At 34.5% G+C, this 57,671-nt stretch carries 52 protein-coding genes (1 of these 52 only partly in view); 34 read left to right on the forward strand and 18 right to left on the reverse strand.

The window, feature by feature from the left end:
- Positions 1–32: 32 nt before the first annotated feature.
- A complete protein-coding gene (locus J5Y03_RS07250) occupies positions 33–791 on the reverse strand; it encodes an SDR family NAD(P)-dependent oxidoreductase (protein WP_209404089.1) in 759 nt (252 codons plus the stop codon).
- Positions 792–1,053: 262 nt separating this feature from the next.
- On the opposite strand from J5Y03_RS07250, the gene J5Y03_RS07255 reads away from it, so the two are divergent.
- Positions 1,054–1,455 (forward strand): MerR family transcriptional regulator, encoded by a 402-nt coding sequence (locus tag J5Y03_RS07255; protein WP_209404091.1) that lies wholly within the window; start codon positions 1,054–1,056, stop codon positions 1,453–1,455.
- Between the two features lie 427 nt (positions 1,456–1,882).
- Here J5Y03_RS07255 and J5Y03_RS07260 read toward each other — a convergent pair whose 3' ends face one another.
- Genes J5Y03_RS07260 through J5Y03_RS07270 form a run of 3 tightly spaced genes read right to left on the reverse strand, consistent with a single transcriptional unit; the run spans position 1,883 to position 3,555 of the window.
- Positions 1,883–2,686: a DUF4097 family beta strand repeat-containing protein gene (locus tag J5Y03_RS07260; protein ID WP_209404093.1), complete on the reverse strand. Its 804-nt coding sequence runs from the start codon at positions 2,684–2,686 to the stop codon at positions 1,883–1,885.
- Complete coding sequence (locus J5Y03_RS07265) at positions 2,679–3,239, reverse strand: DUF1700 domain-containing protein (protein WP_209404095.1); 561 nt, start codon at positions 3,237–3,239, stop codon at positions 2,679–2,681. The genes J5Y03_RS07260 and J5Y03_RS07265 overlap by 8 nt, the downstream gene beginning before the upstream one ends.
- A complete protein-coding gene (locus J5Y03_RS07270; RefSeq protein ID WP_209404097.1) occupies positions 3,232–3,555 on the reverse strand; it encodes a PadR family transcriptional regulator in 324 nt (107 codons plus the stop codon). Before J5Y03_RS07270 ends, J5Y03_RS07265 begins: the two co-directional genes overlap by 8 nt.
- Before the next feature lie 560 nt (positions 3,556–4,115).
- Between J5Y03_RS07270 and J5Y03_RS07275 the strand changes: the two genes are divergently transcribed.
- The 5 genes from J5Y03_RS07275 to J5Y03_RS07295 all read left to right on the forward strand — a co-directional run bounded on the left by J5Y03_RS07275 (position 4,116) and on the right by J5Y03_RS07295 (position 9,271).
- A complete protein-coding gene (locus J5Y03_RS07275; protein ID WP_209404099.1) occupies positions 4,116–5,045 on the forward strand; it encodes an ABC transporter ATP-binding protein in 930 nt (309 codons plus the stop codon).
- A complete protein-coding gene (locus tag J5Y03_RS07280; RefSeq protein WP_209404101.1) occupies positions 5,042–6,148 on the forward strand; it encodes an ABC transporter permease in 1,107 nt (368 codons plus the stop codon). Before J5Y03_RS07275 ends, J5Y03_RS07280 begins: the two co-directional genes overlap by 4 nt.
- 392 nt (positions 6,149–6,540) lie before the next feature.
- Positions 6,541–7,452: a glycosyltransferase family 2 protein gene (locus J5Y03_RS07285; protein WP_209404103.1), complete on the forward strand. Its 912-nt coding sequence runs from the start codon at positions 6,541–6,543 to the stop codon at positions 7,450–7,452.
- Between the two features lie 105 nt (positions 7,453–7,557).
- A complete protein-coding gene (locus J5Y03_RS07290) occupies positions 7,558–8,541 on the forward strand; it encodes a YeiH family protein (RefSeq protein WP_209404105.1) in 984 nt (327 codons plus the stop codon).
- A 58-nt stretch (positions 8,542–8,599) separates the two neighbouring features.
- Positions 8,600–9,271, forward strand: coding sequence for a uracil-DNA glycosylase (locus J5Y03_RS07295; protein ID WP_209404107.1), 672 nt, complete (start codon positions 8,600–8,602; stop codon positions 9,269–9,271).
- Between the two features lie 60 nt (positions 9,272–9,331).
- On the opposite strand, the gene J5Y03_RS07300 is transcribed toward J5Y03_RS07295, so the two are convergent.
- A complete protein-coding gene (locus J5Y03_RS07300) occupies positions 9,332–10,144 on the reverse strand; it encodes a Cof-type HAD-IIB family hydrolase (protein WP_209404109.1) in 813 nt (270 codons plus the stop codon).
- Between the two features lie 492 nt (positions 10,145–10,636).
- On the opposite strand from J5Y03_RS07300, the gene J5Y03_RS07305 reads away from it, so the two are divergent.
- The gene (locus tag J5Y03_RS07305; protein ID WP_209404111.1) at positions 10,637–10,912 is read left to right on the forward strand and encodes a DUF5327 family protein; all 276 of its coding nucleotides are present in this window, start codon (positions 10,637–10,639) and stop codon (positions 10,910–10,912) included.
- Between the two features lie 19 nt (positions 10,913–10,931).
- Positions 10,932–11,300, forward strand: a complete 369-nt coding sequence (locus J5Y03_RS07310) for a DUF423 domain-containing protein (protein ID WP_209404113.1) — start codon at positions 10,932–10,934, stop codon at positions 11,298–11,300.
- 50 nt (positions 11,301–11,350) lie between these two features.
- Here J5Y03_RS07310 and gerQ read toward each other — a convergent pair whose 3' ends face one another.
- Positions 11,351–11,800, reverse strand: coding sequence for a spore coat protein GerQ (gene gerQ / locus J5Y03_RS07315; protein WP_322099557.1), 450 nt, complete (start codon positions 11,798–11,800; stop codon positions 11,351–11,353).
- 32 nt (positions 11,801–11,832) lie between these two features.
- Positions 11,833–12,255: a cell wall hydrolase gene (locus J5Y03_RS07320; protein ID WP_209404115.1), complete on the reverse strand. Its 423-nt coding sequence runs from the start codon at positions 12,253–12,255 to the stop codon at positions 11,833–11,835.
- A gap of 492 nt (positions 12,256–12,747) precedes the next feature.
- On the opposite strand from J5Y03_RS07320, the gene J5Y03_RS07325 reads away from it, so the two are divergent.
- Together J5Y03_RS07325 and J5Y03_RS07330 are read left to right on the forward strand one after the other, a co-directional pair.
- A complete protein-coding gene (locus J5Y03_RS07325) occupies positions 12,748–14,118 on the forward strand; it encodes an aldehyde dehydrogenase (protein ID WP_209404117.1) in 1,371 nt (456 codons plus the stop codon).
- Between the two features lie 342 nt (positions 14,119–14,460).
- Positions 14,461–14,778 carry an ArsR/SmtB family transcription factor gene (locus J5Y03_RS07330; protein ID WP_209404119.1) on the forward strand — a complete coding sequence of 106 codons (318 nt, stop codon included), beginning with the start codon at positions 14,461–14,463 and terminating at the stop codon, positions 14,776–14,778.
- 52 nt (positions 14,779–14,830) lie between these two features.
- Here J5Y03_RS07330 and hemQ read toward each other — a convergent pair whose 3' ends face one another.
- Positions 14,831–15,577, reverse strand: a complete 747-nt coding sequence (hemQ, locus tag J5Y03_RS07335) for a hydrogen peroxide-dependent heme synthase (RefSeq protein WP_209404121.1) — start codon at positions 15,575–15,577, stop codon at positions 14,831–14,833.
- Positions 15,578–15,822: 245 nt separating this feature from the next.
- On the opposite strand from hemQ, the gene pta reads away from it, so the two are divergent.
- Positions 15,823–16,794, forward strand: coding sequence for a phosphate acetyltransferase (pta, locus tag J5Y03_RS07340; protein ID WP_209404124.1), 972 nt, complete (start codon positions 15,823–15,825; stop codon positions 16,792–16,794).
- 50 nt (positions 16,795–16,844) lie between these two features.
- Here the strand turns inward: pta and J5Y03_RS07345 are convergent, their stop codons facing one another.
- Both J5Y03_RS07345 and J5Y03_RS07350 read right to left on the reverse strand, forming a co-directional pair.
- Complete coding sequence (locus tag J5Y03_RS07345) at positions 16,845–17,696, reverse strand: lipoate--protein ligase family protein (RefSeq protein ID WP_209404126.1); 852 nt, start codon at positions 17,694–17,696, stop codon at positions 16,845–16,847.
- A gap of 154 nt (positions 17,697–17,850) precedes the next feature.
- Entirely contained in the window at positions 17,851–18,672 is an 822-nt protein-coding gene (locus tag J5Y03_RS07350; RefSeq protein ID WP_209404128.1) for an RsfA family transcriptional regulator, read from the reverse strand.
- Positions 18,673–18,959: 287 nt separating this feature from the next.
- Between J5Y03_RS07350 and J5Y03_RS07355 the strand changes: the two genes are divergently transcribed.
- Both J5Y03_RS07355 and J5Y03_RS07360 read left to right on the forward strand, forming a co-directional pair.
- Positions 18,960–19,187 carry a DUF1450 domain-containing protein gene (locus J5Y03_RS07355; RefSeq protein WP_209404130.1) on the forward strand — a complete coding sequence of 76 codons (228 nt, stop codon included), beginning with the start codon at positions 18,960–18,962 and terminating at the stop codon, positions 19,185–19,187.
- 91 nt (positions 19,188–19,278) lie between these two features.
- Entirely contained in the window at positions 19,279–20,592 is a 1,314-nt protein-coding gene (locus J5Y03_RS07360; protein WP_209404132.1) for an HD domain-containing protein, read from the forward strand.
- 67 nt (positions 20,593–20,659) lie between these two features.
- Here J5Y03_RS07360 and J5Y03_RS07365 read toward each other — a convergent pair whose 3' ends face one another.
- Positions 20,660–20,845 carry a 2-hydroxymuconate tautomerase gene (locus J5Y03_RS07365; protein ID WP_209404134.1) on the reverse strand — a complete coding sequence of 62 codons (186 nt, stop codon included), beginning with the start codon at positions 20,843–20,845 and terminating at the stop codon, positions 20,660–20,662.
- A gap of 124 nt (positions 20,846–20,969) precedes the next feature.
- Here J5Y03_RS07365 and J5Y03_RS07370 point away from each other — a divergent pair, with 124 nt between their 5' ends.
- Together J5Y03_RS07370 and J5Y03_RS07375 are read left to right on the forward strand one after the other, a co-directional pair.
- The gene (locus J5Y03_RS07370) at positions 20,970–21,638 is read left to right on the forward strand and encodes a site-2 protease family protein (RefSeq protein WP_209404136.1); all 669 of its coding nucleotides are present in this window, start codon (positions 20,970–20,972) and stop codon (positions 21,636–21,638) included.
- A gap of 23 nt (positions 21,639–21,661) precedes the next feature.
- Positions 21,662–22,180 (forward strand): YwhD family protein, encoded by a 519-nt coding sequence (locus tag J5Y03_RS07375; RefSeq protein WP_209404138.1) that lies wholly within the window; start codon positions 21,662–21,664, stop codon positions 22,178–22,180.
- A gap of 202 nt (positions 22,181–22,382) precedes the next feature.
- On the opposite strand, the gene J5Y03_RS07380 is transcribed toward J5Y03_RS07375, so the two are convergent.
- Positions 22,383–24,383 carry a transglycosylase domain-containing protein gene (locus J5Y03_RS07380; RefSeq protein ID WP_209404140.1) on the reverse strand — a complete coding sequence of 667 codons (2,001 nt, stop codon included), beginning with the start codon at positions 24,381–24,383 and terminating at the stop codon, positions 22,383–22,385.
- A 396-nt stretch (positions 24,384–24,779) separates the two neighbouring features.
- On the opposite strand from J5Y03_RS07380, the gene speE reads away from it, so the two are divergent.
- The 3 genes from speE to J5Y03_RS07395 all read left to right on the forward strand — a co-directional run bounded on the left by speE (position 24,780) and on the right by J5Y03_RS07395 (position 27,839).
- On the forward strand, positions 24,780–25,607 hold the full coding sequence (gene speE, locus J5Y03_RS07385; protein ID WP_209404520.1) for a spermidine synthase: 828 nt from the start codon (positions 24,780–24,782) through the stop codon (positions 25,605–25,607).
- 12 nt (positions 25,608–25,619) lie between these two features.
- Positions 25,620–26,492, forward strand: coding sequence for an agmatinase (speB, locus tag J5Y03_RS07390; RefSeq protein ID WP_209404142.1), 873 nt, complete (start codon positions 25,620–25,622; stop codon positions 26,490–26,492).
- Between the two features lie 366 nt (positions 26,493–26,858).
- Positions 26,859–27,839: a quinone oxidoreductase family protein gene (locus tag J5Y03_RS07395; protein WP_209404144.1), complete on the forward strand. Its 981-nt coding sequence runs from the start codon at positions 26,859–26,861 to the stop codon at positions 27,837–27,839.
- Positions 27,840–27,932: 93 nt separating this feature from the next.
- Here J5Y03_RS07395 and J5Y03_RS07400 read toward each other — a convergent pair whose 3' ends face one another.
- The 3 genes from J5Y03_RS07400 to J5Y03_RS07410 form a co-directional block, all read right to left on the reverse strand.
- On the reverse strand, positions 27,933–30,521 hold the full coding sequence (locus J5Y03_RS07400) for a YfhO family protein (protein WP_209404146.1): 2,589 nt from the start codon (positions 30,519–30,521) through the stop codon (positions 27,933–27,935).
- A 134-nt stretch (positions 30,522–30,655) separates the two neighbouring features.
- Positions 30,656–31,027 (reverse strand): GtrA family protein, encoded by a 372-nt coding sequence (locus J5Y03_RS07405; RefSeq protein ID WP_209404148.1) that lies wholly within the window; start codon positions 31,025–31,027, stop codon positions 30,656–30,658.
- The gene (locus J5Y03_RS07410) at positions 31,024–31,974 is read right to left on the reverse strand and encodes a glycosyltransferase family 2 protein (RefSeq protein ID WP_209404150.1); all 951 of its coding nucleotides are present in this window, start codon (positions 31,972–31,974) and stop codon (positions 31,024–31,026) included. The genes J5Y03_RS07405 and J5Y03_RS07410 overlap by 4 nt, the downstream gene beginning before the upstream one ends.
- Positions 31,975–32,219: 245 nt before the next feature.
- Here J5Y03_RS07410 and J5Y03_RS07415 point away from each other — a divergent pair, with 245 nt between their 5' ends.
- Both J5Y03_RS07415 and argS read left to right on the forward strand, forming a co-directional pair.
- Complete coding sequence (locus J5Y03_RS07415) at positions 32,220–32,657, forward strand: DUF1934 domain-containing protein (protein ID WP_209404152.1); 438 nt, start codon at positions 32,220–32,222, stop codon at positions 32,655–32,657.
- Positions 32,654–34,324: an arginine--tRNA ligase gene (gene argS, locus J5Y03_RS07420; protein ID WP_209404154.1), complete on the forward strand. Its 1,671-nt coding sequence runs from the start codon at positions 32,654–32,656 to the stop codon at positions 34,322–34,324. The genes J5Y03_RS07415 and argS overlap by 4 nt, the downstream gene beginning before the upstream one ends.
- A 41-nt stretch (positions 34,325–34,365) precedes the next feature.
- Here the strand turns inward: argS and J5Y03_RS07425 are convergent, their stop codons facing one another.
- Positions 34,366–34,821, reverse strand: coding sequence for a GNAT family N-acetyltransferase (locus tag J5Y03_RS07425; protein WP_209404156.1), 456 nt, complete (start codon positions 34,819–34,821; stop codon positions 34,366–34,368).
- 542 nt (positions 34,822–35,363) lie between these two features.
- Here J5Y03_RS07425 and J5Y03_RS07430 point away from each other — a divergent pair.
- From J5Y03_RS07430 to J5Y03_RS07440, 3 genes are all read left to right on the forward strand, one after another.
- Positions 35,364–36,740, forward strand: coding sequence for a DUF5667 domain-containing protein (locus tag J5Y03_RS07430; protein WP_209404158.1), 1,377 nt, complete (start codon positions 35,364–35,366; stop codon positions 36,738–36,740).
- Positions 36,741–36,937: 197 nt separating this feature from the next.
- Positions 36,938–37,669 carry an RNA polymerase sigma-I factor gene (gene sigI / locus J5Y03_RS07435; RefSeq protein WP_322099558.1) on the forward strand — a complete coding sequence of 244 codons (732 nt, stop codon included), beginning with the start codon at positions 36,938–36,940 and terminating at the stop codon, positions 37,667–37,669.
- Positions 37,669–38,673, forward strand: a complete 1,005-nt coding sequence (locus J5Y03_RS07440; protein ID WP_209404160.1) for an anti-sigma factor domain-containing protein — start codon at positions 37,669–37,671, stop codon at positions 38,671–38,673. The genes sigI and J5Y03_RS07440 overlap by 1 nt, the downstream gene beginning before the upstream one ends.
- Before the next feature lie 98 nt (positions 38,674–38,771).
- Here J5Y03_RS07440 and cls read toward each other — a convergent pair whose 3' ends face one another.
- On the reverse strand, positions 38,772–39,965 hold the full coding sequence (gene cls / locus J5Y03_RS07445; RefSeq protein WP_209404162.1) for a cardiolipin synthase: 1,194 nt from the start codon (positions 39,963–39,965) through the stop codon (positions 38,772–38,774).
- 205 nt (positions 39,966–40,170) lie between these two features.
- On the opposite strand from cls, the gene J5Y03_RS07450 reads away from it, so the two are divergent.
- From J5Y03_RS07450 to J5Y03_RS07475, 6 genes are all read left to right on the forward strand, one after another.
- Positions 40,171–42,288, forward strand: coding sequence for a (Fe-S)-binding protein (locus J5Y03_RS07450; RefSeq protein WP_209404164.1), 2,118 nt, complete (start codon positions 40,171–40,173; stop codon positions 42,286–42,288).
- 191 nt (positions 42,289–42,479) lie between these two features.
- Entirely contained in the window at positions 42,480–43,658 is a 1,179-nt protein-coding gene (locus tag J5Y03_RS07455) for an acetyl-CoA C-acetyltransferase (protein WP_209404166.1), read from the forward strand.
- 650 nt (positions 43,659–44,308) lie between these two features.
- Positions 44,309–45,442 carry an acyl-CoA dehydrogenase gene (locus J5Y03_RS07460; RefSeq protein ID WP_209404168.1) on the forward strand — a complete coding sequence of 378 codons (1,134 nt, stop codon included), beginning with the start codon at positions 44,309–44,311 and terminating at the stop codon, positions 45,440–45,442.
- A gap of 169 nt (positions 45,443–45,611) precedes the next feature.
- Positions 45,612–48,848, forward strand: coding sequence for a fused isobutyryl-CoA mutase/GTPase IcmF (icmF, locus tag J5Y03_RS07465; protein WP_209404170.1), 3,237 nt, complete (start codon positions 45,612–45,614; stop codon positions 48,846–48,848).
- 442 nt (positions 48,849–49,290) lie between these two features.
- A complete protein-coding gene (gene rpoE, locus J5Y03_RS07470) occupies positions 49,291–49,869 on the forward strand; it encodes a DNA-directed RNA polymerase subunit delta (RefSeq protein WP_209404172.1) in 579 nt (192 codons plus the stop codon).
- A gap of 292 nt (positions 49,870–50,161) precedes the next feature.
- The gene (locus J5Y03_RS07475; RefSeq protein ID WP_209404174.1) at positions 50,162–51,769 is read left to right on the forward strand and encodes a CTP synthase; all 1,608 of its coding nucleotides are present in this window, start codon (positions 50,162–50,164) and stop codon (positions 51,767–51,769) included.
- Between the two features lie 265 nt (positions 51,770–52,034).
- On the opposite strand, the gene J5Y03_RS07480 is transcribed toward J5Y03_RS07475, so the two are convergent.
- A complete protein-coding gene (locus J5Y03_RS07480; protein ID WP_209404176.1) occupies positions 52,035–52,553 on the reverse strand; it encodes a DUF2529 family protein in 519 nt (172 codons plus the stop codon).
- 477 nt (positions 52,554–53,030) lie between these two features.
- On the opposite strand from J5Y03_RS07480, the gene J5Y03_RS07485 reads away from it, so the two are divergent.
- From J5Y03_RS07485 to rho, 5 genes are all read left to right on the forward strand, one after another.
- Positions 53,031–53,402, forward strand: a complete 372-nt coding sequence (locus J5Y03_RS07485) for a response regulator (RefSeq protein WP_209404178.1) — start codon at positions 53,031–53,033, stop codon at positions 53,400–53,402.
- 262 nt (positions 53,403–53,664) lie between these two features.
- Positions 53,665–54,519: a class II fructose-bisphosphate aldolase gene (locus J5Y03_RS07490; RefSeq protein ID WP_209404180.1), complete on the forward strand. Its 855-nt coding sequence runs from the start codon at positions 53,665–53,667 to the stop codon at positions 54,517–54,519.
- Between the two features lie 478 nt (positions 54,520–54,997).
- The gene (locus J5Y03_RS07495) at positions 54,998–56,296 is read left to right on the forward strand and encodes a UDP-N-acetylglucosamine 1-carboxyvinyltransferase (RefSeq protein ID WP_209404182.1); all 1,299 of its coding nucleotides are present in this window, start codon (positions 54,998–55,000) and stop codon (positions 56,294–56,296) included.
- Positions 56,297–56,397: 101 nt separating this feature from the next.
- Complete coding sequence (gene glpX, locus J5Y03_RS07500) at positions 56,398–57,363, forward strand: class II fructose-bisphosphatase (RefSeq protein ID WP_209404184.1); 966 nt, start codon at positions 56,398–56,400, stop codon at positions 57,361–57,363.
- A gap of 298 nt (positions 57,364–57,661) precedes the next feature.
- Positions 57,662–57,671: the 5' end (the start) of a transcription termination factor Rho gene (gene rho / locus J5Y03_RS07505; protein WP_209404186.1), read on the forward strand. The gene runs 1,262 nt beyond the window's last position; only the first 10 of its 1,272 coding nucleotides appear in the window; it begins with the start codon at positions 57,662–57,664; the stop codon falls past the right edge of the window.

Here is a 57,671-nt window from a genome sequence, read left to right on the forward strand (position 1 = left end):
TAAATATCGGCTTTTGGGATTTTCAAAAATTACTATCTTATTCTCGTCACATAAGGATAAATCGGATCTCTTAATGAGAAGTCATACGTTTCTCCATTCACAATTCCTACCACTTTCTCGCTGTCATATAAATCGAGCAAGAACCCAGCCATTTGTTTAGCTGTATGATATTTAGGGACAATACCTTTATATTCAAAATGATCAACATCAATGGAACGTTTAGCAAATTCAGTCTCTGTTGCAGCAGGAGCCAAGACCTTTGCTTGCATGGCTGCTCCTTTTTCTTTCAATTCTTGTGCAAGACCTTCTGTAAAGGCACTTACATAGAACTTAGTCGCGCAGTAGGTCACAGCATCAGCAACAATTGTGTAACCTCCTCCTGAAGAAATATTGATAATTTGCGTTCCTTCAACATCTGTATAGTCACGTACATAAAGAGAAGATAGAACGGTTAATGCTTCAATATTCAAATGGAGCATTGTCTCAATTTTATTTAAATTTTGTTCACCAACGGAAGCAAAGTTTCCAAACCCAGCATTGTTGATCCAGGTCTCGATCTGATAATCCTGAAGACTTTCGTAAAATTCATGAACATTAGCAGTAACAGATAGGTCAACAGTTCGAATAACAACATCCAGGTCTGCGTTAATGTCAGCCACTTTTGACTTTAACTGTTCCAATTCCTCCGTTCTGCGAGCTGCTATGATTAAATTTTTTCCACGAGCTGCAAAAGCTAGAGCAGCTTCATACCCAATTCCTGAACTGGCACCTGTAATAACTGTGTATTTCATAAAAATTCCTCCTAAATTGTATTCAATTAATTTTATCCCGCATTAGCGGGCAGTAGGACCCCCGCCTCAAGATTCCAAGAGAAACGAGTAAGGTAGGTGGGGGATAACTGCCCGTAAAAGCCCGATTGGGTGGGCTAACCATCAGTGGGGGATGAAGATAACCCTACTGATGGAAGTTTTACTTTATTGTGAACGAACTATGAGTTGATTATAATAAGTAGAGTAAACTCTAGGTCAAGAAAAAATAATGTGGGGGTTTCTTATGCATTCCATTGGTGAAGTGGCAAAAATTTTAGGGGTAAGTATACATACATTGAGGTATTACGAAAAAGAAAAAATTATAACTCCTTTTCGTGATGACAGTGGAGACAGACGATATAATGAATCACATATTAAATGGTTACAATTTGTTATCAAGTTAAAAGAAACACAAATGCCCATCGCTAAAATAAAGAAATATGCTTCATTATTTTTAGAAGGAGACCATACCACGTTAGAACGATTAAATCTTTTAGAAGAACATAATCAATTTATTAAAAAACAAATCAAAACATTACAAGCAGTGGATGAGATGCTTGAACATAAGATTGCAGCATACAAAGATTTTATTAATGGCGATGGTAACTTATCTATAGGGGAGAAGGAGCATCCGTCAATTAGATAGCAACTTTTTCAACCGATTAAGAGAAATTCGAGAATGTTTACGGAGTTCTATTTCATCGAGTAAGTAATTGCCGATAATTATGTAGGATTTAATAATCAAATAAGAAGAAATACAAAAATAACCAGTTTCTTAACCTACAAGAAATCGGTTATTTTTATTTGGCCCTTTTTTAAAGAATTGTTGCTTTTAAGTATTGTAACTTTTAAGACAGAAGTTGGTTGGAAAGGAAGGATGCTCGACTCCTGTGGGAAATGGGGGAAGGCTGAGACCCCGCAGGAGCGTATGCGACGAGGAGGCTCAGCTCACGCCCCAAGGAAAGCGAGCATTCTGGAGTGGAAATCAACTTACACATACTGAAATAGCAACAATATAATCGAAAACAGTCTTTTATTTAAAAAATGATAATCTTAATACTGTTTTATACTGCTTATTTCGTTACAGTAATTGATCCATTATCAGTTGATAGTTCGATTAGATTATCGCCGTTACCAATTACCGCATTACCGTTGTATTTACCTAGGATATTAATACTTCCGTTATCCGTATGAGTATTGAACGTTACATTTGTTGGTTCTTTTTCAGTTTGAATTAAAATACTACCATTATTAGATTCAAAATTTAGTTTATGATTTAACTCCTTTGTAATCAAAGAAATTTTCCCGTTATCAGTTATACCTTTAATTTTCCCATCAACATGATCAAGGCTGATTTGGCCATTATTTGACTCTACGTAAGTAGAAATAGAAGTAATATTTTTAATCTTAACACGCCCATTATCAGTAGAAGCTGTCAGACGGTTGATCTTCATGTTATTTAATTCAACTAGACCGTTGTCGTTGTAAATTTTTATAGAATTATATTGTTTTTCAGGTAAAAAGACTTTAAGAGTTAACTTTGTTGAAACAAAATCAAAAGTATAAAATTTAAATTGTTGATATCCTTGTTTAATGGAAAGTGTATTGCCATTTACTTTAGCTGATAAACTTTGCTTTGTATCGGACTTTCCTCTTCCAGACAATGTAACTTTTGCTACTGTATCGTTTGTAGGAATAATTTTTACCTCGGCATTGTCACTTTCTAGTTGTACAGATGTAATATTTTGATTATCAATTACCTTTTCTATAGAAACAGATTCTGTTTTGTTAGCCGTTCTAAATGTTAGTAGACTTCCTACTGTACCAACTATTAATAAAAATAAAGCAATAATAGAAACTTTTTTTATATTAACCACGCTTTAAGCCACCCTTCACAATTGATGCGTTATATTTTAAATAACGTACAAAGCCATTAACGACTGATTTTGTTACTGGTAACATGCCAATTAGGATAAATAGTCCAATTCCACAAAGTGCTAGAGAAATGAATAAGCTAAAAAATTCAAATGTTCCGAAATTAACAACCGCATCTATAAGGACTAGTAGGGGGGCAAGCACAAATCCAATTCCCATTACCCAACCAGATAAAAGGAGCGCTAGTAAAGCAAGAAATGGGCCAAGTACAATAACTAAATTGAAAAATCCTAATCCAATAACTGCCCAGACTGCACGTATGATATTTCCTGTAGTTACGGTTGCTTCTACTTTTTCAAGATGGTACGAAGCAAGTAATTCTTTTGCAATTTGAGTTGGAGAACCAAGAGAAGATGCAATCTCCTCTTCAGTTTTTCCTTCCTCGAGTCCTATAGCGAAATGCTCCTCATAATCTTGCAAAATATCATGACGTTCGTTTGATGAAAGTTTCTTTAAAGATAAATTTAATTGTTTTAAAAACTTTTCTTTATTCATTTTTAACACCTTCCATTATTAGTTGATTTACACCGTTCGAAAATTCCTTCCATTCATCAATAAGCTCATATAAATAAGTTCTGCCTTTGTCAGTTAGTTGGTAATACTTACGAGATGGACCTTCAGATGATTCTTGTAAATAAGTCGTAAAATATTCTTCTTTTGTTAATCGTCTTAATAATGGATAGACGGATCCTTCAGAAATTTCAATCTGGTCTGAGATTCTCTGAACCAACTCATAGCCATAACGATCTTTTTTATCTAGTAGCACAAGTACACAAAGTTCCAACACGCCTTTTTTAAATTGTACGTTCAATGTTTAATCACCCACTTGATATTAATTAGTACTGTATATTGTATGGTACTTATTTGTAAAAAGTACCAATTAATTACAATTTATCATTTAGTATTGTTTATTGCAAGGTACTGAATATAGGGAAGTTCTGACTATTTTCGACATTCATTCATTTTTATAAGGAAAAGAAAAGGAAATGAAATAAAATTAATAGCCTGTTTTCGTATACATTGTTCCTATTTCAGTATATGTAGGTTGCTTTCCACTCCAGGATGCTCGCTTTCCTAGGGGCGTGAGCTGAGCCTCCTCGTCGCATACGCTCCTGTGGGGTCTCAGCCTTCCCGCATCTCCCACTGAAGCCTGGGCACCCTTCCGTTCCAATCAACTTCTGCCTTTTAATTTACATAACCTAAAAGCAACAATCATTAAAAAAGAGCTAATTAATATAAAGGAGAATGAAAGGCTAAAATCGAAGTTAGAAGTTAGAAAATTCTAATATTTATTTTATAATTAAAAAAATACATGAATAATAACATGATAAAATAGTATAGAAATAGATTTTTATTGAAGGGAATGAATTTATGAGTGAATCTTCAGCAATTATTGAGGTAAGTAATTTAAAAAAGCGTTATGGGAATTTTTATGCTGTAAATGGTATCAGCTTTGAAGTAAACCGCGGAGAAGTCTTTGGTCTTCTTGGACCAAATGGGGCGGGAAAATCAACAACGATGGAGATGCTTGTAGGCCTTAGAAAGCCTGATGAAGGAACGGCAACAATTGCAGGTTATTCACTTCAGAAGCAAAATAATCAAATTAAAGAACAAATTGGTATTCAATTGCAGTCAACGTCCTTATTTGAATTATTAACTGTGAAGGAAATTATTGAACTTTATGCAAGCTTTTATAAAAAACATATTCCGATCGAACCATTAATTGATGATATGATCTTAACTGAAAAAAAGAATAGCTTAGTAAAAAGTTTATCAGGTGGTCAAAAACAGCGGCTAGCAATTGCACTTGCAATCGTACATGATCCACAAATAATCTTCTTAGATGAACCAACTACTGGTCTTGACCCTCAAGCTAGAAGAACGCTTTGGGATATTGTTTTAAAGTTAAAAGAACAAGGCAAAACGATTGTATTATCTACGCATTACATGGATGAAGCACATGTACTTGCTGATCGTATTGGGATAATGGATCAAGGCAAATTAATTGCGCTAGATACTCCTAATAACTTAGTTAATAATATTCAAGTTGAAAGTGCAATTGAATTTAAAACACGTATTCCTCAAAAATCAGAGCTATTTGTTCCACTTCAATCTGTTACGAATGTAGTCATCAATCACGATTTTGTTACATTATATACGAATAATTTACAAGATTCATTGATTGCATTGTTAGAGTTATCGAAAGATCAGCATATTGAATTTTCTGATCTAAATACCCGAACATCTACACTTGAGGATGTATTTTTACATATGACAGGAAGGGGGCTAAGAGAAGAATGAGAGCTTATTTTCAATTAACTCTTGCTCAGCTTAGAATTTACTTTCGAAATCGACAAGCAATGATATGGACATTAGTATTTCCATTCTTTTTTATGATTATATTTGGCTTATTATTTAATGATGGGAATAATGCGACGTATTCTGTTAAACTGGTTGATTTAGATCAATCTCAAACAAGTAAACAAGTAGTTTCGATTCTGGAAAAACAAAAACCTTTGAAAATAAACGAAGTTACACAAGAAGAGAAAGCTAAAAATTTATTAAAAAATGGAAAAACAGATTTTGTTATCGTTATTCCGAATGGTTTTCAACAACAAATTCCTAAAAATGCAACGACTCAACCAGCCAAAATAGAAGTTTTATATAATGAAAAAAATATTTCTCAAGTTCAAACAGGTTTAGCAGTTATACAAGCGACGGTTGATGGAGCAAGTAAAGCGATTTCGAACTATGTTCCAAAATTTGCAATTCAACAAAAAGGAATTTCTGGGGTTACACTAAAGTATTTAGACTTTTTAGTGCCAGGTATTGTTGCAATGCAAATTATGAATAGTAATTTAAACGGTGTGGCAGGCCAAATTGCATCTTGGCGTGAAAGAGGTGTACTTCGTCGTATGCAAGGTACAACCTTAAGAGCTTCTACATTCATTGCAGCTCAAATAACTGCTCGTCTTATTTTAAATAGCCTTCAAGCAATGCTAACGATATTAGTTGGTTATTTTGCTTTTGATGTGAGCATACGAGGCTCATTTTTACTTTTAATATTATTTGTAGTACTAGGAACATTAACATTTATGAGCATTGGTTTCATTATTGCTAGTTTAGCAAAATCGCCAGAAAGTGCTGGCCCGATTGCAGGATTTATCTCATTTCCTCTAATGTTTTTAGGAGGAGTTTTCTTCCCTGTATCTGGAATGCCTTCCTACTTACAAGGCTTTGTCAAAACAATCCCAATTACACATCTTTCTAGTGCGATGAGGGAAATTATGAATACTGGAGCATCTTTTTCAGATTTATCATCTGATTTTTGGTGGTTATTAGTATGGATGGTTGTAAGTTTTATTATTGCTACAAAGGCGTTTCGTTGGGATGTAAGTAAATAGTATATAGGTTTTCTGAGTAAAAAAGGGTCTTATCATTTAGCGATAAGGCTTTTTTTCATTCTTCAGTATTGTAGATCCATTAAAGATAAATTGTTTTTAAAAGGCTCTTTTCTAAAGATTGTTGCTTTTAGGATTTGTAATTTAAAAGAAAGAAATTGATTGTAACGGAAGGGTGCTCGACTCCTGTGGGAGATGCGGGAAAGCTGAGACCCCACAGGAGCGATAGCGACGAGGAGGCTCAGCTCACGCCCCAAGGAAAGCGAGCATCCTGGAGTGGAAATTACACATACTGAAATAGCAACGATGTATACAAAAACAGTCTTTTAAAATGAATGATAAAGTACATGTTGTCTGATAATAAGTAAAAGTCTATTCATAATAGGTGAGACATGATGAAAATTTCAATAATTGTATACTGCTACAATGAAAGTGACAATCTAGAAAAATTTCATTACAATTTATCGGAAGTTGCAAGGAATTTAGAAACTGATTATGAGATCATCTATATAGATGATGGAAGTGAAGATACGACTTTTGTAATCATGCAAGTACTTGCCCAGCACAGTAGTAATGTGAAATATATTTCCTTAAGTCGACATTTTGGAAGAAATGGTGCTGTTTGTGCAGGATTAGAGCACGCAAAAGGTGACGCGATGGTAGTAATGGATGGCAACTTTAGTCATCCACCGTATGTCATTCATGACTTAGTGGGTGAATATAAAAAAGGATTTCATCAAGTGATTGCCAAAAATCAAAATCAAAAAAGTTCTCCAAAATCGATTGAACAGAGAATTTTAAGTAAATTCATTAACTACTCTATTTTGGATGGAGAATCTGATTATCGTTTGTTAAGTAGAAGAGCAACGAATGCCATTTTAAGTATGCCCGAATCGAACCGTTTTTCAAATGGGTTATATGAATGGATAGGCTTCAAATCAAGAGAAATTTCATTTGTATTAACTTCTCGTATTGTAAAAAAAGAAATAAAGATAAGTCGGCTAAAAATCGTAAGTAATATGTTAGAAAATATTTTATGCTACAACACTCGCCCATTAAGAATGCTAACAAAGCTAGGGATTATCTTAACTTCTCTCGGTTTACTTTATTATATTTGTAGCATGTTTATGGTGATTATGTTTGGCGAAAGAATTCCAGGCCATTTTACAATTATGAGTGGGATTATTTTGTTTTGTGGGCTACAATTAGTCATGGTAGCATTGATCGGAGAATATATAGGGAAAATATATTACGAGACAAAAAGAAGACCACATTACATAGTCCAAGAAACAAATTATGATGAATGACAATGATTAAATTGATAATGGATGCCTAATAAGTAGGGTAAAGGGACAAGGGGAATCTTGTCCTTTTATGTGTTAGAAACAAAGAATCTGAGGGAGAGAGGCATAATGAGAACGATATTACCTGGTCTGATTTGGTGCTTAGGAATTGCAATAATAAGTAAATTCGTAGCTGTTACATTACTGCCTGAAATAGGAGCTGCTACAATTGCAATTTTTTTAGGAATGATTGTAGGGAATACATTCGGAAAAGGGGATTACTTAAAAAAAGGAACTAAGTTTTCGGAAAGTAAGCTGCTTGAAATCTCTGTTTTTTTATTAGGAGCAACAGTTAGTTTTAATACTCTTCGGTCTCTAGGATTACATGGAGTAGGTTTCATAATTTGCCAGATGAGTATCGTCATTTTCATTTCAATCATGTTAGGGAAGAAATTAAATATGACTAATGATTTTGCATACCTCATGGCAAGTGGAAATGCAGTTTGTGGAAGTTCTGCGATCGCTGCAACTGCTCCTGCGATTGGTGCAAGTGAAGAAGAAAAAGGGCTAGCGATCACAATGGTTAATATTACAGGAACTGTATTAATGTTATTATTACCGTTTATTGCTGGCCTGCTGTATCATCATGAAACAAATCATACATCTGCTCTTATTGGTGGAGTTCTACAATCGGTTGGTCAAGTTGTTGCTAGTGGAAGTATGGTCAATAACGATGTAAAACAGCTATCCACACTTTATAAGTTAGTCAGAGTAATTCTTTTGGTTGTTGTCGTCATTCTATTGGCTAACTTAAAAAAACATGGAACAACCAACCAGGAAAAACGAAAAGTAAAAACAAGAGTACCTTGGTATGTTATTGGATTTGTTGCAGCTTGTTTATTATATAGTGTAGGACTAGTACCTAATGTTATTTCAAATGGATGTAAAATCATAAGTGGCTATTTAGAGATAATAGCTCTTGCTGGGATAGGAATGAATGTTAACATTAAAAAGATACTATCTCAAGGGAAGAAGCTAACTTTATATGCAACAATAATAGGGATTAGTCAAATTGTAACAGCGGTTATTTTTATTGAACTATTTCTTTCATGAAAATTTGAATAATTAATTATTTCTTGGGAAATATCGTCGAAGAAAGGGGAAACATGAAATGTTCGTAATTCCAGAAGGATGGACAAACTATTTAGAATCAGAAATAGATAAACCATATTTTATAGATCTTAAGACCTTTTTAACGAAAGAATATGAAGAGAATGTTATTTATCCTAAAAAAGAAGATGTACTAAACGCGTTAAAATATACAGCTTTTGAAGATGTAAAAGTTGTCATTATCGGACAAGACCCTTACCACCAACCTAATCAGGCTCATGGATTGAGTTTTTCGGTTTTGCCTGGAGTGAAAGTTCCTCCTTCACTTCGTAATATTTTTAAAGAGTTAAATAGTGATGTTGATTTTACTATTCCGTCTACTGGTTATTTAGTTCCTTGGACAGAGCAAGGTGTTTTAATGCTAAATACAGTGTTAACAGTAAGAGAAGGTGAGCCAACTTCACATAAAGGAAAAGGTTGGGAGATTTTTACAGATCGTATATTGTCGATAATAAATGAAAAAGAAACGCCAGTCATTTTTGTTCTTTGGGGGAAACATGCACAAACAAAAGAAAAGTTACTGACAAATGAAAAACATCATATCATAAAAGCAAATCATCCAAGTCCTTTATCTGCAAGCAGAGGCTTTTTTGGTAGTAAACCATTTTCTCAGATTAACGAGATTCTCGAGAAGAATGGAAGTCAGAAAATTAATTGGGACTTAAATCAATAACTTAACAAATAAAAAGAGCATTCTCTTATTAATGATTTAATAAGAAAATGCTTTTTCCATTTAATAGGCATTTAAAATAAATTTTTCTACAACTTTTGCAACACCATCGTTATTATTCGTATCAGTTATATAATCTGCCTGGCTCTTAATGTCATCAGCTGCGTTTCCCATTGCAACTCCAAGTCCAGCAAACTTAATCATAGGTAAGTCGTTATATCCATCGCCAATTGCAATTACTTCATCCTGTTTAATTCCTAAAATTTGTATTAAGTGATTTAAGCTCTTGCCTTTATCAACTTCAAAGTTAGTTAACTCTAGGAAAAATGGTTTCGAACGCATTACACTTATTTTTCCTTCAAGTTCCTTTTGAAGCGTTTGTTCAACAATTTCAAGCTTTTCAGGGGCTTCTAACATTAGTAATTTGACCACATCATTCTGAATATGTTCAACAAAACTAGGGACTTCCTTAATGTCCATTCCAGTTAGGTCACCCTCAATATCAGTGAAAGGATTCCCTTTTTCAGTAATAATTTCATCACCAACATAAGTATGGACAAATACATTATGTTTTTTACTTAATTCATACAGTTCATGAGCTTGTTCTTTTGTTAAAGTACACTCATATACGTTTTCTTTTGTTTTGTAATCAGTTATAATCCCACCGTTAAATGAAAGAACGTAACTACCATACTCCTGAAGAAGTAATTCTTCAGCAAGATTATGCATACCATAAGTAGGTCGACCAGATGCTAGTACTACTTTTACTCCTAGTTCTTGTGCCTTTAAAAGAGAGTCCTTCGTTCTTTCTGAAATAACTTTCTCATCAGTTAATAAGGTATCATCGATATCTAGTACGATCATTTTATAAGTCATTTTATATCCACCTCAATGTAATCTAAGGTGCTAGTATACACCAAATGTTATATAAAAAAAATATTTAAACTGGTTTTCTATTATAGTATTTAAGTTTTGTAAGTAGATATGTAATAAAAATAGGGAAAGTGGAAGAAGAGGGATAAGCAGGATCGCTTCCACTTTTCTGTATTGTCTAGCTCCAGCGGATACCTCCTCGGCCATTTCGCAAAAACAAAGTGAAGGGAAAAATCACCCTTCTCTTTGTTTTCACTCCAATGTCTGTCGGAGGTAAGCGATCCGCCTCCGCTTTTCTGTATTGTCTAGCTTCAGCTCCCATCTCCTCGGTTGTTTCACAAATAACTTATGAAGGGAAAACCACCCTTCCTAAGTTATTTGCTCCAACGTCTGTCGGAGGTAAGCGATCCGCCTTCGCTTTTCTAGTTTGCGCAGGAGTTCTTTTGAGTAGTATACTAATGGTAAGAAAGTGGATTTGGTTGAAAGTGGTGTATTATGTTGAAAATCAGTTTAGATCAAGTGTTGAGTCAAATGAGTAATGAAATTGGAAAGATAAAAGTCAATCAAGAGGATGTAATGAAGGTTCGTGAACATATGGCTAGTATTCGTACGTTGTGCGACTTAGTACTAGGTAGTGATCAGGAACAAACTATACATAATAATAATCAAATATTTGAGCCAGCAAAAGTTATTAATCAGCCATTTAGCGCTAAGTTATCTAGTAATCCGATAACTGAAAATAATGAAGGTGGTTCTTTATTAGATTTTTAGGATGAAGTGAGGGAGAAAAATGAAAGTTTTTTTAGTGCTTGGATGTTTGTTTGCTTTTTTATCAATAGCAATAGGAGCTTTTGGTGCTCATGGGTTAGAAGGGAAAATTTCAGCCCATTCTTTGCAAATTTATAAGACCGGCGTTCAATATCAAATGTTTCAAACAGCAGGTATTTTTCTAGTTGCTTTATTGTTAGATAAGTTCGGTTCCTCTACTACACTTACATGGGCCGGTTGGTTAATGGTTCTTGGGATAGTATTATTCTCTGGTAGCTTGTACGCTTTAAGTGTAACAAATGTTAAAATCATTGGTGCAATTACCCCGATCGGTGGAGTCTTATTTTTAGTATCATGGGTATTAGTAGCAATTTCAGTATTAAAATCATAATGATAAAAGGCTGTCTTACTATTATTAGTAGACAGCCTTTTAGTTATTTCTTACGTTGGGAAAGGATAAGTAATTTGTTCATCAAATGTAATATAGTCTAAGTATATTTGTAATAAAATGTATGTTTTATTCGAGTTTACATCTTTTAAAGCTATATGGTCACGTCCAGCACCTATGATGTATCCAACAAATACCTGTTCTTGAGTTTGACCAGTAAAGGTCATATACACGGTGGCGATTTTTCCACGATTAGCACGTAGAATATTTTCAACATAAGATTGCTCTAAAAATGCAGCGGGACTAGGAGCTGCAGTCGCTAGTTGCCCAGGTTGCATAGGTTGCATAGGCTGCCCAGGTTGCCCTTGAGGTGGCAAGTAACCTCCAGATGGTTGCATAAATCCAGCACCCTGCCCAAGTTGAGTTGCTTGTTGAGCGGGTGTATGTTGTGGTTGAGTAACTCGAGGGAAATTTGGATAGACCCCATTAAATTGATTGCTCACGAAACGCCCTCCCCTTATGATTCATCATTTTTTTAGTAAACAGCCGGACAATCGTCTGCTGAAGGTTGGTAAAAACAATGACTTTTGAATCTCCCTGCATTTTCTTGGTTAAACCAAGTAGGTGGGCAATCACCAACAGGTTTGAAAAACCATAAAGAAAAATTAGCAGGCCAATACCTTTTTCCGGCAATTACTTTTCTGGCAAGTGCGATATCTTGTTCACGTGCACGTTGATAAAAATAGGATTTTTGTACAGCTTCAAAACCACCTGGATTTTGATAAACCATCTGGGTGATACTATCAATATGTTTAAAATCTAGACAATCGCACAATACCCGATTAACACAAACGTTTCCAACCATTAGCATTCCTAGTTGTCCTTCACCTTCAGCTTCAGCACGCATTAAACGTGCTAGTAATGCCACTTCTGCCTCAGTATATCTAATAACAGCCATAAAGATCCTCCCTATCCGATGATGTATTTTACTTTTGTATGAATTCTAATTCGGAAGTTAGAGGGTTAATTTTGCATAATCGCTACTGTAAACATATGAATAAACTTCTCCTAGTATGACAGGTTATTTCATAATTTAAATTAAATAAATATCAGTTTGTTTTATCCCGCATTAACGGGCAGTAAGACTCCCACCTTAAGATTAAGAGGAATGCGAAGAAGAAAGGTGGGTGATAACTGCCGATAAAAAGCTGGATTGGGCGGCCTGGCCATCAATGGGGATAAAGAAAACACCCACTGATGGGAGTTTCACTTTGTTTGCGGGATTCTTGCGTTTGAAATAAATCATATAAATATAGTAAGCTTTGAAGGAATAGAAAATACCGGACCGCAAAAAAAGAGGAAATTTAATTAGTTATGTTTAAATAATTAAACATTCAATCCATTGAACATTATTGAAAGAAGTAGTTTTCATGAGATAAGGGGAGAAAAAATGGAATTTGTAAATGAGATATTTCTAAAGCAAAAAGCATTTTTTAATAATGGTAAAACAAAGGAGTACCATTACCGTATTGAAAATTTAAAAAAGTTAAAGGCAATTATAAAAAAATATGAAGATGAGATTTTAGATACTTTAAATACTGAATTACGTAAACCTCATTCAGAGAGTTATCAAACAGAACTAGGGGTTACCTACGAAGAAATAAATATCACAATTAAAAATTTAGCGAAATGGATGAAGCCAAAAAGGGTGAGAACACCGATTACTCATTTTGGAGCGTCTAGCACGATTTATTCGGATCCGTATGGAGTCTCTCTCATTATTGCTCCATGGAATTATCCAATTCAATTGTCATTTGCTCCATTAATAGGTGCAATTGCAGGTGGAAATTGTGCAATTCTTAAACCGTCTGAATTGACCCCTAACATTTCTTCTCTTCTAAAGAAAATAATTAACGAAGTCTTTGAAGAAGATTATATAGCTGTTATAGAAGGAGGAGTTGAGATTAGTACAGAGCTTTTGCAAAAACGCTTTGACAATATTTTCTTTACCGGAAGTGTTCCTGTAGGAAAGATCGTTATGGAAGCCGCAGCAAAGCACTTAACTCCATTAACACTTGAATTAGGTGGGAAGAGCCCGGCAATTGTCGATCAAACTGCTAATATAGATTTAGCTGCAAAGCGGATTGTATGGGGGAAATTTACGAACGCTGGTCAAACATGTATAGCACCAGACTATTTACTAGTTCATAAATCGGTTAAAGAAGAATTGCTAGATAAAATGAATCATTATATTGAGGTCTTCTATGGTGAAAAACCATTGGAAAGTAACCGATATGCATCGATTGTAACCGAGAGACACGCAAACAGATTAGCAAGCTTTATTGAGGAAGCTCATATTGTTAGAGGCGGAGCTTATGATATTGAAAATCGATATATTGAGCCAACTATCATTGATCAAGTTTCACTTAGTGACGGTATAATGAACGAAGAAATTTTTGGTCCAATTCTTCCTATCTTTGAATTTGATCAACTAAATGAATCAGTTGAATTTATTAAGCAATTTGAAAAACCACTAGCATTATACTTATTTTCAAATGATCGTTCTGTACAGGAGCAGATAATGAAAAATATTACATTTGGTGGTGGATGTATCAATGACACCTTAATGCATATCGCTTCTGCTCATCTACCGTTTGGTGGTGTGGGTCAAAGTGGACTTGGATCGTATCATGGAAAAGCTAGTTTTGAAGCGTTCACTCATCAAAAAAGTGTAGTGCGCCAAACAACACTATTTGATTTACCATTGCGTTATCCAAATAGTAAAAATGGTATTTCGATTATCAAAAAGTTGCTGAAATAAATCGAGAATATAAAAAAACCATCTCTCATGATGTTTTTTAACGCTCGTTTCTAAAAGATTGTTGCTTTTGAGATTTGTAACTTAAAAGACAGAAGTTGATTACAACGGAAGGTGCGAGACTCCTGTGGGATTAGCGGGAAGGCTGAGACCCCGCAGGCTTGCCGAGGAGGCTCAGCTCACGCCCCACGGAAAGGGAGCATCCTGGAGGTGTAATCAACTAACGCATTCTAAAATAGCAACAATCTATACGAAAACAGCCTTTTTAAAAGTGAAATTTGTATTTTAAAAGAGGGATAATTATAATACTATTAAACATTTAAACAAAATAACAAAGGTGATTTGATGGACAATTTTACAGAAAAAGATGAAGCAATTCGTCTATTTAGAGATAGCATTCCAATTTTCCAGGCTCTTAGTGACCCTGCTAGACAAGATATTATTATTTTATTGGATGAGCAAGGCCAATTAAATGTAACAGAAATCGCAAATCATTCGAAACTTTCACGTCCTGCAATATCACATCACTTAAAAGTGCTACGTGATATTGGACTCGTTTCTATTGATCAAAGAGGTACTCAGCGGTATTATTCTTTATCATTGAAAGATAGTGTTGAAAAATTAAAAGCTTTAATAACAGTCGTTGAGAAAACCTGTTTATAAATGATGAGTACCCTAAAAATCAAAGTTTTTAGGGTACTCATTTTAAATCGTATTAAACGTATAAGTATTTTGCAAAGCTTTCTTCTTTTAAAATTGTTCCAACAAAGAATGATCCAAATACACCGTATCGTGCACTTACTTCATCAAAACGCATTTCATAAATTAGTTTTTTAAACTGAAGTACATCCTCGGCAAATAGAGTAACTCCCCATTCATAATCGTCAAATCCTACCGAACCAGTAATAATTTGTTTAACTTTTCCTGCATATTGACGACCAATCATGCCATGGTCATACATTAATTTTTTGCGATCGCTTGAAGGAAGCATGTACCAATTATCTTCACCTTCACGTTTTTTGTCCATTGGATAGAAACAAATATAATTCGTTTCAGGAAGTGCAGGGTATAAACGTGAACGTACTTGTGGATTTTGATATGGATCTCCATCTTCTGCACTTAAATAGTTACTTAATTCAACAACTGAAACATAAGAATATGTAGGAATCATGTATTGAGAAAGTGTTGTTTTGTTAATTTCTGTTTCTATGTGAATTAATTCATCCATCGTTGGACGTAAAACCATAAACATAATATCAGCTTTTTGCCCTAGGATGTTATAAATTGCGTGACTACCTTCTCCAGTTTTTTTTGAATCATTCCATTTTGAAAATACTTGTTGGAATTCAACAATTGCTTGTTGGCGCTCATCGCTGCTTAGAAGTTTGAAAGAATGCCAGTCAATGCTTCGAAAATCGTGTAGACAATACCAACCTTCTAATGTTTTTGCTGCTTCACTCATTTGTTTGTCCCCCAATTATCAATGTATAGTACTAATTTTAATATAGCATAATATTAACAAAATTATCCTTAATAAAGAACTAAACAAAATAATTTACTATACCTTTTTTGTCTAAAATGTGAAAAATTTAGAATAAACTTATTTTTGTTTTTCGCTAAAGAATAGGGGATAATAATTTTCATTATTGTAAAAAAGATTTATTCTAGATAATGGATAAACTTTTTGCAAGCAAGTAGGAGGAAAAAATGAGTAATTTATTTGAATCAGTAAAACAAAAAGTAACAGGAAAGAATATTAAAATTGTATTACCTGAAGGAATGGATGAAAGAATTTTAGAAGCAGCAGATCGTCTAGCTAAAGAAAATGTTGTTAATCCAATTTTAGTAGGTAATGAAACTGCAATTAAAGAAAAAGCTGGCCAATTAGGGTTTGCATTAGAAGGCGTAGAGATCTTAGATCCAAATACATATACAGAAATGGATGCATTAGTTGCATCATTTGTAGAGCGTCGTAAAGGAAAAGCTACAGAAGAACAAGCTAGAAAAATATTATTAGACGAAAACTATTTTGGAACAATGCTAGTCTATACAAATAAAGCAGATGGTCTTGTAAGTGGTGCTGCGCATTCAACAGCTGATACAGTTCGTCCAGCTTTACAAATTATCAAAACAAAACCAGGTGTATCAAAGACATCAGGCGTATTCATTATGGTTCGTGGCGAAGAAAAGTATGTTTTCGCTGATTGTGCAATCAACATTGCTCCAACAAGTCAAGATTTAGCTGAAATTGCAATTGAAAGTGCAAAAACAGCTCAATTATTTGATATCGAACCAAAGATTGCGATGTTAAGTTTCTCAACAAAAGGTTCTGCGAAATCTCCTGAAACAGAAAAAGTTGCAGAAGCAGTTAAAATTGCAAAAGAACAAGCTCCTGAATTGACATTAGACGGTGAATTCCAATTTGATGCAGCATTTGTTCCTTCTGTTGCAAAAAGTAAAGCACCAGGCTCTGTTATCCAAGGTGATGCAAATACATTCGTTTTCCCTAGCTTAGAAGCAGGTAACATTGGATATAAAATTGCACAACGTTTAGGAAACTTCGAAGCAATTGGACCAGTATTACAAGGTTTAAATATGCCAGTAAATGATCTGTCTCGTGGCTGTAACAGCGAAGACGTTTATAAATTATCAATTATCACAGCTGCACAAGCTTTATAATGAATTAAGGCTATCTAATGAGGTTTTCGCCTCTTTAGATAGCCTATTTTTTATTCCTGATCAATTAAGACTTGAATTTTCTCGTTTCGGTCAATCATTCGCCCTAGATGGTGTTGATATAAATCAATTTCATTTCCATTTAAACTAGATGGAGTAATGACATCTGCTAGACTACTTAACGATTTTAACAACCTAACCATAACATCTTGAACGGTGAAATTTGTATTTAACAATTCAGAAAGAGATGCCATAGTCATGGGGTTGATTGATGGATAGGTAGTACGAGTATTTTCGCCTTTTATAGCTAGTTCATAAAAATCTCTTACAATTGAAGCTCTGTTTGAGCCACTACCATTCACGCAAAGATAAATTTGAACTGCCACTCCATTTCGAATACGTCGTTGTGAAATCCCAGCAAATTTTTTATCATCGATACTTAAATCAAAATCTCCTGGACAATAAGATCCGACAATTTCCTTTGCTTCAATAGAGGAAGTCATATCTTTAAACATGTCTTGAATTAGTGCGTACATTGTTTCGTAGCCATCATTAATTTTCAATTTCTTATCATCATCTGGAAGTAAAAGAGAAATATTTAAGACACCTTCATCTAGTACTACTGCCAAGCCTCCAGAATTTCGAACGATTGCATGAAATCCTTGTGATTTTAAAAATTCTATTCCGTCTTCAAGATAAGGAAGTCTAGAATCTTGGATTCCAAGAACAATTGTATTATGATGAACCCACGTTCTTACTGTAGTTGGGGATTCATTTTTTCCTATCATTGTACAGAGTGTGTCATCCATTGCGAATGATTGGATCGCTTGGAAATTAGGTCCTAACGTAGAGCCATCGATCAAACGTATGGTATCCTGCTCTAGGCGTTCTAAGTGTTTGTTCATACTAAAATCTCCTTGCAAAAATACTTATTTCCATCTTAGCATTTTCAAAGATTTGTACAAGTAAATAGAGGATGGAAATTAAAGCAAAGCAAAACCTAGTTACATAGAATAAAAAAACCTTTATGCACAGTGTACATAAAGGTTTTGATTCATTTTATTCTGCTATTTTTTCTAAATTACCGTTCTTATCCATTCGAAATGATGTTGCCACAGGTTTTTCTTCCTCTTCAAATAAAACTAACTTTCTAGCACGGTTCATAATCTTCATCATTGTTTCATAGTCTTCTTGAACCGTAGTTGCATCTTTTTCTAATTGATTAACTTTTTTGAGTAGCTCTTGGTTTTGATGTTGAAGCGATAAAATATCACGTTTTAATTGTTCATTCTCTTTTTGTAAACGGTCACTAGCAATATTATTAGTAGAAAGGCTTTGTAAAAATTGAATGACATCGAACATAGTTATAGATGCTTTTTTCGTAAAAGTAGTAGTTGGCTGATTGAATGATGGTTGTACTGTAACTGCCTGAGTATAAGCGGGTGCTTCTATCACTTCAGCAATTTCTGCTTCTTCATTAGTTTCTTCGTTAGTGTCGAAAGGAATAGATTCATTATCCATTTCCATATTAAAATCAAAATCAACTTCATCATTTAAGTATTTATCTAAATCGCTAGATAAATCGGTTTCTAAAAAAGTAGATTGAGAAGGTGTATATAGTAGTTTTTTCTTTGCTTCTTCTCCTTTTGCATGACGAAGCTTTTCTTTGCGAAATTTCTTAGAAATTTGTAAAGCTTTTTCATAATTGTAACGAACTACTGCATTCCAACGAAAACCACATGCAGCAGAAGTACGATCTAAAATATCTCCTACTTCTTCAAATGCATTTAGTTGCGTACTACCCTCTCTTACATGACGTAAAACGGTTTCTGCTAATAATAAGTCATTCTCTTCTGTCCAAGCATCTTGACGGATTTTCATAAAAAAACTCCTCTCATTCCAAAGTTTTTTGATTTATAAATAAATTTTCCCCTCAATATAGTAGAGGTGTTTAGTTGAAGTTTGGACAATTTTTATAAAAACTATACAAACCTTTTAAAAAATTAGTAGAATCATAATTCAGGTACAAATTACAAAACTTGCATGTAGGAATGGGAACGAGTAAAATACTGCATAGTATGTTTAATTGACAAAACACTATTAATGAATAGTTTAATTTTGTGTCCTCAGGGTATACTTTTTATGAGGAACAGAAGGGGTTGTAACGCATGTCAAATGAGTTTAGAATATGTGATGATTGCCAGGCAACAAATATTAAAACATTGATGCCTCGTTTAAAAAGAATAGATGAAAATGCAGATATTAAAGTTGGATGTCAGTCTTATTGTGGGCCTGGTAGGAAGAAATCATTTTGCTTTGTAAATAATCGTCCACTATCGGCTCCGAACGAAGATGAATTAATTGTTAAGATTAAATCAAAATTAGGTAAAAACTAGGCGTTCCTTCACCATAAGGAGCGTTTTTTTTATAATCTATCTGTTATAATGTGTAAGAAGAAATATAGATAGGTAGGAAGGAGGGCAATAGATGACTTACGCAACTCAAAAGCTATATGAAGAAAAAGTTTTTAAAGATCCAGTTCACAGGTATATTCATGTTCGCGACCGAGTCATTTGGGATTTAATTGGCACGAGGGAATTTCAACGATTACGCCGAATAAAACAGCTTGGAACTACATACTTAACATTTCATGGGGCTGAGCATAGTCGTTTTACTCATTCGCTAGGGGTATATGAAATCATACGTCGAATGGTGGATGATGTATTCTCTGGAAGACCAGAATGGAATAATGAGGATCGTTTGCTGGCTTTGTGTGCGGGGTTATTACATGACGTAGGACATGGCCCATTTTCACATACCTTTGAAAAAATTTTTAATTTAGATCATGAAGAATTTACGAGATATATCATTGAAGGCAATACTGAAATTAATAAGATCTTAAAAAGGGTAGGAGAAGATTTTCCTGAAAAGGTTGCTGCGATTATTGCAAAAACATCACCAAATAAACTTGTAACAAGTATGATTTCTAGTCAGATTGATGCTGACCGAATGGATTATTTATTACGTGACGCTTACTATACAGGTGTGAGCTACGGGAACTTTGATATGGAGCGTTTACTACGTGTTATGAGACCACGTCCAGACGGCATTGTAATAAAACAGTCAGGGATGCATGCAGTAGAACATTATTTAATTAGTCGCTATCAAATGTACTGGCAAGTGTATTTCCATCCGGTATCAAGAAGTGCAGAAGCAATTTTAACGGGTATATTAAAACGTGCAAAAGACTTACATAAGGATGGCTACCAGTTTAATTATGTTCCCGTCCATTTTTCAAGTTTGTTTGAAGGGAAAATTGATCTAGAAGAATATGTGAAGCTAGATGAGTCGGTGCTCCTTTACTACTTCCAAGCTTGGCAGGAAGAAGATGATGAGATTTTACGTGATTTATGTACGCGTTTCTTGAATCGAAAGTTATTTAAATTTGTCGATTTTAAAGCAGAAACGGATACCGATCAAATCATGTTACTAAGTAAATTGTTCGAAGAGATCGGACTTGATCCAAAGTATTATTTAATTAGAGATATTATGTCTGATGAAGCATATGATTACTTTAGGTATGGTGAAGAGGAGAGTAAAAAACCTATTTTACTTTTATTAGCAAATGGTGAAATTAAAGAAATTTCTAGACGATCAGATTTAGTCGAAGGCATTACAGGAAAGAAATTAACGGACTCGAAGTTATTTTATCCACACGATTTGATATACTACAGTCAGCCAAATGATGTTAAAAAGAAAATTATCGAAATAATCGAAGGAATGGCCGGTAATACAAAATAAAAAACGGAAGATTGAACTACTTCCGTTTCTTTCTGTTTTTTTCTGAGTTATGTAGATTAGTCAGTTATTATTGGTCACTTAAGCGTTTGCCAGCAACAGCGTAGTGGTTTTTTGACATTTCTTCAATAAATACAACAATGTTTTCAACTGGAGCACCTGATGTCTCAGATACAGCTGCAGTTACTTTTTCAACTAAAGCTTTTTTTTGCTCTTCAGTACGTCCTTCAAGCATTTTAACAGTTACATATGGCATAATAGAATAACCTCCTTTAGATGTCTCAACTAGTATTATACCTGATAATTAGAGGCATAAACGGTAGAAAAATAAAAATTTTACAATATAGTAATAGTGTAATAAAAACGGAAAGGGGAAATAAATGAATCTACATTTGGCATATCCGTTAAAAGAGTTACCTTTAGTTTTTCTAGTATTGGCGATCGCTTTTTCAGTACATGAGTTTGCACACGCGTTCGTTGCATACAAATTTGGAGACCCAACTGCACAAAAACTAGGCCGTTTAACATTGTCACCATTGAAACACCTTGATCCAATTGGGACAATTGCTATTTTACTATTCGGTTTTGGTTGGGCTAGACCAGTTCCAGTTAATCGATATAATTTTAAAAATCCAAGATTGGCAGGTATTTTAACGACTATAGCTGGACCAATCAGTAATTTTCTTTTGGCCTTAATTGGAGTAATACTTTGGAATATATTAATAAAAGTTAGTTTGGACACATCTATGTCTTCTGCATTGTTTCAAACATTGTTTGATTTCTGCCAATATTTTGTTAGTATAAACGTTGTTTTATTTGTATTTAATTTAATACCACTTCCTCCTTTGGATGGTTACAGAGTTATAGAAGATCTAGTTCCAAACGATTTACGAGCTAAGATGTCACAATACGAAGCATATGGCTCAGTAATTTTTCTAATTTTGGTACTTACTCCATTAGATCGTTATACGATTCAACCGATTTTTAATGTTGCAGTACCAACGGTATTACATTTTATTTCATCAATTGTTTCACCATTTTTCACGTAGAGATTAGGAGGTTTTGAGTTAGTATGACAGAACAACCAAAGAAAAAATCATTAGGTTTTAACATTTTAAAAAATGATTCAACAAGTGGACATGGCGGATATGGTGTAGGAGCAATTAGCTTAGAGAATGTGTCACCTGTTTTTGTTGATATACAGGAAGAAGATGTTTTTGTTGATGTTGGTGCAATGCATGCACGTAGCGTCGTTGAAAAAGGAATAAAGTTTCTAACAAATGAAGAGGAAGTTCCAAACGGAAAACCATATTGGTTAGTATGGGTAGCAACGGAACGAAATGAGAGTGGCCCTTATTATGCTGGTGCTACAGGTTGCTATATGACAGTTGATCGTGAAGCAAGAAGAGGCTATAAATTGTTACATGAACACGTTAATCGTATGGATAAAGCAATGAAACGTCATATTATCGTAGATCATATGGATGAAAAATCAAAGGTTTTACTTGGGCAATTTTTAAAATCCCACAGTGAAGAGATGTGGAATAATTCAAAAGATGAGCTAAAACAAGCTTTAGGTTTGGAAAAATAATATGGAACTTCCCTCAGAGGGAGGTTGCCTTTTCACGGGGAAAACCTTTTTTGACAGCTATTAATTTGATTTGACAATTTTTTTGAAAAATTACGAAGAATCTTTTTACATTTTTCGCCAAATACAGTAAACTAAAGATAGCTTGGACAAGCTAAAACTAGGACAAACAAAAGACCTTACCTTTTTGGTGAGGTCTTTTGTTTTAGTGTAATAAATAAGCTTCATACCAAGCTTTTTTTGGCTTTTCTAGTTTTAATTTTTTCGTACATACTGACGAAGGAGCAGTTCCTTTTCGGAAATATAAATAAACTTTTTCACTGCATCCTTTTTGAAAAAGTAAACCTGTTTTGACATCAATTGCAATTTTTTCTACATTCTCTGATTTAGCAGTAAGGTCGCTAGAATCTTCAATTTGTTGAATGGTTTTAGCCCAAATTTGTTTTGCAATTTTTTGTTCAGAAGTAGTTAATTGTTTATTATGCTCATTTCCTACCCAGACACCAACAACAATTTTAGAATGAAAACCAATCATCCAACTATCCGTATTTGTGGTGCCTGACTTCCCATAATACGTTTTCGTTAATAATGGGATAATAGATGTTCCTGTTACAGAAGTATATTGAGAAAATGCCGGATTAAACATGCCGTGCAATAGCTCTTTTAAGATCATCACGTTTTCTTTAGATAGAACTTGTTTATTATTAATTTTCGTATCAGATAGTAATGAGCCATTGTTTTGTACAGCTCGCTTTATATACTGGATATTAACTGATTTCCCACCATTTGCAATCATTGCATAGGCACGTGTTAACTCTATTAGGTTAACAGAATTCGTACCAAGAGCTAGTGACGGCACTATTTTATTAGGGAATGGGAGTTGAAATGTTTTTAATGCATTCGTAAAAGCTTTTGCTCCAATGGCTTGCTGTGTTTTTACTGCATAAATGTTATCAGATACTGCAATTGCTTGAGCCATAGTGATTTGAGCGTTCGCATAATTATTTCCATTGTTTTTAGGGTGATAACTAGACCCATCCTGAAAGTAGAAAGTAGTTGGTTCGCTTTTTAAGCGAGTTGAAGGAGTATAGCCATTTTCTAATGCTGCGTAATACAAGAAGGGTTTTATGGCACTACCAGGCTGTCTTTTTGCATCGGTTGCGTAATTAAAATAAGACCCTCCCTCTGTTCGATTGCCCGCCATCCCTACAATCTCTCCGGTTTTACTATCCATAACAATTACACCTGATTGTAAACTAGGATATGGAGCTAGTTCACTCTTAACTGTTTTCTCGACAATATTTTGGATGTTGGTGTCAATTGTTGTATACAATGAAATCCCTTTTACGCGCCAACTTGGAGTGAATCGTTGACTAGCCTCTTTATTAGCTTCTTGCAAAAAATAGGAAGCAAAATTTAATTTTTGATTATTATTTTGCTTAAGAATGATTTTTTTAAAACTAGCTTGGCTAGCCTGTTGGGAAGAGATGACATGATATTTAACAAGTGAAGCTAGCAATTGTTCTTGTCTCTTTTTAACAAGTTTAAAAGACTGATATGGATCATATAAACTTGGGTTGGCTGGAATAGATAAAATAAACGATGTTTCTCCAAGTGTTAATTGATTCGCACGTTTATTAAAATAGAATTGTGAAGCAGCATCAATTCCGTAAACTCCATGCCCGAAATAGATTGTATTGAGGTAGGCTGAAAGTAAAGTATTTTTTGAATAGTGTTGTTCAAGGCGCATTGTTAAAAAAGCTTCAGTAATCTTTCGTTTCCACGTTTTTTCGGGTGATAAATAGAGATTTTTGGCAAGTTGTTGTGTAATTGTACTTGCACCCTGTTGTAATTTTAGATGAGAAAAATCTGTCCAAAGTGCTGCTCCTATTCTCTTAAAATCGAATCCATGATGTTTATAAAAATTTCGATCTTCAGATAGTAAAATGATATTAATGGCATATGGAGGTAAATCCCGTAACGAAACAATTTTACGATTTTGGCCAATCTTTGTAGTATCAAGAAAACGCCCATTTCGATCGTAATAAGTAGAATTTGTTTCCATAAATAATGAAGGTTTAGGAAGATAACTAGCAATAAGAAAGAGTGAACAAATAGTAGTAGTAAATAAAAATAACAGAAGTCCTATGCCAATAGAAGTTAATCTAACTTTTTTCCAATGATTAGACAACAATACTCTCTCCATATTACTCCCCCGTTCACTAGTTTTTACTAGTATGGTAGATTTATTTCTTTATTAAACAATTATTATCTAGAGAAATCTCGACAAAATCGAAAAGTGTAGTGAACTTGCTCAGCTCCGACAGACATTGGAGCAATAACCATGGGAAGTGTGGTTTTCACTTCACTTGGTTATTGTGAAATGGCCGAGGAGCTAGTTCACGTAACTAGACATAAAAAAAACTTGCATTTAAAAAGAATTACTCTATACTTTTTCTGTATGGCTATTTTTTGTTATGTCATATTAGCACAAATCTGATCGGAAAAAGGAAGAGTGGGGATACTAAAAGCACTCAATGAATTTATAACGGTCATTGGAAGTGTTTTACAATAATTCAAATGAGAAAGGTAGATGCATAACATGGAATTATGGTTTACTGAAAAACAAACAAAAAACTTTGGAATTACAGCAAAAATTAAACAAACTTTACATACAGAGCAAACTGAGTTTCAGAAGCTTGACATGGTAGAGACAGAAGAGTTTGGCAATATGCTTATTTTAGATGGCATGGTTATGACAACTCAAAAAGACGAGTTTGTTTATCATGAAATGGTAGCACACGTACCTTTATTTACTCATCCTAACCCTGAAAATGTTTTAGTTGTTGGTGGTGGCGATGGCGGTGTAATTCGTGAAGTTTTAAAACACCCAAGCGTAAAAAAGGCAACTCTTGTTGAAATCGATGGAAAAGTAATTGAATACTCTAAGAAATACTTACCTGAAATTGCAGGTAAATTAGAAGATCCACGAGTAGAAGTAAAAGTAGATGATGGCTTTATGCACATCGCACAAAGTGAAAATATCTATGATGTAATTATGGTAGATTCAACTGAACCAGTTGGACCTGCTGTTAACTTATTTACAAAAGGCTTCTATGCAGGTATTTCTAAAGCATTAAAAGAAGATGGTATCTTTGTTGCACAAACAGATAACCCATGGTTTACACCAGAATTAATTACTCAAGTACAACGTGATGTAAAAGAAATTTTCCCAATCACACGTTTATATATTGCAAACATCCCTACTTATCCAAGTGGAATGTGGACATTCACAATTGGTTCGAAAAAGCATGATCCACTTGAAGTAAGTGAAGATCGTTTCTTTGATATTGAAACAAAATACTACACTAAAGAGCTACACAAAGCAGCATTTGTTCTTCCTAAATTTGTAGCTGACTTAACGAAGTAAGGGGTGGCAAAAATGCGTTTTGATGAAACTTACTCAGGAAATGTATTTATTAAAAGTCATCCAAACTTTGAAGAAAGTAAAGCAGTTATTTACGGAATGCCAATGGATTGGACAGTAAGTTTCCGTCCTGGCTCTCGTTTTGGTCCTGGACGTATTCGTGAAGTATCTATTGGATTAGAAGAATACAGCCCATATCAAGATAAAGAGCTTGATGAAGTAAAATACTTCGATGCCGGTGATATTCCATTACCATTTGGAAATGCACAGCGTAGCATAGATATGATCGAGGAATACATTGATGGATTACTAGAAAAAGGGAAATTCCCTCTAGGACTTGGTGGAGAACATTTAGTATCTTGGCCAGTAATGAAAGCAATGTATAAAAAATATCCAGATTTAGCGATTATTCACTTCGATGCTCATACAGACTTACGTGATTCGTATGAAGGAGAACCACTTTCTCATTCAACACCAATTAAAAAAGTTTGTAATTTAATTGGACCAGAAAATGTTTACTCATTTGGTATTCGTTCTGGTATGAAGGAAGAGTTTGAGTGGGCTAAAGAAGTAGGAATGCACTTACATAAATTTGAAGTTCTTGAGCCATTAAAGAAAGAGTTACCTTCTTTAGCTGGCCGTCCAGTTTATGTAACAATTGATATTGATGTGTTAGACCCTGCTCATGCACCCGGTACAGGTACTTTAGAAGCTGGTGGAATCACTTCAAAAGAATTAATTGATAGCATTTTAGCGATTGCAAACAGTGATATTAACGTAGTTGGTGCAGATTTAGTAGAGGTTGCACCTGCTTATGATCACTCAGAACAAACTCAAGTTGCAGCAAGTAAATTTATTCGTGAAATTTTACTTGGCTGGGTAAAATAATTAAAAAGGTTGATTTGTATGTGTTTTGGCACATATAAATCAACCTTTTTTGTGTTGGTTCTTTTTTAATAGTTTGTTGTTTAAATATAACGTTGATTAAGAAGTTGATTGGAGAGGAAGGTGCGAGACTCCTGTGGGAGCAGCGGGACAGGTGAGACCCCGCAGGAGTGATAGCGACGAGGAGGCTCACCGCCCGCCCCAAGGAAAGCGAGTATCCTGGAGCGGAAATCAACTAACACCTTCTTTAATAGCAACAAAGTTTACGAAAACTGCCTTTGTTTTATGGAAATAAAGGGAAAGATATTTTCAATTTCTGTCGAATACTTATCAGTGAAATAGATAAATATGGGCTGAGGAGTGACTAATATGAAAGCAGTTGTTATAACCGAGTTTGGAAAACCTGAAGTGATGAAATATATTGATGTTGATCTACCTAAATTAACTTCTAAACAGGTATTAATTCGAGTAGAAAAAACGAGTGTTAATTTTGCAGACATTAAGTCACGATACGGAAAAAAAGGTAATGGTAATTTCCCGTTTATTCCTGGAATTGATGCTGCAGGTGTCATTGAAGAAATAGGTTCAGAAGTCAGGCACTTAAAAGTGGGACAGAGAGTGATTGCTTTCCCTTCTAAAGGTTCATACGCCAAATATATTGTTGCTGACGAGAATTTAACATTTGTGATACCAGATCACTTAGATTTTGATTTAGCAGCGGCTAGCCCGGTTGTTTCGTTTCTGTCGTATAAACTACTTGCAGATGTAGCAAGGATAGAACGAGGTGAAACAGTTCTTATTCATTCAGCGGCAGGGGGAGTGGGAACTACTGCTATTCAATTAGCGAAAATTTTAGGAGCGGATAAAGTAATCGGTACTGTAGGAAGTAAGAATAAGGTTAATTTTGCTTTAGATGCTGGTGCAGACCATGTTATTTGTTACGAGAGTGAGGATTTTTCAGATAAAGTAAATGAACTGACTGATGGAAAAGGTGCAAATATCATTTTAGATTCAATTTCAGGATGGGTTTCAGAAAGGAGTTTAGAATGTCTAGCTTCATATGGTCGTTTAGTTCATTTTGGTAATTCAAGTGGCGCGATAGGAAGATTTAAAACAACTGATTTCCATTCAAGTTGTAAGTCGGTGTTAGGATTTAGCTTAGGGACTACTAGAAAACAGCGTCCTGAACTTTTGAAGGAAACTGCAAAGCATGTGTTTCGATACTTAGCTGACGGTAGTTTAAAAATAAAAATTGGACATCATTTTCCTTTATCAGAAGCATCAAAAGCACATGAATTAGTTGAAAATAGATTAAGCACTGGAAAAGTTTTGCTAGATGTAAAAGAATAGGCTGGTAAGTACAGACAAAAGTTATTAAAATGCCCCAAAATCGTTAGTTGTTTCTAACAATTTTGGGGCATTATTATTCTCTATTAAATTCGTCTAGCTTGTTTTTACACCTTTACCCTTAGATTGAAAAAATAGATAAAAGATAAAAAGTAGTAAACTGATCACTGAGATATAAATTCCTAATTTTAGTTTTGGACTTGAATACTGTAATTCGACCATATTCCTTCCTTTCTGTAGTTCAATTCCTGATAGTCCGGTATAAACTTGTTTAATCTGTTTAGAATGTCCATTCACAACTGCTGACCAACCTTTGTCGTAAGGAACTAACAGAACTAAAGTACCTGGTTTCGTAACAGTAATATGGCCCTTTAAATAAGTCTCGTGAAACGTATCAAGCACAAAAGGATTTCGTTGTACTGTAGTAACGATATTATCCAATTTTTGATTGCTCATTTGATAAAATAATAAGTTATCAAGAACGGCTTTTGGTTTTTGCAGCCTTATTGATACTGTTAAAGAAGACTTTTGACTTGTCCCTAAAGGTAATACGTTATTAACATAAACAGATGGGAAATCTGCTACATACCGATTATTTTTAAATAATTTTGTATAGAAAAACGCTTTATTACGCGTATAAACATATAGCGATGAATTACGTTTTATTGGACTAATTAAAAAAGTGACAGAAGCAGGTTTATTTGCTCGTTTTTTTTCTATTACTAACTTTGAATGATTCTTTGAAATAACTACATTTTTCCTTGTAATGATTGTATATGGTAGTTTTACAAATTGATCATTTTTAAATTTAGGGGAAATGGTTTGGATTACTCTGTTCATAAAATGAAAAGGATTTTCCCCTTTGTAAGCATCAGTTACTGTATGAAGACTCATAAATCCAATTGGGAAAATTTTTTTATTTTCATACAAATTGTAATTTCCAAAAGTTTGTTCTTTTACAAATCCGTAATGATTGAAATGTCCGGTAGAATAGATGTATTTGATTCTAAATAACGCATCACTGAAAATAGTCCCCCCGCTATAAATAGACCACTTGTCTAAATAGGTAGAATAGCCAAAATGGTTCATCATTTGTACTAGATCTTGATTCATCAACGAACTGAAATGGTTTATGCCAGGTGTGTTCAATTTAAATGGGTCATTATATGAAAAAATAGGTGTAACAACTGTTCGATCAAAAGGCTCTATATTATCCTTTTCATGTTTCTGAAGTGAGTTAGCTACATCTGTATAGGATTGAACATAAACATTATCCTTAAATCCAATTTGATGATCTAGACGATGAAAAATAGAGTATGTATTAGCAGTAAGCTCAAAAAATACCGTAAATAATAGGACAATGTGAATTAAATAATGAAGTCTCTTAAATTTAATAAGTAAAATAAATAGCAATGCGTAGATCGTTAATAGACTGGAATTAATTAACAGCATAAAGCTCTTATTGTACAAGTGTAGAACTTTAGTTAATAAGATAAAGCAAGAAGCCATTAAAAATAGGTAAGACAAAAGTATGCTTCTTATCGATAGTCCATCGATCAGAGAAAAGGTTCTAATTGCCAACATAATAAATGTAAAAGAAATGACAAATGAATACCTAGTTGGAAACCAGTTAGGTAGATCTAGACCATGCCAAAGTAAGTCTAATGGTGGAAAGATAACTGAAAAAAGTAGAAAACCAACAAGTAATATAGTGATTATTTTTTCTCGTAGACAAATTAGTTTGTTGGAAAAATACAAGACAACTAAAAAAAGAATAAAAATACTTACATATAAATTGGCAGTACCTTGTTGATTTACCTTATCATATGTACCAATAAAGAATTTTCCAAATATCTGACAGTTGTTAAGTAGTCCTTCCAAATTAAATTGAAAGGCTTCTTTAAATGGTATTGGTTTATTTACGGTATGATGAAGTGCAGTTAACGTAGGAAGTAACATAAAAGATGCTAATCCCAAACTAAATAATGTACCTAATATAAATTTAGTTAGATACCCAATTAAATGATTTAGATGGTTTTTATTCAAAACTAGTTTGTATACGAAGTAAAGGAAAGTAAATACTCCAACCATATAAGCGATATAAAAGTTTGAAATTAAGACAAGAGTTAACGAAATGACAAAAAGAGCAATCGTTTTCCCGTTGAGAATATATTCAACTCCTATTAAGACGAGCGGTAAAAACAGTACGCCATCTAGCCACATAATATTAAAAAAATAAGTTGCAAGATAGGACATTAATCCATAACAAATGGAAAAAATAACTTTGCTAATTCGAGGTGCGTATTGAAAATAAGATAAGTATAAGAAGATAGTACAACTAGCTAAACCGATTTTAATCATAATTAAAATGGAAATACCAGTAATTAAATGGTTCTTTGAAAAGAATAAAATTAGAGGGGTAAAAATACTTCCTAAATAATAGCCATAAATACCAAAAAAGTTCATACCAAGCCCTGCAAGCCAACTAAATTGAAGACTTGCTGAACCTTTTGCAGCATGGTAGAAATAGTAAAAAAAATCGGTGTATTGATTTTTTAAATCAGAAATTAATAAAGTTTTATCTCCAAATGGAAAAATACCAATGAGAAAGGCTACTATTAAAAATGAACAAATAGGTAATAGAAACGTTATTAGTAAACTAATGGTATTTTTAATTAAGGTCATTGACTCGTACACACCTCATTAAATTTGTATAGTACTAGTTGATCTAAATAAAATAGTAACCTGGAGTAAATTTTATTATGTATAGAGGTTAATGTTAAAGTAATGGTCTAAAAGGTAGAAATTCATACTACCTTTTATGATTCACTTTTTAATATTTTACCTGAAAGAATAAAGGTAAATGGTATTGTAAAGAAAACAGAAATAATTGGAGAAATTAGTTCACTCAAATGGAAGAAATGAACAAAAATGTACAAAAATAAAGTAGACACTGTAATATTCACGACATATGTCAATGGAAATTGAATGAACTTTTTAAGTGTTGGTTTCGTTTTATATGTAAAATAAGAATTTAAATAAAAAGATCCAATCATGCTCAGAATAAATGCCGTCACATGAGAAGGAAGGTAATTCCATCCAATTAAACTGTTAAATAATAAATACAAAAGGTAATACGTACCTGTGTTTATACACCCAACAACCACAAATCGAACAAATTCTTTTATCATTTTTTAGCTACCTGCTCTAACATAGGGATTTCAACATTTGTTTCATCAATAATAAATTGAGGTCTTCTTTTTGTTTCGTAATAAATTCTTCCAATATATTCACCAATGACTCCAAGTGATATTAATTGAATACCACCTAAAAGTAAAATTGCTGAGATGGTTGTAAAGTAACCAGGTGTAGACTTGTGGCTAAAAGTAATTTGGAAGAAGGTACATAATATATACACAAGTCCTGCAATCATAACAAAAAGACCCAAGTAGATTAACATTCTGAGAGGTCTGTTATTAAAGGAAATTACTCCATCAATTCCATAATTGAGAAGACTTGAAAATGACCAGCTACTTTCCCCTTCATTACGTAAAACATTTTCATACTCAATTACTTTTGTTTTATAACCAATCCAAGAAAATAATCCTTTTGAAAAACGGTTATATTCTTGAAGACTAAGAAGTGAATTGACAGCTTTTCTGCTTAATAACCGAAAATCGCCAACTCCATCCGTTAATTCAATATCTACAAATTTATTCATTATTTTATAATATAATTTAGAAAATGCAGTACGAACGACTTTGTCTCCAGTACGATTTCTTTTTGCAATAACCTGATCAAAACCTTCGTTATAACCTTCTAGTAATTGAGGGATAAGTGAAGGAGGATGTTGAAGGTCTGCATCTAAAATAATCACTGCATCACCACTAGCATAGGTTAAGCCAGCAAGCATTCCAGCTTCTTTACCGAAATTTCGACTGAATGAAATATATTTAACTCGTTCATCTCGTAATGATATTGTTTGTAGCTTAACTAAAGTATTATCTTTACTACCGTCATTTACCAAAACAATTTCATATGTACAATCAATTGTTGAAAGTAGATTCGTTACTTCATCATAAAATTCTTGTATATTTTTTTCTTCGTTGTAACAAGGTACAACCAACGAAATTTTCACTTTATTCTAAACCTTCTTTCTGATTTTGTTGTTCATTCTAAAGGCGCATACAAAATTAGATTATACAAAAAAACTTTCGAAAATACTATATAAACATACTAACATTAGTATACTCAAACAAGAAATAATTCATTTAAAAACATTTTCTACTTTTTCATCTTTTGTTGATTGTATGGTAAAATGGGAAAAGACTATTTTTATGGGATTAGTGGTTGGTTGCCACGAAAAAAAGGACGTTGAGGAATATGAAAGAAAAATCCGGTATACCAGTCAGTATCGAGTTTCAAACGGTTATCAAAGATAATCGCGGTAGAGAAACAGTCAAATTTGATACAAACGGTCTTTGTTATAAAAAAGACGAGTTTACATATTTATTATTTGAAGAGAAGCATGAAGACCGTAAAGTGAAGGCTACAATGAAAATAGGACAAGGTGAGGTTACGATTATTCGAAATGGTGGAGTAACCATGCGTCATGTTTATCGAATAAATGAAACAACAGAAGGTAGCTATGGAAATGAATTAGGAGTATGGGTAACAAAGGCTCATACAAAAAAGATTCAATTTCTGATAACTGAGGGGCCATTAAAGGGAATTCTACAATTAGGTTATAAACTGTATGTTGGTGACGAAAGTGCTGGAAGCTATACGATCACTGTAAATATAAAGGAGGAGCTTAAATGAATACATTAGAGCAAGTGAAAAATCGATTAAAAGAAGAAATAGAAGCAGCAGTATTAAAAGCTAGTTTAGCAACAAAAGAAGAATTACCACAAGTTGTATTAGAAACTCCAAAAGATAAAACACATGGTGATTTTTCTACAAATATGGCGATGCAATTAGCGCGTGTTGCAAAAAAAGCGCCAAGAATGGTTGCAGAAGAATTAATTGCTGCTTTTGATCAATCAAAAGCAAGTATTCAAAAAGTTGAGATTGCTGGACCAGGTTTTATCAATTTTTACATGGATAACAGCTATTTAACAGATTTAATTCCTGCCATTATTAATGCAGGTGCTGACTACGGCCAAACAAATGTTGGACAAGGTGAAAAAATATTAGTTGAGTTCGTTTCAGCTAATCCTACAGGGGACTTACATTTAGGTCACGCACGTGGTGCTGCATTTGGTGATTCATTATGTAACATTCTTGCAAAAGGTGGTTATGAAGTAACTCGTGAATATTACATTAATGATGCTGGAAATCAAATTAACAATTTAGCACTTTCTGTGGAAGCACGTTATATGCAAGCTTTAGGTATGGAAAAAGAAATGCCAGCAGATGGATATCATGGTGCAGATATTATTGAAATTGGAAAAACATTAGCAAAAGAATTTGGCGATAAATTCGTAAACGAAGCAGAAGAAGTTCGTTATAAATTTTTCCGTGAATATGGATTAAAATTAGAAATGGAAAAATTACAACGTGATTTGAAAAACTTCCGTGTTGATTTTGATGTTTGGTATTCAGAAACATCTTTATATGAGAACGGAAAAGTTGTTGAAGCATTAGAAGATTTAAATAAGCGTGGAGAAACATATGAAGAAGAAGGAGCTACATGGTTCCGTTCAACAACATATGGTGATGATAAAGACCGCGTGTTAATTAAAAGTGATGGATCTTACACTTACTTAACACCTGATATTGCCTATCACCGTGATAAATTAAATCGTGGAGCGGATAAATTAATTGATATTCTTGGTGCTGACCATCATGGTTACATTCCACGTATGAAGGCTGCAATTCAAGCTCTTGGTTACAATGCTGATACACTTGAAGTTGAAATCATTCAAATGGTTCAATTGTACCAAGATGGTGAAAAAGTAAAAATGAGTAAGCGTACAGGTAAAGCAGTAACTTTACGTGATTTAATGGAAGAAGTAGGTATTGATGCAACTCGTTACTTCTTTGCAATGCGTGGATGTGACTCTCACTTAGATTTTGATATGGACTTAGCTGTTTCAAAATCAAATGAAAACCCAGTGTACTATTCTCAATATGCTCATGCTCGTGTATGTAGTATTTTACGTCAAGGTGAAGAAATGGGTATCGTATTTGATGGAAATGCTGATTTCACAAATGTTTCTTCAGAAAAAGAATTTGAATTACTGAAAAAATTAGGTGAGTTCCCAGCGGCTGTATCACTTGCTGCTCAAAAACGTACGCCTCACCACATCACAAATTACGTATTCGATTTAGCTGGTACTTTCCACAGCTTCTACAACGCAGAAAAAGTACTAGATCCGGAAAATGTAGAAAAATCAAAAGCACGTTTAGGCTTAATGAGAGCTGTTCAAATCACTCTTCAAAGTGCATTAGCATTAGTTGGTGTATCAGCTCCTGAAAAAATGTAATAGATTAATCAACCCTCTTGCCTTGCTGGGCAAGAGGTTTTTTATTTGCACGCTAATGTTTTTGAGCTCAAAACCTTCTTAAATACATGTTGTGACTTAGTGTGTTCAAACCCTATATTGTCATAAAATTTTAGTGTTTCTAACCTTTTTTCATTGGTTCGAACTCGTATTTCTTCAAATCCTAATGATATTGCCCAATCTTCACAATAGTTCACTAGCTTTTTACCGATACTTTGGCCCCTAAAATGACTATCAACAATTAATCCACCAATTTCTATGTACGGATGTGATTCAATTAAATAACGTGCATGGGCATGAACCCATCCTATAACTTTTCCTGTATATTCTGCTACATAAACAATATGATCTTCCTGAGCTAGAATTTTAATTAATCTTTCAATAATTTGATTTTCTTTAGCGGGATATCCTAATTGACTTGAAAGTTGTGCAATTACTAAACTATCATTTGCTGATGCTTTTCTAAAGGTAATCTCCATACCACACCTCATAATTGTTATTTAGTCTTAATTTCTCTTCAAATTCATCATCTCCTCTAAATTTCATGAAATAACAATTTGTCCTCTTGTTCAGAAAGAAGTTTTTAACCCTTTTCAATTGGTTTTGGCTACCCTGAAAATAACATCTAAAAGACATTCATTATAGAATGAATTCCTTATTTTCATGTGCCAAGTTGCAAATTTTATTAGCATGGGTGTCTCTTTTCTAAAAGATTGTTGCTTTTGAGATTTTTAATTGTAAAGACAGAGTTGATTACTACGGAAGGTGCGAGACTCCTGTGGGAATAGCGGGAAGGGTGAGACCCCGCAGGCTTGCCGAGGAGGCTCAGCTCACGCCCCACGGAAAGGGAGCATCCTGGAGTTGTAATCAACTAACACATTCTAAAATAGCAACAATGTATTCGAAAACAGCCTTTAATAAAAAAATGGAAAAAAACTAAAAAATTTTTAAAACGACCCCCTAAAAATGATAAGCACCTTCGAATAGTATAGTGAGAATAATTAACCAGGGGGATTTGAAAATGAAAAAACTTTTAGCAAAAAGTACGATAGCAGCATTGTTATTATCACAGGCAGGAATAGGAACTTCTGTATTCGCAGCAGAGAATGATACAACACAACCTACAGGTTCAACGAATAGTACAGAAGCACCTTCATTAGTTAAAGGAGATTTCTTTTATTTTGTAAAAACGACAATTGAAAACATTCAATTACTAGTAACAACAGATAAAGTAAAAGAGGCGAAATTACTAGCTGAATTTGCACAGGAACGTATTGCTGAAGCAAATGAATTAATGAAGGAAGGTAAAGAAGATCTTGCAAAGCAAACGTTACAACAAGCGATAGAGCAAATGAAAGATGCTCAAGATAAAGTTGGTACGGGAACACAAGAAAATACAACAACACAAACAAATACAACAACACAAACAAATACAACAACACAAACAAATAACCAAGAAACAAATACATCAACACAAACAAATAACCAAACAACAAATACATCAACAACACAAGGAACGGTTGCTACAAATGATGGACAACCAGTAGATGGTACAACATCAACAGCAACAGCAACAGGTGTAAACAATACTAATCAGTCAACAACTACAACACCATCAGACACAACTAATAACAGTACTAGTCAGACTACAACTGAAACTACTACTAAAGATGATGACTCTAAAAAAGAAGAAAACTCAGAAGAGCAAGACCACCAACATAAAAACCATAAATCAAAAGAAGATAAAGAAATCGAGAAAATTCAATTACATATCAGCAACAATCTTTTAGCTTTATCAAATGTGTTGGATAAAATTAAAAACCCAAAAGCAAAAGCAGCAATTGTTAGAAATATTGAAAAGAGCTTTGGTAAACTGATAGATCAATTAAATCATCTTGAAAAATTACAAGCAAATAAAGAAAATAAGCCAGTGGTAACTCAACCGATCGTAATTGTTCAATACCCTAGCCAAAATACAACGGTAGACCAACCGGTAGATACTGGTCAAAATAATACAACAACTAATACAACGGGAAATGGAGCTACAAATGACAGTACAAATGATTCAACAAAATCTAAAGTATCAACTGAAGAGCCTAAAGATGATCAAGAGAAAGAAAACGAGGCAGATGGCCAAGAGCAAAAAGTAAAGCCTAATGTTGTGAAACATGTTGAAAAAGAAAAACATAAAGAAGAAAAAGAAAAAAGAGAGCATCAAGATAAACAAAATTTTGATAAACCAGAACATGAAAAAGATCATAAAGAAAAAGAGCACAATGACCATAAAGGAAATGGGGATCAAGGTGAAAATGAAAACCACCATGGACACAAAGAAGATGGTCAAGGTAAACACAAAAACAAACATGAAGATGATCAAGGTGAAAATGATAACGAGTAAAATTGGATAATTTTTCTATAAAATTCTTCCTATCTATTCAAGTATAATGAAATAGTACGATAAATGAGTAATTGAAAAGAGCTGTTCTAGAAGAAGGTTTCTCAATCATAGGCAATGAACTGTTGTTGGTGATTGAGAAAGGGATAACCTTTCTTTTGGAACAGCTCATCATTCTATTGTGGAAAGGAGATGATGCGGTGTTATTGGCTATTTTCCAAACGTTGTTTCAAAAGAAAAATAAAGTAGAGGACATAGTTTATGCTATTCAAGCTGGTAACGAAGAACAGTTAAATCATTTTCTTAGGCAATATGAACCTTTCATATTAAAAATTACATCAAAGGTTTGTAGGCGGTTTATTACAAAACAAGATGATGAGTTTAGTGTAGCTTTACATGCTTTTCATGAATCAATTCAATCTTATTCATATAAAAAGGGCTCATCATTTTTATCGTTTGCTTCATTAGTTGTAAAACGAAGAATCATAGATTATATTCGCGAAGAGTCAAAACACCGTTTTTTAGCTCTTGATGAAGGAATAGATGAGATAGATAACTCAAAAACTGATTACAGCTCCTACGAAACGTATTGCAAAAGTATAGATAATTTGAATAGAAAAGAAGAAATAAAACATTATAGTCAGTTATTAAGACAATTCGGTTTATCTTTCAGTGAATTAGTAAATGTTTCACCTAAGCACATAGATACAAGAAACCAGCTTTATAAAATAGTACATACATTTATATTACAAGAAGAAATGGTAGCTTATTTATTTAAAAAGAAGAAGCTGCCGATTAAACAAATGGAAGAAATGACAACGGTTAGTCGAAAAACACTGGAAAAACATCGGAAATATATTATTGCACTTAGTATTGTATTTCTAAATGATTTTCCATATTTACAATCTTTTTTAAAAAGGGGGAATAGCTGATGATCAATGGATTGGTTTTAGAAATAAAGAAGAAAAAACTGATTGTTCTTACCTCTAGTGGTGAGTATTTGACGTGTAAAAAGCCAAATAGTCCGGTAGAAATTGGACAAGAAATCAGTCTCCCCCTTTCAGAAATTATTAATGACAAAACTTTTAGGATTCAATTACCGAAATTGTATGGAGTCATAATAGCTTGTGCAATGATTTTATTTGCAATCTTTGGGTATAATTTAAATTCTGACCAAGCCATGGCAGCGGCTTATGTAACAATAAATTCTAACGCTAAAGTGAAGGCAACAGTTAATAAATATTTAGAAGTTATTGATGTGAAATACATGGATGAAACCGGAGAGTCGGTTGTTCAAGATTTGAAGGGATGGAAGCATAAATCGATTAAGTCTGTCGTTACAGAAATAATCAAAATATCGAACAAGAAAAACTTCCTACAAACAAATGACACCGTTACGATTGAAACCAAAATGAAAAAAAGTGTTGATAAGACACGTGAAAAATTAGAACATCAGTTAAATGAGGTTCAATTGGAAAATAGGAATTATAAAATAAATGTTAATAAACTTACTCATAATGATGTCCCTGTTAAGAAAAATCACGATGAAATGAATTTGAAGCAAAATACTCCAGAAAAGAATGAACCTCATAAGGAAAAACTAGTAGAAAGTAATTTTATGGCAAAAAGTTTCTCGAATAATAAGTGCCGGGCAAAGAAAGTAGAGAGTCACTCACAACGGAAAATAACGAAAAGTGTTCAAAATGAAAAGAAAAAACCATCTGTACATAAAGATGAACATAACAACCATTCTGTAAAAGTAAATATGACTTATGAGTATAATAAAAAAATAAAAAGCTTAAATGATAACCAGTTTAAATATAAATACGACCATAAACATCATAAAGAATACGAACACCATAAATTTAACAAAGAAAAATCACACAAAGATAAAGAGAAAAACCAAGATAATCAAGACCAAGATGAAGATCAATAAAGTGAACCTTCCATCCCCGAGGTCTTACTGCCCGTTAATCGGGATAAATAGTAAGGTGTCCTGTTACATAAGTGACAGGACACCTTTTTAACTAATCTTCACATTAGTGGAGAAAGAATCATTGAGATAAACCTCCGTACCCTCCACATAAATGTAGTATTTTTATAATGCGATATAGGGTAGGATTTAGAACATCCAAGATCTTTTTTTAAAATCTCTTTTATACAGCGAATAAAGGAAGGACTTGAGAAAATACAACTCCACTCATCATTAATACAAAAGCTCCTACGATCAAAGTTAACTGATCCTATATCACAATATAATTCATCGATTAATAATACTTTTGCATGAAAAAAGCCTTTTTGGTAATGAAAAACCTTGCCTCCAGCTTCGATTATATTCAGTAAATGGGGAAAAGAGGCTTCTTTTACCAAACGATGATCCTCTTTTTCTGGAACAATTACACTCACCTTAACGCCTCGGTTTAGGGCATCTAGCAAAGTGTTCAATACTTTTTTCGTTGGAATAAAGTAAGGAGTTCCTATATAAATGTCACTTTTAGCTTTTTGAATCAATTCAAAATATAACTCTTCAATACAAGTAAAATCAGATGAATAAAAGTGGTGATAAATCTCTCCTTTTGGTAGTTCATCACTTTTGATAAGTGGAAAATCGTTTCCTCCAGTACGTTTCCAGTCAATTAGAAACTGTGCTTGTAAATCAATTACCCCTTCACCAGTCATCCGAATATGATAATCTCGCCAATACCCTAGTTCTTCGTTAAAGCCAATGTATTCCTTGCCAATGTTATATCCACCAAAGTAGCCAATTTTATGATCAATAACGGTAATTTTTCGATGATTTCGATGCTGCATACGATAAAAGGCGAAAGGAAAACCAATTTTTCGGCTGAATAGAACTTCAACACCATTTTCACGTAATTTTTTCATACGGTTTCGTTTTAACCCAAAACTACCAATCCAATCTACGAGAAGTTTAACCTGTACTCCTTCATGCGCTTTTTTTTCAAGAAGCGATAAAAATTGTTCGCTTGTTTGGTCATTCCGTACGATATAAAAAAGCATGTTGATACTTGTAGAAGCCTCTTTCAGATCATTTAAGAGATCGTTATATAAAAGTTTACCCTCAGTAATAACCGTTGCTTCACTATTTCGGACTTGGAAAGGACATTCTTCACTCCGTTTATGAAAGAATTTGAAGCCAAAATAGAGATCAAATGCAATAAGAACAAAAAGAATCATAACGGTAATTAGGATTGAAACAAAAACCATATGATAAACTCCTTTAAGCGTCTGGGTGTAAATAGTATTGCCATATCAACGGTTGAATATGAAAAAGGATATAATTAATGCAAAAACTATTGACTGAATATTCATTCATTATATAATAAAAGTATGTATATTTAGAAAATTAACAAGTTTATAAATTTTTCAAAAATGTATGCGTTTTATTTTTAACTGAAGAGGGGGATTCACCATGAGGGATACTCTTTTGCTATTTAATGCAATAGGGTTTTTAGCTGTAACAGGATATGCTGTCTATTTATTCGTTTACCTCATAACAACTAGACTTGCGTACATTCGATTAGGTAAAAAAGAAGAGTTTAACAAGAGTTTGAGTGAACGTTTTAATAAAATTTGGGTAAATGTGTTTGGACAAAAGAAACTATTGAAAGATAAGAAAAGTGGATTTATCCATGTTCTTTTTTTCTATGGATTTATTTTAGTTCAGTTTGGTGCGATTGATTTTATTATTAGGGGATTGTCACCAGGTGCGCATTTACCGTTTGGCCCATTATATGGTGCATTTACATTCTTCCAGGAGATTGTTGCAATTCTAATATTAGTAGCAGTGGTTTGGGCATTTTATCGCCGTTACATAGAAAAGCTTGTTCGTTTAAAACGTGGATGGAAAAATGGACTTGTTTTAATTTTTATTGGCTTATTAATGCTTTCTACTTTATTTGGAAATGCCATGGGACTCATTTGGGATGGGGAAGGCACTAGTCTGCATGAGCCAATCGCATCATTGATTTCAACAATCTTTGGTGGAATCGGAGAGCCAGCAGCTATTGTGCTATTTTATATTGCTTGGTGGATTCATTTATGTACGTTATTAACATTTTTAGTGTATGTTCCACAATCAAAGCACGCTCATTTAATTGCAGGTCCAGCGAATGTGTTCTTCAATCGTTTAGGAAAACCTGGTAAATTAGAAAAAATTGATTTTGAAGACGAAACACAAGAAACTTTTGGGGTTGGGAAAATTACTGATTTCCGCCAAACACAGTTAATTGACTTATATGCTTGCGTAGAGTGCGGACGTTGTACAAATATGTGTCCAGCTACTGGAACAGGAAAAATGCTATCACCAATGGATTTAATTTTAAAATTACGTGATCATTTAACGTTTACTGGTGCTGCCGTAACTTCTCGTGCACCATGGGTACCAACTGTTGCGTTTGCTAATACAAAAGGAAACCAAATTGCATTTGCGGCGCAAGGTAAGGGGCAAGAAGAAACTGCAGCGACTGCGTTTGATTATAGTCCAAATTTAATTGGTGAAGTAATTACTGAAGAAGAACTTTGGGCATGTACAACTTGTCGTAACTGTGAAGATCAATGTCCAGTAATGAATGAACATGTTGATAAAATTATTGATCTACGCCGTTATCTAGTTTTAACAGAAGGAAAAATGCAACCTGATGCTCAGCGTGCGATTACAAATATTGAAAGACAAGGAAATCCTTGGGGATTAAATCGTAAAGACCGTGAAAACTGGAGAGAGCTTGACGAAAGTATTCATATTCCTACTGTAAAAGAAGCGCAAAAAGCAGGAGAAGAATTCGAGTACTTATTCTGGGTAGGGTCAATGGGATCTTATGATAACCGTAGTCAAAAAATTGCTCTAGCATTTGCAAAATTGATGAATAAAGCGGGAATTAAATTTGCCATTCTTGGAAACAAAGAAAAGAATTCAGGAGACACTCCACGTAGGCTTGGCCAAGAGTTCCTTTTCCAAGAGCTTGCGAATAATAATATTGCAGAAATTGAAAAAGCTGGGGTTAGTAAGCTAGTTACAATTGACCCACACGCTTACAATATTTTCAAAAATGAATACCCAGACTTTGGGTTGGAAATTGAGGTTTATCATCATACTGAATTATTAGCTAAGTGGGTGAAGGACGGGTTATTATATCCTTCACATGAGATTGACCAAGTTATTACGTACCATGATTCTTGTTATTTAGGTCGCTATAATGAAGTATATGAAGCGCCACGAGAAATTCTTAGAGCGATTCCAGGCGTTAAATTAGTAGAGATGGAGCGTAATCGCGAAACTGGGATGTGCTGTGGAGCAGGCGGAGGACTAATGTGGATGGAAGAACATGTCGGAAACCGTATTAATGTTACACGTACTGAACAAGCACTTGCAGTTAGTCCTACGGTTATTGGAACAGGCTGTCCATACTGTTTAACAATGTTATCAGATGGCACAAAAGCTAAAGAAGTAGAGGAAAATGTTCAAACATTAGATATTGCTGAACTTCTGGAACTATCTATATTTGGTAAAAAAGATACTCAAGCATCGTAAGTTCTAAAAAAATATAGTCAACATAAAGTTAATAGCAATAAGGTGTACGATTTGTGCGCCTTTTTGTGTTGTAGATATTCAGATATATCCGTTTGATAATTGAATAATAAAAATAGTGTAAAAATTCTTTCTTTAATGAAGTAACAATACTATACTTTTAGTAAAGACATATGAAAGAGGGGATAGTAGGCATGGAGGAAACAGTAATTGTTAGTGCAGCAAGAACACCAATTGGGAAGTTAGGTGGAGTACTAAAAAGTTTTTCAGCAGCAGAATTAGGTGGTATTGCGATAAAAGAAGTAGTAGAGAGAGCAAATTTATCAGTAGAAGAAATTGATGATGTTGTTTTTGGTACTGTGCTTCAAGGTGGACAAGGGCAGTTACCTTCAAGACAAGCGCTTCGTAACGCGGGATTGTCATGGGATACAAGAACAGAAACAATCAATAAAGTTTGTGCATCGGGAATGAGAAGTGTTATGTTAGGCGACTTACTCATTCGCTCTGGAGAAAGCAAAATCGTAATTGCTGGTGGCATGGAATCGATGAGTAACACTCCTTATTACGCTAAAGATGTTCGTTTCGGTCATAAACTTGGCCATAGTTCATTGCAGGATGGGATTTTGATGGATGGTTTAACGTGTTCCTTTACCGGCGTACATATGGGTAACTACGGTAATGAAGTGTCAGTCATTGAAAACCTGTCGAGAGAACAACAAGACGAATGGGCACTGAGAAGTCACGAATTGGCTGTGAATGCGATTAAATCTGGTTATTTTACAGAGGAAATCGTATCTATTGAAGTGAATGACAAGAAAAAAACTAGCATCATTTCAACAGACGAGGGCCCTAGAGAAGGAACGTCCATCGACCAATTATCGAAGCTATCACCTGTATTTGGTAAGGATGGAACAATAACTGCAGGAAATGCTCCTGGTATCAATGACGGGGCAGCGGCACTAAGTTTGATGACTAAAACTGAAGCATTACATAAAGGTCTTACTCCAATTGCTAAAATTATTGGATCTGCATCAGTAGCAGTAGAGGCAAAAGATTTCCCAAGAACTCCTGGATACGTTATTCAAAAATTATTAAATAAAGTTAATAAACGAGTAGAAGATATTGATTTGTTTGAAATTAATGAAGCATTTGCAAGTGTTGTGTTAGCGAGTGCAAAAATTGCAGAAATACCATTAGAAAAAATCAATGTGAATGGTGGCGCAATTGCATTGGGTCATCCAATTGGAGCTAGTGGAGCGCGTATCATTGTAACATTAATCAATGCGCTGAAAAGACGCGGTGGAGGACTCGGTATTGCTGCAATTTGTAGTGGTGGCGGGCAAGGAGACGCGGTTTTAATAGAAGTAAAGTAAAAATTACGAGAGCGGTTCGAAAACGATTTTTCATCGCTTCTCGAACTGCTTCATTTTACTGAATTGCTAGTTTAAAAGTGATCTAAATTTCCTGTCCTATAAACAAGGAATTTATAGATTTCTGTCTAATACTTAAATATATTGTAAGATATTTAACTTTTGGAAGTTTTTAGATATCTTTCTAACAATTAGGCTCTGTCAAAGTTTATTGTTGATAAATAATAACAACATTCTTGTTTAACAGAGCCAACAATTATATAGAGTTAGAATGAAATACTTGTTATTACATAAGAAATAATGTCTTAGAAAGCGTTTTCTTTTTTAAGGTTTTAAGTTGGCTTTTTTCTAAAAGATTGTTGATTTTGAGATTTTTAATTTTAAAGACAGAAGTTGATTCGGGCGGAAGGTGCGAGGCTCCTGTGGGAAATGCGGGAAGGCTGAGACCCCACAGGAGCGTATGCGACGAGGAGGCTCAGCTCACGCCCCTAGGAAAGCGAGCATCCTGGAGTGGAAATTACACATACTGAAAAGCAACAATGTATACGAAAACAGCCATTAAATTAAGTGTTTGCAAGAGTATTAGATAAATAGATGGTCTACTTGCTAATTAATGAAAATTGGATTTGATAATGAAATGGAGGAAGAAAGAGATGCAATTTCGATTAAGTGAAGAACATGAAATGATTAGAAAAATGGTAAGAGACTTTGCTAGAAATGAAGTAGCTCCAAGTGCAGCAGAGCGAGACGAAGAAGAGAAGTTTGACCGTGAAATTTTTAATCAAATGGCTGAGCTAGGATTAACTGGTATTCCATTTCCTGAAGAATACGGTGGGATCGGTAGTGATTATTTAGCGTATGTTATTGCAGTTGAGGAGCTTTCAAGAGTATGTGCCTCAACAGGTGTAACTCTTTCAGCTCACACATCTTTAGCAAGTTGGCCAATTTATAAATTTGGAACAGAAGAGCAAAAACAGAAATTTTTACGACCATTAGCACAAGGGAAAAAGATTGGTGCTTATGGTTTAACAGAACCAGGTTCAGGTTCTGATGCTGGTGGCATGAAGACAACTGCTCGTAAAGAAGGAAATGAATACGTTTTAAATGGCTCTAAAATCTTTATTACGAATGGTGGAGAAGCAGAAATTTATGTTGTGTTTGCGTTAACTGATCCAGCTAACAGACAAAAAGGAACATCTGCTTTTATTGTAGAAAGTACTACTCCTGGATTTTCGGTTGGGAAAAAAGAAAGCAAACTTGGAATTCGATCTTCACCGACAACAGAAATTATTTTTGAAGAATGCCGTATTCCTGCTGAAAACTTACTAGGGGAAGAAGGACAAGGCTTCAAAGTTGCAATGCAGACTTTAGATGGCGGACGGAATGGAATTGCTGCTCAAGCGGTTGGGATAGCGCAAGGAGCACTTGATGAAGCTGTAAATTATGCAAAAGAACGTGTGCAATTCGGTAAACCAATTATTGCACAACAGGGAATTGGATTTAAACTAGCAGAGATGGCAACGAGTGTGGAGGCAGCTCGCCTATTAACCTATCAAGCTGCTTGGCTTGAATCAGCTGGCCTACCTTATGGGAAGGAATCAGCTATGTCTAAACTATTCGCAGGTGACGCAGCTATGAAAGTAACAACCGAAGCGGTACAAGTATTTGGTGGCTACGGATATACAAAAGAATATCCAGTTGAGAGAATGATGCGTGATGCGAAAATAACGCAAATTTATGAAGGAACACAAGAAATACAAAAACTAGTAATTTCTAGAATGCTGTAACCAATCAATCCAAAATCCGTAGCATATTGTAGAGGTATCAGTTTATTGCAAATTTTACACATATGATTTTATTTCAGCATGTTAACTTGGTGAGACCTTATTCGTTGGACCACACCAAGTTTTCTTTTCGATTTGAACTTTTTATAAGGAATAGGAGAGGAAAAGAGAGATGGAGAAATATATTTCAAAATATAAAATTCGTTTTGTAACTGCTTCAAGTTTGTTTGATGGACATGACGTAACAATCAATATGATTCGTCGTTTGCTTCAAGAAAATGGTGTCGAGGTGATTCATTTAGGACATAATCGCTCAGTTGAAGAAATTGTGAATGCAGCGATTCAAGAGGATGTTCAAGGGATTTCTGTGTCGTCTTATCAAGGTGGACATATAGAATACTTTAAATATATGTACGACCTCTTGCAAGAACGAGGAGCCTCTCATATTAAGATATTTGGTGGTGGGGGTGGCGTAATCCTGCCTCGTGAACAAGATGAGCTAGAAGCTTATGGCATTACGAAGATTTATTCGCCAGAAGATGGAAGAATCATGGGTTTACAAGGAATGATTAACCATATTCTTCAAAACACAGATTTCTTACCTCCAGCAAAAGATTTACCTACATTTACAACATTAACACCAAAGAATCATAAAGAAATTGCACGAGCAATAACTTATTCAGAAAATAAGCATCTAATAGAGGAAAATCAAGAGCTTGTTGCGACAATTGAAGATGAAAAAACAAATACAAGCATAGTAGTTGGTATAACTGGTACAGGTGGGTCTGGAAAAAGTTCGTTAACAGATGAATTAATTAGACGTTTTATTCAGGAATTCCCAGATAAAACGTTAGGCATTGTTTCGATTGATCCGACAAAACGCAAAACAGGTGGAGCGTTACTGGGAGATCGCATTCGAATGAATGCAATTCATCATCCAAATGTCTATATGAGAAGCCTTGCAACACGTGAAAGTCAATCTGAAATCTCAAATGCGCTTGAAGATACGTTGAAAATCTTTAAAGCAGCGGGATTTGATGTGATTTTCGTCGAAACAAGCGGAATCGGACAAGGTGATGCAGCCATTACAAACCATAGTGATATCAACATGTATGTGATGACAAGTGAGTTTGGAGCGCCATCACAATTAGAGAAAATTGACATGATTGATTACGCTGACTTAATTGCGATTAATAAATTTGAACGACAAGGTTCTGAGGATGCGCTTCGACTTGTTCAAAAACAATATCAAAGAAGTCGTCATTTATTCCATGATGCACTTGAAACGTTCCCGGTTTATGGAACGATTGCTAGTCAGTTTAATGATGTTGGTACAAACAACTTATTTTTAGCACTAATTGAAGCGATTGAGAAAAAGGTACATCAAAAGTGGGAAACAATGTACATTCTGCCTGGGAATGTTGAAAAACAGCATATCATTATCCCAAGTGAAAGAAGATTTTATTTACGAGAAATTGCTGATTCAGTAAGAAATTATCATAAAAAAGCTAAGGATGAGGCAAAGAAGGCTAGTAGAGTTTACCAGCTTAAAGGAGCACTTCAAGCAATTAAAGAAGCGAAAATGGAAGATGTTGAAGGCACAGTAGAAGAGCTGCATCAACAAACTTTAAACTCATTGGCTCCTTCAACGAGCCAAGCGTTACAGTATTTCGAACAAATATCAAAAGATTACAGTCAGGACCAATTAGTTCAAACAATTCGAGGTAAAGAAATTAAACATAAATTAACAACGGAAACGTTATCTGGAATAAAAATCCCAAAAGTTGCCCTTCCTAGCTATAGTGATTATGGTGATATCGTTCAGTGGGTTGCAAAGGAAAATATTCCTGGCTATTATCCATTTACTGCTGGCGTATTCCCATTCAAAAGACAAGATGAAGATCCGAAAAGACAATTTGCAGGAGAAGGACCACCAGATAGAACAAATAGACGTTTTCATTATTTAAGTAAAGATGATACTGCTAAACGACTAAGTACAGCATTTGACTCAGTGACATTATATGGTGAAGATCCAGCGATTCGTCCAGATATATTTGGGAAAATTGGTGAGAGTGGCGTAAGTGTCTGTACGCTCGACAATATGATTGAATTATATAAAGGATTTAATTTATGCGATCCATCTACATCTGTTTCAATGACGATAAACGGTCCAGCACCAATTATTTTAGCAATGTTTTTAAATACGGCGATTCATCAGCAAGTAGAGATGAAAGAGAAAGAGTTAAATCGTATTTTAACAGTTGAAGAGTTTATTGAAATAAAAAATATGACGTTAAAAACCGTACGTGGTACAGTTCAGGCAGATATTTTAAAAGAAGATCAAGGACAAAATACATGTATCTTCTCGACTGAATTCGCACTTAAAATGATGGGCGATATTCAGCAGTATTTTATTGAAAATAGTGTCCGAAATTATTATTCTGTTTCAATTTCTGGTTATCACATTGCAGAAGCGGGAGCGAATCCAATTTCACAGCTAGCGTTCACATTATCAAATGGATTTACTTATGTAGAATATTATTTGAGTCGTGGAATGCATATTGATGATTTTGCTCCAAACTTATCGTTTTTCTTTAGTAATGGACTAGATGCTGAATACGCTGTAATTGGTCGAGTAGCAAGACGTATTTGGGCAGTTGCAATGAAAGAAAAATACGGTGCATCTGAACGTAGTCAGAAGTTGAAGTACCATGTCCAAACATCAGGACGGTCACTGCACGCGAAAGAAATGGCGTTTAATGATATTCGTACGACACTTCAAGCTTTGCTAGCACTATATGATAATTGTAATTCTTTGCACACAAATGCATATGACGAAGCAGTTACAACGCCTACTGAGGAATCTGTTCGCCGTGCAATGGCAATACAATTAATTATTAATAAAGAAAATGGTTTATCAAAAAATGAAAATCCTCAACAAGGTGCATATATTATTGAACAACTAACAGATTTAGTTGAAGAAGCAGTATTAAAGGAATTTGAGCGTATTAGTGATCGTGGTGGAGTTTTAGGGGCAATGGAATTACAGTATCAAAGAGGTAAAATCCAAGAAGAATCATTGTATTATGAAACGCTAAAACATAACGGAGATCTTCCGATTATTGGTGTAAATGTATACCAAAATCCGAATGAGAATCAAGAGGATTTAAATACAATTGAAATTGCTCGAGCAAGTTATGAAGAGAAACAATCTCAAATTGATCATGTAGAACAATTTAAAGTTAAGCACGTTCGTAACGCGAAAGAAGCGATTGAGCAGTTAAAGAAAGTTGCTCGTATGAACGGAAATATATTTGCTGAATTGATGGAAGCAGTAAAGGTTGCTAGTTTAGGGCAAATTACGCAAGCTTTATATGAGGTTGGCGGACAATACAGACGAAATATGTAGGGATAAATAAATGGCCCTTTCTGAAAGATTGTTGCATTTGAGATTAACTTTGAAAACAAAAGTTGATTAAAACGGAAGGTGCGAGACTCCTGTGAGAACATAGGGACAGGAAACAGGAAACAGGGAGTAGGGAATAAGGAACAGGCTCGGCTCACGCCCACGGAAAGGGAGCGTCCTGGAGTTGTAACCAGCTAACGCATTCTAAAATAGCAACATTGTATATGAAAACAGCCAAATAAATAAAAAAGGGCGTCAATTTGACGCTCTTTTTCAAATAGGGATAGAAAATATAAGGTATTTCTAGAAAAATGTCTAGTTAGTTGTAGCATATTTGTTGTACTTTTGTTTATAATGAAAGATATGCATTCAGTACAATTACATTAAATTTTTATACATAATGGTACATTTGTATTTTACTATATCGTTTAAAGGAGTGCTTACAGTGAGTTTAAAACAATACTCAGAAGAGCAATTAAAAGAGTTCTCTTTAATTGAACTTGCATACGAATTATTCTCAGAAGTAAACCAACCTAAAGCATTTTATGAACTTGTTGACCAAATGGCGACAGTTTTAGGTGTAACAAGAGACGAATTATTAGATAAGCTACCTCAATTCTATACTGAACTAAACATCGATGGCCGTTTTGTTTGTTTAGGTGATAATCGCTGGGGACTACGTAGCTGGTATCCTTATGACCAAGCTGAAGAAGAAGTTTTACCAGTTTCTAAGCCAAAGAAAAAGCGCTCTAAGAAATATGAAGATGACGAAGAGATTGATGGCTTTGACGCAGTTGACGAAGACGAGGACTTTGAGTCTGACGATGATTTAGAAGAGCTAGATGAAGATGAAGACGACATTGATGAAGAAGACATTGATAAAGACGGTATTAATGAAGAAGATGAAGAAAATGTCGATGAATATGTTGAAGATGATCTAGATGAAGATGAAGATGAAGAAGAACTAGAATTAGATGAAGAGTTTTTAGATGACGATCTAGAAGAATTAGAAGAAGAAGAATGATAGTCCTTGACTTTTAAAAAATGAATGAGTAGAATTCTTATTGGGCTCTTTAAAAGTGCGTGATAAGAAAAATGCTCCCTATTTTAAATAGGGGGCGTTTTTGTTTTTTATAGAGTAATATAGGTTTTTATTTATTAGAATCGATCAAACTAGGCAAGTTCGATCTGTGAGTGTTTAAATAAATACCTAATAATACTATTTTTTAAAAAAATTGAAACGAAACATGTAAAAAGAGCATGTACCATCCTGTTTTGTGAACAATAGACTATAGGAAATAAGAAAGGGGCTCATTATGACAAAGTATATTTTTGTAACAGGCGGAGTAGTATCATCACTTGGAAAAGGGATTACTGCTGCTTCACTAGGAAGACTTTTAAAGAACAGAGGTTTAAACGTAACAATTCAAAAGTTTGACCCATATATTAACTTAGACCCAGGGACAATGAGTCCATATCAACATGGTGAAGTATTCGTTACGGATGATGGAGCAGAAACGGATTTAGACTTAGGTCACTATGAGCGTTTTATTGACATTAACTTAAATAAATTTAGTAATGTTACAACAGGTAAAGTGTACTCAACTGTTTTACAAAAAGAACGTCGTGGAGATTACCTTGGCGGAACTGTTCAAGTAATTCCTCATATTACAAATGAAATAAAAGATAAAGTATTCCGTGCTGGCCGTGAAACAAATGCGGATGTTGTTATCACAGAAATCGGTGGAACTGTAGGTGATATTGAATCACTACCTTTCCTTGAAGCGATTCGTCAAATCAAGAGTGACATTGGCCGTGATAATGTAATGTACATCCATTGTACGTTAATTCCTTATTTAAAAGCTGCTGGAGAAATGAAAACAAAACCAACTCAACACAGTGTAAAAGAATTAAGAAGCTTAGGTATTCAACCAAATGTAATCGTTGTTCGTACTGAACTGCCAGTTTCTGATGATATGAAAGAAAAACTTGCTTTATTCTGTGACATTGATTCTAAAGCAGTGATCGAAGCGCGTGATGCTGAGACATTATATGAAGTGCCTTTAGAATTACAAGCACAAGGCTTAGATGATTTAGTTTGTGATCATTTAAAACTTAAAACTAAAAAAGCAGAAATGACAGAGTGGAAAGCACTTGTTGATAAAGTGAAAAACCTTTCTAAATCAACAAGAATTGCACTTGTTGGTAAATATGTAGAACTTCAAGATGCGTATATTTCTGTTGTAGAAGCATTAAAACATGCTGGATATTCATTTGATAGTGATATCGAGATTGACTGGATTAATGCTGAGCATGTAACAACTGAAAATGTAAAAGAACTACTTGGAGATGTAGACGGTATCTTAGTACCTGGTGGTTTTGGAGACCGTGGAGTAGAAGGTAAAATTGTGACTGCTCAATTCGCTCGTGAAAACAACGTTCCTTTCTTAGGAATTTGTTTAGGTATGCAAATTGCATCAATTGAATTTGCACGAAACGTTCTTGGATTTGAGGGTGCTCATACTTCTGAAATTGATCCAACTACAAAGTATCCAATCATTGATCTTTTACCAGAACAAAAAGACGTTGAGGATTTAGGTGGTACATTACGTCTTGGTTTATATCCTTGTAAGTTAGTTGAAGGAACAAAAGCTCATGAGGCATATGGCGATGAGATTGTATATGAACGTCACCGTCATCGTTATGAGTTTAATAATGAATATCGCCAACAAATGGAAAAAGCAGGTTTCGTATTCTCTGGAACTAGCCCAGATGGTCGTTTAGTGGAAATTATTGAATTACCAAACCATCCATGGTTTGTAGCATCTCAATTCCACCCAGAATTGGTGTCTCGTCCAACAAGACCGCAACCTTTATTTAGAGATTTCGTTGGAGCTTCATTAAACAATAGAGAATCAAAATAATCAATCATTCATAAAAAGAGAGGTTTTGTAGTAAGATACAAAACCTCTCTTTTTTTTATATTTCTAAAAGATTGTTGTTTTTAAAGAGATTGATAAAGCAGAAGTTGATTGGAACGTAAGGGTGCCGGGCTCCTGTGGGAGATGCGGGAAGGCTGAGACCCCGCAGGAGCTATGCGACGAGGAGGCTCAGCTCACGCCCCAAGGAAAGCGAGCACCCTGGAGTGGAAATTTACACATACTGAAATAGCAACAAAGTTAAAATTATCTATAAATCCTCAAGTATTTCTTTAATATTTAAAGCTAAACAATGATAGATAAATAACCCACTCATTAAACTTGGAAAACCTGTACGATCTCCTTCTTCAGTCGGAACTAGTTTTCTAGTAATAAAATGATTAATTGAGACATCAGCCATCTCAAATAATCCTTCATCAGCATTTCCAGACGTAACACATGCTACACCAATATCCATTTGTTGTAGTGTTTTGACTAATTTTATACCGTCTTCATCGTTAGTTGTACGTGTGAATAACAGTACTCTGTCTACAGGTGATACAGCCTGCATAGTCTCATTGACATATAAAGGTAAAATAGCTGAATTATTTTCCAATCCTTCTGTTACCTCGGCTAGAATACCTGCCATTTCTTTTGTTCCGTGTACATATATATTTCCTTCACCTGCTATTGCTTGAGCTAAAAAACGTGCGCAATCTTCAAGTGATTCTTCATCATTTCCTATTTTTTGAAAAACACCATTTAATTGTGTTGTAAAAATCTTACTCATTATTAATAACCCCTTTATGAAAAAGTTCATCTTTATTATACTGAAAAGAGAATGAAGAGATAAAGTGAAACTTCCATCAGTGGAAAGATTTATCCCACTGATGGTCAGCCCGCCCAATCGGGCATTTAGTGGCAGTTATCCATTCTTTAATATCAGCTTTGCCTCTCATAGTTTAGAAGCATTGGGGTTTACTGCCAGTTACTGCGGGGTGAGTGTAACCTTTAAAAGTTGGGGTTTTCTTCACACCTTACTGATGGTTAGTCCGCCCAATTGGGCATTAATGTGCAATAAATCCTTATCTTACTAGTTTTGAGGTTGGGGTCTTTCAGCCCGTTAATGCTGGGGAATTTTCAAATGAGAAAATAAATTTTTAATAAAAAGAAGGAATGTTTTAGTATTCGCTCGAATGTAAGACGATATGTGGAAAAATTGCACTGGTTATAATAAATCTAACAGTAGCGAAAGTGAGGAAAAAGAATGCCAAACAAGCTTCTAATTGTAGACGATCAGTACGGAATCCGATTATTACTCCATGAGATCTTTAAAAAAGAAGGTTATGAAGTTTATCAGGCGGCAAATGGTTTTCAAGCAATTGATATTGTAACGAATGACCGTCCAGACTTAGTTGTACTTGATATGAAAATCCCTGGTATGGATGGAATTGAAATTTTAAAACGTATTAAAGAAATTGATCAAAACATAAAAGTCATTTTAATGACAGCATATGGTGAGCTTGACATAATTGAGGAGGCAAAGAAACTGGGTGCTCTTCGTTATTTCGCAAAACCATTTGACATCGATGAAATTAAAACAGTAGTTAGAGAGCATATGGTAACTTATCAAAATTAGTCATTAAAAATTAAAGGAAATCGCTTTCTTTTTTGTAGTGTATAAAGACTCACTCAAATTCTTATAATCATTGGTACGAATCTGTGAACTTTTAGTCTTTATTGTTGTAATTTAAGCTCCTTTTCTGTATTCTAAGAAAGGTAATAAATGTACCGTAAAATATACATAATAAAATGTACTTTGTCGTAATCTATTCATGTTCGTACATTTGTTTAGGTACACTAGTATAATTTCTAACAAATGATTAGAAGGAGGGCTTATTATGCCTTTAGTATCTATGAAAGAAATGCTTATTAAAGCAAACGAAGGTAAATACGCAGTTGGTCAGTACAACATCAACAATTTAGAATGGACTCATGCAATCCTTACTGCAGCTGAAGAAGAAAAATCTCCAGTAATCCTAGGTGTGTCTGAAGGCGCTGCTAAATACATGGGTGGATTTAATACAGTAGTAAAAATGGTAGAAGGTTTAATGATCGATTTAAAAATCACTGTACCTGTTGCTATTCATCTTGATCATGGTTCAAGCTTTGAAGCTTGTAAGAATGCAATCGATGCTGGTTTCACATCAGTAATGATCGATGCTTCTCATGATCCTTTTGAGCAAAACGTTGAAACAACTAAAAAAGTTGTTGAGTATGCTCATGCTAAAGGTGTTTCTGTTGAGGCAGAATTAGGAACAGTTGGTGGTCAAGAAGATCACGTTGTAGGAAGCATTATTTATGCTGACCCACAAGAGTGTAAAGAATTAGTTGAGCGTACTGGCATTGATTGCTTAGCTCCAGCTCTAGGTTCTGTTCATGGTCCTTACAAAGGCGAACCTAAATTAGGTTTCGACGAAATGGAACAAATCGGTAGAGAAACTAAATTACCATTAGTATTACACGGTGGTACTGGTATCCCAACTGAACAAATCCAAAAAGCTATTGCTCGTGGTACTGCAAAAATCAACGTTAACACTGAAAACCAAATTTCATTCAACAAAGCAGTTCGTGAATTTGTTGCAAACGATCAAAAACAATACGATCCACGTAAAATTCTTGGACCAGGCCGTGAAGCTGTTAAAGCTACTGTTATCGGTAAAATCCGTGAGTTCGGTACAAGCAACAAAGCGTAAGAGAAATTTCTCGTACGATATGATATAATATGATTAATTGAAACCGTCTAAAGCAATTTTAGGCGGTTTTATTCGTTTGAAAAGTGAAAGCGTACACAAGTAAAATAATTAGAATGGCTTTCAATTTATTGTTATACTATTCCTTAGGAAAAAAGGACTGGAGTATCCCAGCAAGAACTTTAAAAACAAACATACTTTTTTCTCCTTTTTTCGTTTAAAATGAAACTGGGATTAGAGTGTTAAAGACATGGAGAAAATATAGAAAAAGCGGAATGAACTCGGTTAGCTCTGACAGGCGTTGGAGCAAAAACCTAGAGAAGGGTGGTTTCTCCCTTCACTTGGTTTTTGTGAAACGACCGAAGAGCTAGTTCATGGAGCTGGACAAGACAAAAGCGTAAGTGACTTGCTTACCAAAACATCTATGCCTATAAAAATTATTTCTATTTTTTCTTCTGTTTATTGATGAAGGGAGTATTGTATGGAAAAGCTTGTTTTAGAAGGGGGGATTCCTTTAAAAGGTACAATTCGTGTAAGTGGAGCTAAAAACAGTGCAGTTGCATTAATACCTGCAACGATACTTGCTAGTTCTCCGGTTGTGCTTGAGGGATTACCTAGAATTTCAGATGTACAAACACTATGTGATTTATTAGAAGAAATTGGCGGAACAGTTAATTATGATAACGAAAAAATTATTATCGACCCTTCGAAAATGATTGGTATGCCTCTTCCGAATGGAAAGGTAAAAAAACTTCGTGCTTCGTATTATTTAATGGGTGCGATGCTAGGGCGATTTAAGCAAGCAGTCATTGGCTTACCGGGCGGATGTTATTTAGGACCAAGGCCAATTGATCAGCATATAAAAGGATTTGAAGCACTAGGGGCAAAAGTTACAAATGAACAAGGTGCAATATACTTACGTGCTGATGAATTAAAAGGCGCACGTATTTACTTAGATGTGGTTAGTGTAGGTGCTACTATAAATATTATGCTTGCTGCAGTGTTAGCAAAGGGAAGAACGGTCATTGAAAATGCTGCAAAAGAACCAGAAATTGTTGATGTTGCGACATTATTAACAAGTATGGGGGCAAAAATCAAGGGCGCTGGTACGGATGTAATTAGAATTGATGGTGTAGAACAATTAAATGGTTGTTCACACACGATCATTCCAGACCGTATTGAAGCGGGAACTTACGCAATCTTAGCGGCTTCTACTGTTGAAGAAGGTAAGCAAGTTATTGTAGACAATGTTATTCCGCATCATTTAGAATCTCTAATCGCAAAGATGAGAGAGATGGGTGTACAAGTTGAAACGAATGATGAGCAGTTGATTGTAACAGGAACAAATAGAGAATTAAAAGCTGTCGATATTAAGACGCTTGTTTATCCTGGGTTTGCAACTGATCTACAGCAACCTTTTACAGTGTTATTAACAAAAGCTAATGGAACGTCAGTTGTAACTGACACAATCTATGGAGCACGTTTTAAACACATTGATGAGTTAAATAGAATGAATGGAATCATCAAAGTGGAAGGAAGTACTGCTATTGTAACTGGGCCAACAAAGTTACAAGGAGGGCGTGTTAAAGCAAGTGATTTACGTGCTGGAGCAGCTCTTGTCATTGCAGGTTTAATTGCAGAAGGAAAAACAGAGTTAACAGGTCTTGAGCACGTTGATCGTGGCTATGAAGGATTGGTGGACAAGTTAACAGGACTCGGTGCAAATGTTTGGAGAGTTCCTTTAACTGAGAAAGAATTAGAACAATTGAAAAACGCGTAATTCTAGCAAAAAGTTACTCTAAAATCAGTGACTTTGAATACATCTAGATTACTATAATATACGACGTTTACTTTTTGACGTACAAATAGGGGGATTTTGTCATGGAAAGAAGTTTATCAATGGAGTTAGTTCGTGTTACGGAAGCAGCAGCACTTGCATCATCAAGATGGATGGGTCTTGGTAAAAAGGATGAAGCAGACGGGGCTGCAACAGAAGCGATGAGAGATGTATTTGATACAATTCCAATGAAAGGTACAGTTGTCATTGGTGAAGGAGAAATGGACGAAGCACCAATGCTTTATATTGGTGAAAAGCTAGGTACAGGATTTGGTCCAAGAGTGGATGTAGCTGTTGATCCACTAGAAGGTACAAACATTGTTGCTAGCGGTGGGTGGAATGCTCTTGCCGTTCTTGCGATTGCTGACCATGGGAACTTATTACATGCTCCTGATATGTATATGGAAAAAATTGCAGTTGGACCAGAAGCTGTTGGTAAAATCGATATCAATGCTTCTGTATATGATAATCTTATGGCTGTTGCAAACGCTAAAGGGAAAAATATTAACGATGTAGTAGCAACAGTATTAAACCGTCCACGCCATGAAAAATTAATTGAAGAAATTCGTGCTGCAGGTGCACGCATTAAACTAATTAATGATGGTGATGTTGCAGGAGCTATTAATACAGCATTTGATCATACAGGTGTAGATATTTTATTTGGATCTGGTGGTGCACCAGAAGGCGTAATCGCAGCGGTTGCCTTAAAGTGTCTAGGTGGAGAGCTACAAGGGAAATTATTACCTCAAAATGATCAAGAGCTAGAAAGATGTATTAAAATGGGAATTAAAGACCCACACCAAGTATTGTACATGGATGACCTTGTAAAAGGTGACGATGCCATTTTTGCAGCAACAGGTGTAACTGATGGTGAACTACTTAAAGGTGTTCAATTAAAGGGAGATATAGGGACTACTCAATCTCTTGTAATGCGTGCTAAGTCTGGAACTGTACGTTTTGTTGATGGACGCCATAGCTTAAATAAAAAACCTAATTTAGTAATTAAATAATATTTTTGAGCTGCTCCATAACATTCATTAAGTATTTATGGAGCAGCTTTTACTTTTAATTGTTCAAAATTGTAACAAAACAGAAATATTAAATATATTGGCAGAAAGAATCTTTCGCCTTATAATCTCAATAGGTAATAAAACAAATACGTTAAATAAGAATAATTTTAGAGGAAAAGGTTACACTAAAGAGTAAAAACTTTTCTGTATGTCTTTCTTCAAAAAACCTTCTGAAAAACCTTCCAATTGATTTGATATATTCCGAACTAATTTTAAAATTGAAAAAGAGTGGTGTTGTATGAGTTTAA

The organism is Gottfriedia endophytica (genome assembly GCF_017814275.1).
GTDB classification, from domain to species: Bacteria; Bacillota; Bacilli; order Bacillales; family Bacillaceae_G; genus Gottfriedia; species Gottfriedia endophytica.

Excerpts from the sequence above, each read along its gene's own strand:
- J5Y03_RS07250 (WP_209404089.1), bottom strand. The coding sequence starts at position 791 with ATGAAATACACAGTTATTACAGGTGCCAGTTCAGGAATTGGGTATGAA.
- J5Y03_RS07255 (WP_209404091.1), top strand. The coding sequence starts at position 1,054 with ATGCATTCCATTGGTGAAGTGGCAAAAATTTTAGGGGTAAGTATACAT.
- J5Y03_RS07265 (WP_209404095.1), bottom strand. The coding sequence starts at position 3,239 with ATGAATAAAGAAAAGTTTTTAAAACAATTAAATTTATCTTTAAAGAAA.
- J5Y03_RS07275 (WP_209404099.1), top strand. The coding sequence starts at position 4,116 with ATGAGTGAATCTTCAGCAATTATTGAGGTAAGTAATTTAAAAAAGCGT.
- J5Y03_RS07280 (WP_209404101.1), top strand. The coding sequence starts at position 5,042 with ATGAGAGCTTATTTTCAATTAACTCTTGCTCAGCTTAGAATTTACTTT.
- J5Y03_RS07285 (WP_209404103.1), top strand. The coding sequence starts at position 6,541 with ATGAAAATTTCAATAATTGTATACTGCTACAATGAAAGTGACAATCTA.
- J5Y03_RS07290 (WP_209404105.1), top strand. The coding sequence starts at position 7,558 with ATGAGAACGATATTACCTGGTCTGATTTGGTGCTTAGGAATTGCAATA.
- J5Y03_RS07295 (WP_209404107.1), top strand. The coding sequence starts at position 8,600 with ATGTTCGTAATTCCAGAAGGATGGACAAACTATTTAGAATCAGAAATA.
- J5Y03_RS07300 (WP_209404109.1), bottom strand. The coding sequence starts at position 10,144 with ATGACTTATAAAATGATCGTACTAGATATCGATGATACCTTATTAACT.
- J5Y03_RS07305 (WP_209404111.1), top strand. The coding sequence starts at position 10,637 with ATGTTGAAAATCAGTTTAGATCAAGTGTTGAGTCAAATGAGTAATGAA.
- J5Y03_RS07310 (WP_209404113.1), top strand. The coding sequence starts at position 10,932 with ATGAAAGTTTTTTTAGTGCTTGGATGTTTGTTTGCTTTTTTATCAATA.
- J5Y03_RS07320 (WP_209404115.1), bottom strand. The coding sequence starts at position 12,255 with ATGGCTGTTATTAGATATACTGAGGCAGAAGTGGCATTACTAGCACGT.
- J5Y03_RS07325 (WP_209404117.1), top strand. The coding sequence starts at position 12,748 with ATGGAATTTGTAAATGAGATATTTCTAAAGCAAAAAGCATTTTTTAAT.
- J5Y03_RS07330 (WP_209404119.1), top strand. The coding sequence starts at position 14,461 with ATGGACAATTTTACAGAAAAAGATGAAGCAATTCGTCTATTTAGAGAT.
- hemQ (WP_209404121.1), bottom strand. The coding sequence starts at position 15,577 with ATGAGTGAAGCAGCAAAAACATTAGAAGGTTGGTATTGTCTACACGAT.
- pta (WP_209404124.1), top strand. The coding sequence starts at position 15,823 with ATGAGTAATTTATTTGAATCAGTAAAACAAAAAGTAACAGGAAAGAAT.
- J5Y03_RS07345 (WP_209404126.1), bottom strand. The coding sequence starts at position 17,696 with ATGAACAAACACTTAGAACGCCTAGAGCAGGATACCATACGTTTGATC.
- J5Y03_RS07350 (WP_209404128.1), bottom strand. The coding sequence starts at position 18,672 with ATGAAAATCCGTCAAGATGCTTGGACAGAAGAGAATGACTTATTATTA.
- J5Y03_RS07355 (WP_209404130.1), top strand. The coding sequence starts at position 18,960 with ATGTCAAATGAGTTTAGAATATGTGATGATTGCCAGGCAACAAATATT.
- J5Y03_RS07360 (WP_209404132.1), top strand. The coding sequence starts at position 19,279 with ATGACTTACGCAACTCAAAAGCTATATGAAGAAAAAGTTTTTAAAGAT.
- J5Y03_RS07365 (WP_209404134.1), bottom strand. The coding sequence starts at position 20,845 with ATGCCATATGTAACTGTTAAAATGCTTGAAGGACGTACTGAAGAGCAA.
- J5Y03_RS07370 (WP_209404136.1), top strand. The coding sequence starts at position 20,970 with ATGAATCTACATTTGGCATATCCGTTAAAAGAGTTACCTTTAGTTTTT.
- J5Y03_RS07375 (WP_209404138.1), top strand. The coding sequence starts at position 21,662 with ATGACAGAACAACCAAAGAAAAAATCATTAGGTTTTAACATTTTAAAA.
- J5Y03_RS07380 (WP_209404140.1), bottom strand. The coding sequence starts at position 24,383 with ATGGAGAGAGTATTGTTGTCTAATCATTGGAAAAAAGTTAGATTAACT.
- speE (WP_209404520.1), top strand. The coding sequence starts at position 24,780 with ATGGAATTATGGTTTACTGAAAAACAAACAAAAAACTTTGGAATTACA.
- speB (WP_209404142.1), top strand. The coding sequence starts at position 25,620 with ATGCGTTTTGATGAAACTTACTCAGGAAATGTATTTATTAAAAGTCAT.
- J5Y03_RS07395 (WP_209404144.1), top strand. The coding sequence starts at position 26,859 with ATGAAAGCAGTTGTTATAACCGAGTTTGGAAAACCTGAAGTGATGAAA.
- J5Y03_RS07400 (WP_209404146.1), bottom strand. The coding sequence starts at position 30,521 with ATGACCTTAATTAAAAATACCATTAGTTTACTAATAACGTTTCTATTA.
- J5Y03_RS07405 (WP_209404148.1), bottom strand. The coding sequence starts at position 31,027 with ATGATAAAAGAATTTGTTCGATTTGTGGTTGTTGGGTGTATAAACACA.
- J5Y03_RS07415 (WP_209404152.1), top strand. The coding sequence starts at position 32,220 with ATGAAAGAAAAATCCGGTATACCAGTCAGTATCGAGTTTCAAACGGTT.
- argS (WP_209404154.1), top strand. The coding sequence starts at position 32,654 with ATGAATACATTAGAGCAAGTGAAAAATCGATTAAAAGAAGAAATAGAA.
- J5Y03_RS07425 (WP_209404156.1), bottom strand. The coding sequence starts at position 34,821 with ATGGAGATTACCTTTAGAAAAGCATCAGCAAATGATAGTTTAGTAATT.
- J5Y03_RS07430 (WP_209404158.1), top strand. The coding sequence starts at position 35,364 with ATGAAAAAACTTTTAGCAAAAAGTACGATAGCAGCATTGTTATTATCA.
- J5Y03_RS07440 (WP_209404160.1), top strand. The coding sequence starts at position 37,669 with ATGATCAATGGATTGGTTTTAGAAATAAAGAAGAAAAAACTGATTGTT.
- cls (WP_209404162.1), bottom strand. The coding sequence starts at position 39,965 with ATGGTTTTTGTTTCAATCCTAATTACCGTTATGATTCTTTTTGTTCTT.
- J5Y03_RS07450 (WP_209404164.1), top strand. The coding sequence starts at position 40,171 with ATGAGGGATACTCTTTTGCTATTTAATGCAATAGGGTTTTTAGCTGTA.
- J5Y03_RS07455 (WP_209404166.1), top strand. The coding sequence starts at position 42,480 with ATGGAGGAAACAGTAATTGTTAGTGCAGCAAGAACACCAATTGGGAAG.
- J5Y03_RS07460 (WP_209404168.1), top strand. The coding sequence starts at position 44,309 with ATGCAATTTCGATTAAGTGAAGAACATGAAATGATTAGAAAAATGGTA.
- icmF (WP_209404170.1), top strand. The coding sequence starts at position 45,612 with ATGGAGAAATATATTTCAAAATATAAAATTCGTTTTGTAACTGCTTCA.
- J5Y03_RS07475 (WP_209404174.1), top strand. The coding sequence starts at position 50,162 with ATGACAAAGTATATTTTTGTAACAGGCGGAGTAGTATCATCACTTGGA.
- J5Y03_RS07480 (WP_209404176.1), bottom strand. The coding sequence starts at position 52,553 with ATGAGTAAGATTTTTACAACACAATTAAATGGTGTTTTTCAAAAAATA.
- J5Y03_RS07485 (WP_209404178.1), top strand. The coding sequence starts at position 53,031 with ATGCCAAACAAGCTTCTAATTGTAGACGATCAGTACGGAATCCGATTA.
- J5Y03_RS07490 (WP_209404180.1), top strand. The coding sequence starts at position 53,665 with ATGCCTTTAGTATCTATGAAAGAAATGCTTATTAAAGCAAACGAAGGT.
- J5Y03_RS07495 (WP_209404182.1), top strand. The coding sequence starts at position 54,998 with ATGGAAAAGCTTGTTTTAGAAGGGGGGATTCCTTTAAAAGGTACAATT.
- glpX (WP_209404184.1), top strand. The coding sequence starts at position 56,398 with ATGGAAAGAAGTTTATCAATGGAGTTAGTTCGTGTTACGGAAGCAGCA.